General features: G+C 66.3%; 52 protein-coding genes and 2 pseudogenes. 35 read left to right on the forward strand and 19 right to left on the reverse strand.

Annotated elements, in window-relative coordinates:
- Positions 1-52: 52 nt before the first annotated feature.
- From ACTPOE_RS13620 to ACTPOE_RS13635, 4 genes are read left to right on the forward strand one after another with little or no spacing between them, the layout of a single operon-like run.
- A complete protein-coding gene (locus tag ACTPOE_RS13620; protein WP_458872661.1) occupies positions 53-1,018 on the forward strand; it encodes a DNA-methyltransferase in 966 nt (321 codons plus the stop codon).
- Positions 987-2,144 carry a PDDEXK family nuclease gene (locus ACTPOE_RS13625; RefSeq protein WP_458872662.1) on the forward strand — a complete coding sequence of 386 codons (1,158 nt, stop codon included), beginning with the start codon at positions 987-989 and terminating at the stop codon, positions 2,142-2,144. The genes ACTPOE_RS13620 and ACTPOE_RS13625 overlap by 32 nt, the downstream gene beginning before the upstream one ends.
- Positions 2,145-2,198: 54 nt before the next feature.
- The gene (locus tag ACTPOE_RS13630; protein ID WP_458872790.1) at positions 2,199-3,281 is read left to right on the forward strand and encodes an IS630 family transposase; all 1,083 of its coding nucleotides are present in this window, start codon (positions 2,199-2,201) and stop codon (positions 3,279-3,281) included.
- Between the two features lie 11 nt (positions 3,282-3,292).
- Positions 3,293-3,592, forward strand: a complete 300-nt coding sequence (locus ACTPOE_RS13635) for a hypothetical protein (RefSeq protein ID WP_458870379.1) — start codon at positions 3,293-3,295, stop codon at positions 3,590-3,592.
- A gap of 21 nt (positions 3,593-3,613) precedes the next feature.
- Here the strand turns inward: ACTPOE_RS13635 and ACTPOE_RS13640 are convergent, their stop codons facing one another.
- From ACTPOE_RS13640 to xdhA, 6 genes are all read right to left on the reverse strand, one after another.
- Positions 3,614-4,162: a YaeQ family protein gene (locus ACTPOE_RS13640; RefSeq protein ID WP_458872663.1), complete on the reverse strand. Its 549-nt coding sequence runs from the start codon at positions 4,160-4,162 to the stop codon at positions 3,614-3,616.
- A gap of 9 nt (positions 4,163-4,171) precedes the next feature.
- On the reverse strand, positions 4,172-5,668 hold the full coding sequence (locus tag ACTPOE_RS13645; protein WP_458872664.1) for an AMP nucleosidase: 1,497 nt from the start codon (positions 5,666-5,668) through the stop codon (positions 4,172-4,174).
- Positions 5,669-5,710: 42 nt separating this feature from the next.
- A complete protein-coding gene (gene guaD / locus ACTPOE_RS13650; protein ID WP_458872665.1) occupies positions 5,711-7,051 on the reverse strand; it encodes a guanine deaminase in 1,341 nt (446 codons plus the stop codon).
- Positions 7,052-7,152: 101 nt separating this feature from the next.
- The gene (gene xdhC, locus ACTPOE_RS13655) at positions 7,153-8,205 is read right to left on the reverse strand and encodes a xanthine dehydrogenase accessory protein XdhC (protein ID WP_458872666.1); all 1,053 of its coding nucleotides are present in this window, start codon (positions 8,203-8,205) and stop codon (positions 7,153-7,155) included.
- On the reverse strand, positions 8,205-10,568 hold the full coding sequence (gene xdhB, locus ACTPOE_RS13660) for a xanthine dehydrogenase molybdopterin binding subunit (RefSeq protein WP_458872839.1): 2,364 nt from the start codon (positions 10,566-10,568) through the stop codon (positions 8,205-8,207). Before xdhB ends, xdhC begins: the two co-directional genes overlap by 1 nt.
- A gap of 22 nt (positions 10,569-10,590) precedes the next feature.
- Positions 10,591-12,075 (reverse strand): xanthine dehydrogenase small subunit, encoded by a 1,485-nt coding sequence (xdhA, locus tag ACTPOE_RS13665; RefSeq protein WP_458872667.1) that lies wholly within the window; start codon positions 12,073-12,075, stop codon positions 10,591-10,593.
- Positions 12,076-12,213: 138 nt separating this feature from the next.
- Here xdhA and ACTPOE_RS13670 point away from each other — a divergent pair, with 138 nt between their 5' ends.
- Both ACTPOE_RS13670 and ACTPOE_RS13675 read left to right on the forward strand, forming a co-directional pair.
- Positions 12,214-13,188 (forward strand): LysR family transcriptional regulator, encoded by a 975-nt coding sequence (locus ACTPOE_RS13670; protein ID WP_458872668.1) that lies wholly within the window; start codon positions 12,214-12,216, stop codon positions 13,186-13,188.
- Positions 13,189-13,450: 262 nt separating this feature from the next.
- Positions 13,451-14,713 (forward strand): annotated as a pseudogene (locus ACTPOE_RS13675) (NCS2 family permease); the annotation flags it as partial.
- Between the two features lie 133 nt (positions 14,714-14,846).
- Here the strand turns inward: ACTPOE_RS13675 and ACTPOE_RS13680 are convergent.
- Positions 14,847-15,779 (reverse strand): LysR family transcriptional regulator, encoded by a 933-nt coding sequence (locus ACTPOE_RS13680; RefSeq protein WP_458872669.1) that lies wholly within the window; start codon positions 15,777-15,779, stop codon positions 14,847-14,849.
- Positions 15,780-15,907: 128 nt separating this feature from the next.
- Between ACTPOE_RS13680 and uraD the strand changes: the two genes are divergently transcribed.
- On the forward strand, positions 15,908-16,438 hold the full coding sequence (gene uraD / locus ACTPOE_RS13685) for a 2-oxo-4-hydroxy-4-carboxy-5-ureidoimidazoline decarboxylase (protein ID WP_458872670.1): 531 nt from the start codon (positions 15,908-15,910) through the stop codon (positions 16,436-16,438).
- 85 nt (positions 16,439-16,523) lie between these two features.
- On the forward strand, positions 16,524-17,036 hold the full coding sequence (locus ACTPOE_RS13690; protein WP_458872671.1) for an ureidoglycolate lyase: 513 nt from the start codon (positions 16,524-16,526) through the stop codon (positions 17,034-17,036).
- Positions 17,037-17,536: 500 nt separating this feature from the next.
- Here ACTPOE_RS13690 and ACTPOE_RS13695 read toward each other — a convergent pair whose 3' ends face one another.
- From ACTPOE_RS13695 to kynU, 3 genes are all read right to left on the reverse strand, one after another.
- Positions 17,537-18,304, reverse strand: a complete 768-nt coding sequence (locus ACTPOE_RS13695) for an alpha/beta hydrolase (protein ID WP_458872672.1) — start codon at positions 18,302-18,304, stop codon at positions 17,537-17,539.
- A 41-nt stretch (positions 18,305-18,345) separates the two neighbouring features.
- Positions 18,346-19,758 (reverse strand): amino acid permease, encoded by a 1,413-nt coding sequence (locus ACTPOE_RS13700; protein WP_458872673.1) that lies wholly within the window; start codon positions 19,756-19,758, stop codon positions 18,346-18,348.
- A 67-nt stretch (positions 19,759-19,825) separates the two neighbouring features.
- Positions 19,826-21,076, reverse strand: coding sequence for a kynureninase (gene kynU, locus ACTPOE_RS13705; RefSeq protein WP_458872674.1), 1,251 nt, complete (start codon positions 21,074-21,076; stop codon positions 19,826-19,828).
- Between the two features lie 134 nt (positions 21,077-21,210).
- Here kynU and ACTPOE_RS13710 point away from each other — a divergent pair, with 134 nt between their 5' ends.
- Positions 21,211-21,672: an Lrp/AsnC family transcriptional regulator gene (locus tag ACTPOE_RS13710; protein ID WP_458872675.1), complete on the forward strand. Its 462-nt coding sequence runs from the start codon at positions 21,211-21,213 to the stop codon at positions 21,670-21,672.
- Positions 21,673-21,687: 15 nt separating this feature from the next.
- Here ACTPOE_RS13710 and ACTPOE_RS13715 read toward each other — a convergent pair.
- The 4 genes and pseudogenes from ACTPOE_RS13715 to ACTPOE_RS13730 form a co-directional block, all read right to left on the reverse strand.
- Positions 21,688-22,068 (reverse strand): annotated as a pseudogene (locus ACTPOE_RS13715) (LysR substrate-binding domain-containing protein); the annotation flags it as partial.
- A gap of 51 nt (positions 22,069-22,119) precedes the next feature.
- Positions 22,120-22,251, reverse strand: coding sequence for a hypothetical protein (locus ACTPOE_RS13720; protein ID WP_458872676.1), 132 nt, complete (start codon positions 22,249-22,251; stop codon positions 22,120-22,122).
- 5 nt (positions 22,252-22,256) lie between these two features.
- Positions 22,257-23,228, reverse strand: coding sequence for a DMT family transporter (locus tag ACTPOE_RS13725; RefSeq protein WP_458872677.1), 972 nt, complete (start codon positions 23,226-23,228; stop codon positions 22,257-22,259).
- A complete protein-coding gene (locus ACTPOE_RS13730) occupies positions 23,225-24,142 on the reverse strand; it encodes a LysR family transcriptional regulator (protein WP_458872678.1) in 918 nt (305 codons plus the stop codon). Before ACTPOE_RS13730 ends, ACTPOE_RS13725 begins: the two co-directional genes overlap by 4 nt.
- Before the next feature lie 222 nt (positions 24,143-24,364).
- On the opposite strand from ACTPOE_RS13730, the gene gcl reads away from it, so the two are divergent.
- The 18 genes from gcl to ACTPOE_RS13820 all read left to right on the forward strand — a co-directional run bounded on the left by gcl (position 24,365) and on the right by ACTPOE_RS13820 (position 44,518).
- Positions 24,365-26,146: a glyoxylate carboligase gene (gene gcl, locus ACTPOE_RS13735; RefSeq protein WP_458872679.1), complete on the forward strand. Its 1,782-nt coding sequence runs from the start codon at positions 24,365-24,367 to the stop codon at positions 26,144-26,146.
- A 63-nt stretch (positions 26,147-26,209) separates the two neighbouring features.
- Positions 26,210-26,986, forward strand: coding sequence for a hydroxypyruvate isomerase (gene hyi / locus ACTPOE_RS13740; RefSeq protein ID WP_458872680.1), 777 nt, complete (start codon positions 26,210-26,212; stop codon positions 26,984-26,986).
- Between the two features lie 45 nt (positions 26,987-27,031).
- Positions 27,032-27,916 (forward strand): 2-hydroxy-3-oxopropionate reductase, encoded by an 885-nt coding sequence (gene glxR / locus ACTPOE_RS13745; protein ID WP_458872681.1) that lies wholly within the window; start codon positions 27,032-27,034, stop codon positions 27,914-27,916.
- A 128-nt stretch (positions 27,917-28,044) separates the two neighbouring features.
- Positions 28,045-29,307: a glycerate kinase type-2 family protein gene (locus ACTPOE_RS13750; RefSeq protein ID WP_458872682.1), complete on the forward strand. Its 1,263-nt coding sequence runs from the start codon at positions 28,045-28,047 to the stop codon at positions 29,305-29,307.
- A gap of 29 nt (positions 29,308-29,336) precedes the next feature.
- Positions 29,337-29,768, forward strand: a complete 432-nt coding sequence (locus tag ACTPOE_RS13755) for a GlcG/HbpS family heme-binding protein (RefSeq protein WP_458872683.1) — start codon at positions 29,337-29,339, stop codon at positions 29,766-29,768.
- The gene (pyk, locus tag ACTPOE_RS13760; protein ID WP_458872684.1) at positions 29,765-31,180 is read left to right on the forward strand and encodes a pyruvate kinase; all 1,416 of its coding nucleotides are present in this window, start codon (positions 29,765-29,767) and stop codon (positions 31,178-31,180) included. The genes ACTPOE_RS13755 and pyk overlap by 4 nt, the downstream gene beginning before the upstream one ends.
- A gap of 175 nt (positions 31,181-31,355) precedes the next feature.
- Positions 31,356-33,530: a malate synthase G gene (locus tag ACTPOE_RS13765; protein WP_458872685.1), complete on the forward strand. Its 2,175-nt coding sequence runs from the start codon at positions 31,356-31,358 to the stop codon at positions 33,528-33,530.
- Positions 33,531-33,695: 165 nt separating this feature from the next.
- Complete coding sequence (locus ACTPOE_RS13770; RefSeq protein ID WP_458872686.1) at positions 33,696-34,085, forward strand: COG4315 family predicted lipoprotein; 390 nt, start codon at positions 33,696-33,698, stop codon at positions 34,083-34,085.
- Between the two features lie 12 nt (positions 34,086-34,097).
- Positions 34,098-34,625, forward strand: a complete 528-nt coding sequence (locus ACTPOE_RS13775; protein WP_458872687.1) for an RNA polymerase sigma factor — start codon at positions 34,098-34,100, stop codon at positions 34,623-34,625.
- Positions 34,626-34,638: 13 nt separating this feature from the next.
- Complete coding sequence (locus ACTPOE_RS13780; RefSeq protein ID WP_458872688.1) at positions 34,639-35,433, forward strand: anti-sigma factor family protein; 795 nt, start codon at positions 34,639-34,641, stop codon at positions 35,431-35,433.
- Between the two features lie 113 nt (positions 35,434-35,546).
- Positions 35,547-36,509 (forward strand): DMT family transporter, encoded by a 963-nt coding sequence (locus tag ACTPOE_RS13785; protein WP_458872689.1) that lies wholly within the window; start codon positions 35,547-35,549, stop codon positions 36,507-36,509.
- Between the two features lie 31 nt (positions 36,510-36,540).
- Entirely contained in the window at positions 36,541-37,779 is a 1,239-nt protein-coding gene (locus tag ACTPOE_RS13790; RefSeq protein ID WP_458872690.1) for a TIGR03862 family flavoprotein, read from the forward strand.
- A complete protein-coding gene (locus tag ACTPOE_RS13795) occupies positions 37,767-38,348 on the forward strand; it encodes a PIN domain-containing protein (protein ID WP_458872691.1) in 582 nt (193 codons plus the stop codon). Before ACTPOE_RS13790 ends, ACTPOE_RS13795 begins: the two co-directional genes overlap by 13 nt.
- A 467-nt stretch (positions 38,349-38,815) precedes the next feature.
- Positions 38,816-39,136, forward strand: a complete 321-nt coding sequence (locus ACTPOE_RS13800; protein ID WP_458872692.1) for a hypothetical protein — start codon at positions 38,816-38,818, stop codon at positions 39,134-39,136.
- A 15-nt stretch (positions 39,137-39,151) separates the two neighbouring features.
- Positions 39,152-41,956, forward strand: a complete 2,805-nt coding sequence (gene mgtA, locus ACTPOE_RS13805) for a magnesium-translocating P-type ATPase (RefSeq protein ID WP_458872693.1) — start codon at positions 39,152-39,154, stop codon at positions 41,954-41,956.
- 43 nt (positions 41,957-41,999) lie between these two features.
- Positions 42,000-42,728: an MgtC/SapB family protein gene (locus ACTPOE_RS13810; RefSeq protein ID WP_458872694.1), complete on the forward strand. Its 729-nt coding sequence runs from the start codon at positions 42,000-42,002 to the stop codon at positions 42,726-42,728.
- Positions 42,729-42,815: 87 nt separating this feature from the next.
- Positions 42,816-43,889, forward strand: coding sequence for a sensor histidine kinase (locus tag ACTPOE_RS13815; RefSeq protein WP_458872695.1), 1,074 nt, complete (start codon positions 42,816-42,818; stop codon positions 43,887-43,889).
- Positions 43,886-44,518 (forward strand): response regulator transcription factor, encoded by a 633-nt coding sequence (locus tag ACTPOE_RS13820; RefSeq protein WP_458872696.1) that lies wholly within the window; start codon positions 43,886-43,888, stop codon positions 44,516-44,518. The genes ACTPOE_RS13815 and ACTPOE_RS13820 overlap by 4 nt, the downstream gene beginning before the upstream one ends.
- A gap of 26 nt (positions 44,519-44,544) precedes the next feature.
- Here ACTPOE_RS13820 and ACTPOE_RS13825 read toward each other — a convergent pair whose 3' ends face one another.
- Positions 44,545-45,735, reverse strand: coding sequence for an acetylornithine transaminase (locus ACTPOE_RS13825; RefSeq protein WP_458872697.1), 1,191 nt, complete (start codon positions 45,733-45,735; stop codon positions 44,545-44,547).
- A 58-nt stretch (positions 45,736-45,793) separates the two neighbouring features.
- Positions 45,794-46,690: an EamA family transporter gene (locus tag ACTPOE_RS13830; RefSeq protein ID WP_458872698.1), complete on the reverse strand. Its 897-nt coding sequence runs from the start codon at positions 46,688-46,690 to the stop codon at positions 45,794-45,796.
- A 196-nt stretch (positions 46,691-46,886) separates the two neighbouring features.
- Here ACTPOE_RS13830 and ACTPOE_RS13835 point away from each other — a divergent pair, with 196 nt between their 5' ends.
- On the forward strand, positions 46,887-47,759 hold the full coding sequence (locus ACTPOE_RS13835; RefSeq protein ID WP_458872699.1) for an MOSC domain-containing protein: 873 nt from the start codon (positions 46,887-46,889) through the stop codon (positions 47,757-47,759).
- 54 nt (positions 47,760-47,813) lie between these two features.
- Here the strand turns inward: ACTPOE_RS13835 and dinB are convergent, their stop codons facing one another.
- Positions 47,814-48,947: a DNA polymerase IV gene (gene dinB / locus ACTPOE_RS13840; protein WP_458872700.1), complete on the reverse strand. Its 1,134-nt coding sequence runs from the start codon at positions 48,945-48,947 to the stop codon at positions 47,814-47,816.
- A gap of 119 nt (positions 48,948-49,066) precedes the next feature.
- On the opposite strand from dinB, the gene ACTPOE_RS13845 reads away from it, so the two are divergent.
- Complete coding sequence (locus ACTPOE_RS13845; protein WP_458872701.1) at positions 49,067-49,351, forward strand: heavy-metal-associated domain-containing protein; 285 nt, start codon at positions 49,067-49,069, stop codon at positions 49,349-49,351.
- A 163-nt stretch (positions 49,352-49,514) separates the two neighbouring features.
- On the opposite strand, the gene ACTPOE_RS13850 is transcribed toward ACTPOE_RS13845, so the two are convergent.
- Positions 49,515-49,940 (reverse strand): organic hydroperoxide resistance protein, encoded by a 426-nt coding sequence (locus tag ACTPOE_RS13850; RefSeq protein WP_458872702.1) that lies wholly within the window; start codon positions 49,938-49,940, stop codon positions 49,515-49,517.
- A gap of 74 nt (positions 49,941-50,014) precedes the next feature.
- A complete protein-coding gene (locus ACTPOE_RS13855) occupies positions 50,015-50,512 on the reverse strand; it encodes a MarR family winged helix-turn-helix transcriptional regulator (RefSeq protein ID WP_458872703.1) in 498 nt (165 codons plus the stop codon).
- 171 nt (positions 50,513-50,683) lie between these two features.
- Between ACTPOE_RS13855 and ACTPOE_RS13860 the strand changes: the two genes are divergently transcribed.
- The 6 genes from ACTPOE_RS13860 to ACTPOE_RS13885 all read left to right on the forward strand — a co-directional run bounded on the left by ACTPOE_RS13860 (position 50,684) and on the right by ACTPOE_RS13885 (position 56,671).
- Positions 50,684-51,793: an NAD(P)/FAD-dependent oxidoreductase gene (locus ACTPOE_RS13860; RefSeq protein WP_458872704.1), complete on the forward strand. Its 1,110-nt coding sequence runs from the start codon at positions 50,684-50,686 to the stop codon at positions 51,791-51,793.
- Between the two features lie 56 nt (positions 51,794-51,849).
- Positions 51,850-52,146 (forward strand): antibiotic biosynthesis monooxygenase family protein, encoded by a 297-nt coding sequence (locus ACTPOE_RS13865; protein WP_458872705.1) that lies wholly within the window; start codon positions 51,850-51,852, stop codon positions 52,144-52,146.
- A 332-nt stretch (positions 52,147-52,478) separates the two neighbouring features.
- Positions 52,479-52,739 carry a ribbon-helix-helix domain-containing protein gene (locus tag ACTPOE_RS13870; RefSeq protein WP_458872706.1) on the forward strand — a complete coding sequence of 87 codons (261 nt, stop codon included), beginning with the start codon at positions 52,479-52,481 and terminating at the stop codon, positions 52,737-52,739.
- Between the two features lie 8 nt (positions 52,740-52,747).
- Positions 52,748-52,975, forward strand: coding sequence for a type II toxin-antitoxin system RelE/ParE family toxin (locus ACTPOE_RS13875; protein ID WP_458872707.1), 228 nt, complete (start codon positions 52,748-52,750; stop codon positions 52,973-52,975).
- Positions 52,976-53,148: 173 nt separating this feature from the next.
- A complete protein-coding gene (locus tag ACTPOE_RS13880; protein WP_458872708.1) occupies positions 53,149-54,294 on the forward strand; it encodes a hypothetical protein in 1,146 nt (381 codons plus the stop codon).
- A gap of 10 nt (positions 54,295-54,304) precedes the next feature.
- Complete coding sequence (locus tag ACTPOE_RS13885; RefSeq protein WP_458872709.1) at positions 54,305-56,671, forward strand: TOTE conflict system archaeo-eukaryotic primase domain-containing protein; 2,367 nt, start codon at positions 54,305-54,307, stop codon at positions 56,669-56,671.
- Positions 56,672-56,863 lie beyond the last annotated feature (192 nt).

Below are 56,863 nucleotides of genomic sequence, written 5' to 3' on the forward strand. Positions count from 1 at the left end.
GCATTTTTCAGTCAATCTTGAGAAAGCCCCTCAGAAAATTTAGAATGCCCGAATGGAAGAACTCATCTCCGCTCCTGTAACCGCTGTCAGAAAGGAAAGCCACGAGAAGCCTACGTTGGCGGTGCATCATGGCGATGCCTTCGACCTGTTTGACGGGCTACCCAAGTCGTCCATAGACCTAGTGATTACCTCGCCCCCATACTGGGGGCACAGGGATTACGGGTTGAGCCACAATTGGGACTACTTCAACGACATCCCAACAGTCAAAAAGGTTGGGCCAGTGAGCCCGGGCTACGACTGGTACCGACAGATGGGCGGCCTACTTGGGCTGGAGCCGTACCCTGAATGGTTTGTACAGCACCTTGCAGAAATCCTTGATAAAGCAAATTGGGGCCTCAAAGCAAGCGGCTCGATGTGGATCAACATCGGCGACACATACTTCGCTCGCTGGGCCAGCATCCGTGATCAAGGACGGCAAGGCCTGGGCACGGAAGAACGCCATCGGCGTAAAACGCCGCTGGGTGGTATGCGAGCAGAGAAAAATCTCATGCTCATCCCCGCACGTTTCGCGATTGCAATGCAAGAACGCGGCTGGATCCTCAGAAACGATGTGATCTGGTATAAGCCAAATGCGGTTCCAAGGCCGGAAGGAGACAGGTTGCGCTCAATGCACGAGCACCTGTTTCATTTTGTCAAAAAACCGTCCGTCGGCCGAGCAACCTACTACTACGATATTAAGCTGGCAGAGCCTCGGGCTGGCGATGTAATCACAGTGAGCGTAACGCCAGGTGAAGGGGGGCACAGTGCGACATTCCCGCACAATCTGATTGAGCCACGGATTCTGACTTCAAGCCCCCCAGGCGGGGTCGTACTTGATCCGTTCTCAGGGACGGGACGGGCGCTCGAGGTAGCGTTGGAGCACGGAAGGAGTGCTATCGGTTTTGATGCCCAAGAGGCGTTCGTACAACTGCAAAAGCAAAAATTCAATGACCAAAGTACGCGGAAACTACGTCAGTGAATGGTTTGGGCAGCGGATTTATCCCGATGTTAAGTTAGATGTGAGCGCCATCACAGGTGCGAACACTTCTCGATGCCCATTCTTGAGCAATATCCTGCACACGACAACGGTGTGCGTCAAAGCTGAAAACAGCCGCGGCGTTTGCACCATCAACAGTTCCAGCAATGGCTCAAGGCAAGACTGGCTGGTTTGCCCTTACCGAGTAATCAACTCTCCCATAGTCACGCAGGCCTGCCAACGCATTTTTGGCCTCACAGAGGCTATCGAGCCCGTACCTGTCTCGATACTTCAATATACAGATAAATTAGCGGAATTAACTGAATGTATTAACTCGACCGGCGTTGGTTACATTTTCTTCCAAGACAAGCTTGGTGGTGAAATTTCAGTCATCGGGACTAGTCGATCTCCAGAGATGGCTTTCGATGTTACGCTCGTTGAGATACGCCCTGATAATCAGGGCGGTTTCATGGTCTCGCGCTACGGCATCCTCGAGTTGCAGACGATGGATTATCACGGCACATACAAGCACGCAGTATCCAATTTACGCGACGGCTTACGTCTACATCAGGAGGCATTCGCGGAGGCTCTTCGCGGCAATCTTGCGCGCTGGGCGGGAGAAGGCGTTGAAGGTCCCAACATTGCGAACGTTTTCAAACGAACCTTCTACCAGATGCTGCTCAAATTCCGCCTTGCTGGCGAAGGGTCTACAGCAGCCGGCACCGTGTTAGCGATTCCACAATCCGTCTGGGATAGCTGGCAACCATTCCTTGGCGCCCCCGAGCTAGAAGATGAGTCACCCGGTATAAAACGTCTTCAAGTTGCTGCCGGTGCTCCACCCGCACCGCAGCTTAACGCATATGTGGCAGTATTCGACCTTGATGCTACCAGTGAAAAATCCGTGTCCCCGGTGGAGATAAAGTACTTTATCCGCATTTCGCCAGAGCACCTTGCCCACCACGCATTCACCGAAGTGCCGGCTCACATCTTGCACTCAATCCAAACTGAAGAATCCGTGCTTGCAACTATCAAATCCAGGCTAGGAGGGTGGTGGCCAGCATTCCAATCGCACGGAACACGGCGGCCCCGACGGCAGCCCGCCCCACCAACCTCAGACCCGGCAATCTAGTACAACATCCCTTAAATACTTTGAATAATTAATCGCCTCGGCTATCATGTCGTGATGAACCGAGGCCGCCCTGCAACGCCAGTGAAGCTGGCAAAGAAGGACAGACAGGAACTGCTGTCGCTGATCGCGCGCAAGACCGCTACGCAGCGCGATGTCATGCGTGCACGAATCGCCTTGGAGGCGCATGAGGGCCATAGCAGCACGGTCATTGCGCGCAAACTGGGAGTATCGGTGCAAACAGTCTGCCTGTGGCGCAAGCGCATTGCTCAGCAAGGCGCCCAGGGTATTCGTGAAGGCGAACGCAGCGGTCGCCCGGCGCGCATCACGCACGAAGAGCGGCTGCAACTGATCGCACTGGCGTGCGAAGCGCAGGAGCCTGAGGGGCGGGTCACTCCCACGCTCGACGAGATCGTGGCGCGCGCGTTGGAACGCGGTGTCGTTGAGCAGATCAGCCGCAGCCACGTGCAGCGCATCTTGCAGGCCGGCGATGTGCGTCCGCACCGGGTCCAGCAATGGCTGCATAGTCCGGATCCGGCCTTTCGCGAGAGGGTCAACGAGATTTGCAAGTTGTACCGCAGAGCGCCTCGAGATGCGGTGGTGCTTAGCATCGACGAGAAGACCGGCATCCAGGCGATTGAGCGCAAGCACCGGGGCCGCGATCCCGCGCCGGGGCGGCTGCGTCGGCGCGAGTTTGAGTATGTCCGCCATGGCACCCAGTCGTTGATCGCCGCGCTGGATGTGCATACCGGGCAGGTGACGGCGGACTGTGGCGATCGGCGCACCCAGGCCGATTTGCTGGCCTTCATGGAACGCCTGGCCGCTGCGTACCCTGACCAGCAGGTGCATGTCGTCTGGGATAATTTGAACACGCATCGCGCCCAGGCCGTCTGGCAGGCGTTCAATGCGCGGCATGCCGGACGGTTTCACTTTCACTTCACGCCATTGCACGCGAGCTGGGTCAATCAGATCGAACTCTGGTTTGCCCGGTATACACGCCGAGTGCTGCGCCATGCCAGTCACACCAGCACTGCGCACCTGCGCGAGCGCACGGCACAATTTGTCCGCACGCATAATCAGGCGGCACGCCCGTTCAAATGGAGTTTCCGGGGCTATCCGCTACAAACCGGCGAATCATAACGAGGAGCGACATGCCAGCCTTATCCGCCAAAGAACACGCCACCCACTTGCAACGACAACTGCGCCATCTGCTCGGCCATGAGCAGATCGCTACGCAAACCTACGGGCATCATCTGCTGATCAAACGTGTGGACGATGAACAGTTGACCGTGGTGGCGCGGCTGACCGAGTTGGACCGTAATCATTATGGCGCGGCTTTTCGAAGCCATAGTGGGCGTTGGGAACCGTTGCCAGGCACAGGCTCGCTCGACGAGATGGCACAGGTGGTCGCCACACTCTTGCAGCCGTATTTGCAGCCCGATAATTATTAAACCTATTTACAGGATGCTGTACTAGCCCGCCTCGCGCAGGCAGCGCAGGTCCAGGCTCACGTCCCCGCGTTCGCACGACACCCAGGCCGTGCGGTCGGTGACGTTCACGCTCAGGTTCATGCCGCGCTCGGCCAGCGCCGCCAGGGCGCGCGTGGCCTCGGCGTCCAGGACCCAGACCTGCAGGTTGGCGGCCCGGCCCAGCTTGTCGCGCACCCCGGACCACCAGACGTCCGCGCCCCGGCCGTAGGCCAGCACGATCACCTGGCCCGCCCGGCCGCAGGCCTTCAGCAGGCGGCGCTCGTCGGGCAGTCCGACCTCGACCCACTGCAGGATCGCGCCGGTCAGGTCCAGGTTCCAGAGATCCGGCTCGTCCGTGTCGCTCAGGCCCCGGGTGAAGACCAGCCGTTCGTCGGCCTCGACCCACAGGGCGTAGGCCAGCAGCCGCACCATCAGGCGCTCGTCGGTCTCGGACGGATGCCGGGCGACGGTGACGGCATGGCTGCCGTAGTAGGCGCGGTCGTTGTCCGCGACGTGGAGTTCCGCCTTGTAGACGGTGGAGCGCAGGGCCATGACGATTTTTTATTTGAAGGCGGTTTCAATGAAGCTGCGCAGTTTACGCGAGTGCAGGCGCTCGCCGGGCATCCCGCGCAGATGCTCCAGCGCCCGGATGCCGATGTGCAGGTGTTGGTTGACCTGGGTGCGGTAGAAGGCGGTGGCCATGCCCGGCAGCTTCAGTTCGCCGTGCAGCGGCTTGTCCGACACGCACAGCAGCGTGCCGTAGGGCACGCGGAAACGGAAGCCGTTGGCCGCGATGGTGGCCGATTCCATGTCCAGGGCGATGGCGCGCGACTGCGACAGGCGCTGTACCGGCTCCTGCTGGTCGCGCAGTTCCCAGTTGCGGTTGTCGATGGTGGCCACGGTGCCGGTGCGCATGATCTTCTTCAGTTCCCAGCCCGACAGGCCGGACACGTCGGCCACGGCCTGCTCCAGGGCGACCTGGACCTCGGCCAGCGGCGGCACCGGCACCCACAGGGGCAGGTCGTCGTCCAGCACGTGGTCCTGGCGCACGTAGCCGTGGGCCAGCACGTAGTCCCCCAGCCGCTGGGTGGTGCGCAGGCCGGCGCAATGACCCAGCATCAGCCAGGCCGACGGCCGCAGCACGGCGACGTGGTCGGTGATGGTCTTGGCGTTGGACGGCCCTACGCCGATGTTGATCAGTGTGATGCCGGTGTGCCCCGGCCGCTTCAGATGGTAGGACGGCATCTGCGGCAGCGGCGCCGGCCCCGCGCGGACCTCATCCAGGCTGTCCCGCGTGACGACGCGGTTGCCGGGCTCGATCAGTTCCGTGTAGCCGCCCTCGCCGGCGGCCAGGGTCTCGCGCGCCCACTGGACGAAGCCGTCCACATAGAACTGGTAGTTGGTGAACAGCACGAAGTCCTGGAAATGCACCGGGGCCGTGGCCGTGTAATGCTGCAGCCGGTGCAGGGAATAGTCGATGCGCGGCGCGGTGAAGGGCGCCAGGGGGCGGGCCTGGTTGGAACGGCCGCGCCAGGTACCGTTGACGATGGCGTCGTCGGTCACCGCCAGATCGGGCACGTCGAAGTGGTCGCGCAGCGTATGGCCGGGGACTTCGGAATATTCACCCTCGACGTACTCGCCTTCCGGGAAGGCGAAGTGCAGGGGGATGGGCAGGTCGGACTCGCCGATCTCCACCGGCACGCCGTGGTTGCGCAGCAGCAGGCGCACCTGTTCGCGCAGGTAGTCGTGGAACAAGGCGGGCTGGGTGACCGTGGTCATGTAGACCCCCGGCTCGACCAGGTGGCCGTAGGACAGGCGGCTGTCGATTTCCTGGTAGGAATGCACCCGGATGCGAATCGCCGGATAGCAGGCGCGCACCCGCTGGCCGGTCTCCAGACCGTTGGCGCAGTATCCGCGGAAGGCTTCGCGGATGAAGGCGGTGTTGCGCCGGTAGATTTCCAGCAGCCGGTCCACCGCCGCGTCGGCATCCTCGTAGCTGGAGAACGGAATCAGCGGCGGCAGCCGGGTCGGACGCGCGGTATCGATGAATTTTTCCATGCGCCCGATTATGGCAGGTCTTCGTGACGGCCGGAATGTCTATCAATGGCGGCGCCGGTGCACCTCCCGCCCCGCCGCGTAGGTGGCGGCGATGGCGCGGTCGTCGCCCAGCATCGCCAGGGCGAACAGCAACTCCTCCAGCGAGTCGGCCAGGGCGCTGCGGCGTTCCAGCAGCGGCGTGGCCTTGGGGTCCAGGATGATGAAGTCGGCCTCGGCGCCCGGCTCCAACGTGCCGATCCGGCCGGTCAGGCCCAGGTGCTTGGCCGCGCCCTGCGTGGCCTGCCAGAACATGCGACGCGCCGTCAGGTAGTAACCGGACAGGCGCGCGACCTTGTGCGCCTCGTTCATGGTCAGCAGCATGGAAAAGGACGAGCCGCCGCCCACGTCGGTGGCCAGGGCCACCGGCATGCCGAAGTTCCTGGCCGCCGCGAAGTCGAACAGGCCGCTGCCCAGGAACTGGTTGGACGTGGGGCAGTGGGCGGCGACGGCGCCCGCGTCGCGCATGCGGCGGCGGTCGTCGTCGTCCAGCCAGACGCAGTGCCCGTAGACCGACCGGGGCCGCAACAGGCCGTACTGGTCGTAGATGTCCAGGTAACTGCGGTAGCCGGGGAACAGGTCCATCACCCACTTCACCTCGTCGCGGTTCTCGGACACGTGCGACTGGATGAACACATCCGGATAGCGCTTGGCCAGCTCGCCGCACAGGCCGAGCTGCTCGGGCGTGGAGGTCGGCGCGAAGCGCGGTGTCAGGGCATAGAGCTGGCGCCCCGTGCCGTGCCAGCGCCGGATCAGGTCCTCGCTGTCGCGGGCGCCGGATTCGGCCGTATCGCGCAGGTATTCGGGACAGTTGCGGTCCATCATGACCTTGCCCGCCACCATGCGCAGGTCGCGCGCGTGGCTTTCCTCGAAGAAGGCCTGGGCCGAACCCGGATGCACGGTGCAGTACACCAGCGCGGTGGTGGTGCCGCAGCGCAGCAGCTCGTCCAGGAAGAAGCGCGCCACGTCCCGGGCGTATTCCGGATTCTCGAAGCGCCGCTCGGTCGGGAAAGTGTAGGTCTCCAGCCACGGCAGCAGACCCGGCGCCGGCGAGGCGATCATGTCCGTCTGCGGGTAGTGGATGTGGGTATCGATGAAGCCCGGCGTGATCAGACGGCCGCGCCAGTCTTTGACCGGCGTGCCGGGAGGCAGGTTCCCGATCAGCCGGTCGTAGTCGCCGCACTGCTCGATACGGCCGTCGCGCACGACCAGCAATCCGTCTCGGATCCATTCGCAGGCTTCGTCCTCGGCCTTGGGTGTGTCGCGGAAATACAGCAGCTGGGCGCGGTAGGCCTGCGGGCCGGACGCGTTCGATCGGGCGGGTGCGGACGGGGTCGTGGACGCCATGGAGTCTCCTCGGTCGTTGTCTGCGGGCCGCGGTCCGCCTTCGCGGCGGGGCCGGCGGCCCGGCGTTCTTCAATGGGGTGAGGTCGGTGGGTCCGACGGAATCAATGGACGGGGGCTTCGGCCCGTGCCGGCGCGGCGGCCCGCCGTTCACGCTCGGACCGCAGGCGCAGCAGCTGGGCGGCGACCGCGACGGCGATCACGGCGGGCTGCTTGCCTTCGATGCCGGGTTCGCCGATGGGGCAGACGATGCGCGCGACCCGCTCCGGCGCGATGCCGCGCGCGCGGAAACGATGCTCGAACTTGCGCCGCTTGGTCTGCGAGCCGATCAGGCCGAAATACGCCACGTCGTCGCGCCGCAGCAGCTGTTCGCACAGGCGCTGGTCGAGCGCGTGGTCATGGGTCATGATCAGGAAGCAGCTGTCGGGCGGGGCGTCGTCGATCACGGCCTCGGGCGTGTCGGTCGCCTCGGTCGACACATTGGCGGGCACCGCGTCCGGGAACAGGTCGTCGCGCGCGTCCACCCAGGTCACCCGGCAGGGCAGGGTGCCCAGGATGTGCACCAGGGCCTGGCCGACGTGGCCGGCGCCGAAGATCACCACATGCAGCGGATCGGGGCGCACGGCCTCGCGCAGCGTCAGGCAGCCCAGGACGGGGTCGGGACGCAGCAGCCGGTCGGCGTCGGGGCCGGCCGCGTCCGCGAGGCCGCCGTCGGCCGCCGCATCCGCCTCGTCCGGCGCTGACACACGCACCCAGGACGCCGCGCCCGCTCCGCCCAGGCCGACTTCGCGGATGCGGCCGGCCGGCGACTGCAAGCCGGTGCGCAGGGCTTCCAGCCAGCCGCGGTCGGATTCCCGCAGGCGCTCGAACAGCAGATGCACCATGCCGCCGCAGCACTGGCCCAGCGCCGGTCCGAGGGGCAGGGCCTCGATCCAGCGGTCGGGGCCGTCGTCCGCGCGCAGGCGGGCCCGGGCGAACTCGGCGGCCTTCCATTCCAGGTGCCCGCCGCCGATGGTGAGCCACTGGTGGCCGGCGGACACGAGCATCTTCGCCCCGGCCTCGCGCGGGGCGGATCCCTGGACCCAGGCGACCGTGACCAGCACCGCCGCCTGTCGCCGATCCAGGCACCACAGGGCCTGATCGATCCACGCGTGCATCAGGCTGCGCTGCGTTTCCGCAGGCCCTCGGCCGCCTTCAGGAGGGCTTCCGGCGTGGCCGGGGCCGTCAGGTCGGGCGAGGTCCGCCCGTCGCCGACCGCCGCCACCGCGTCGCACAGCGCGTTGAAGGTGCTGATGCCGTGCAGCAGCGGGGGCTCGCCCACCGCCTTGGAACGATGCACGGTGTCCTTCAGGTTCTGCGCCCTGAACAGGCGCACGCGGAAATCGCGCGGGCAGTCGCTGATGGCGGGGATCTTGTAGGTGGACGGCGCGTGCGTCATCAGCCGGCCATCTTCGCGCCACCAGAGTTCCTCGGTGGTCAGCCAGCCCGTGCCCTGGATGTAGCCGCCCTCGACCTGGCCCAGGTCGATCGCCGGATTGATGGACGCCCCGACGTCGTGCAGGATGTCGGCACGCAGCAGCTTCCATTCACCGGTCAGCGTGTCCACCACCACTTCCGACACCGCCGCCCCGAAGGCGAAGTAGAAGAACGGCCGGCCGTGCATGGTGGCCTTGTCCCAGACGATGCCCGGGGTGGCGTAGAAGCCGTCGGACCACAGCTGGACGCGGTCCCAGTAGGCCTCGTCGGCCAGCTGGCCGAACGGGATGTTGCGGCCGTTGGCGTTGACCTGGCGCCAGGCGAAGACCACGTCCTCGGGCTTGCCGCCGTACTTGCGGGCGGCAAAGTCGGCCAGGCGCGCGCGCAGCTGCAGCGCGGCGTCCTCGGCCGCCTTGCCGTTCAGGTCGGTGCCCGTGGAGGCCGCCGTGGCGGAGGTGTTGGCGACCTTGTAGGTGTCGGTGGCCGTGACGCGCACGCAGTCCAGGTCCAGCCCCAGGGTGTTGGCCACGACCTGGGCGACCTTGGTGTTCAGGCCCTGGCCCATTTCCGTGCCGCCGTGGTTCACCAGCACGGAGCCGTCACGATAGATGTGCACCAGCGCGCCCGCCTGGTTGAAGGCCGGCACGTTGAAGGAAATGCCGAACTTCACCGGCGTCAGCGCCAGGCCTTTCTTCAGGATGGGGCTGGACGCGTTGAAATCGTTCACCGCCTGGCGGCGCGCCCGGTAGTCGGAACTGGCGACCAGCTCGGCCACCAGCGGCTCGATCAGGTTGCCCTCGACCACCTGACCATAGGGAGTGGTGTTGCGCGTTTCGATGCCGTAGAAATTGGCCTGGCGCACGTCCAGCGGGTCGTGGCCCAGGTCGCGGGCGATGCGGTCGATCACGACTTCGGTCAGCAGCGCGCCCTGCGGGCCGCCGAAGCCGCGGAAGGCCGTGTTCGACTGCGTGTTCGTCTTGCCGCACATGGCGCGCACGTCCGCCGCCGGGATGTAGTAGGCGTTGTCGAAGTGGCACACGGCGCGGCTGGCGACGGCTTCGGACAGGTCGGCGGAAAAGCCGGAATGCAGCGTCATGTCCAGGCGCATGCCCAGGATCCGGCCCTCGTCGTCGTAGCCGACTTCATATTCGTAATGAAAACCGTGGCGCTTGCCGGTGATCATCATGTCGTCGTCGCGGTCCGCGCGCAGCTTCACCGGCCGCCGCAGCCGGTGCGCGGCGACCGAGGCCAGGCACGCGAAGACCGCCGACTGGGATTCCTTGCCGCCGAAGCCGCCGCCCATGCGCCGGCATTCGACCTGGACCTGGTGGGCGTGCCAGCCCAGCGTGTGGCCGATCACGGCCTGCATTTCCGTCGGGTGCTGGGTGGAGCACCAGACCAGCATGCCGTCCTTCTCGCGCGGGATCGCGTAGGCGATCTGGCCTTCCAGGTAGAACTGCTCCTGGCCACCGCAGTCGAACGTGCCCTTCAGGCGGCGCGGCGCGGCGGCCAGCGCGGCCTTGACGTCGCCCTGGACCAGGCGCATGTCGGGCAGCGTGCGGGAATCGGCTTCCTTCGCCTGCACCGGCGTCAGCAGATGAGGCAGTTCCTCGTAGTCGATCTTGCCCAGGCGCGCGGCGCGGCGCGCGGCATCCACCGAGCGGGCCACCACCAGGAACAGCGGCTGGCCGACGTACTGGACCAGTTCATCGGCCAGCAGGGGATCGTCGTGGATCACCGGACCGCAGTTGTTCTCGCCCGGAATGTCGCGGGCCGTGAACACGGCGACGACGCCCGGCGCGCGGCGCACCGCGTCCAGGTCCATGCCGCGCACGCGGGCGTGCGCCTTGGCCGACTGGCCCAGGGCGGCGTAGACGGTGCCGCGCAGCTCCGGGATGTCGTCGGTGTAGACGGCCTCGCCGGTGACGTGCAGCGCGGCGGATTCGTGCGGACTGGACGCGCCCGCGGCGGGTTCGCCCTCGACGGGGCGGGGAATGCGGTCGTTGGCGACGGCCAGCCGGTCCGGTTCGACCGGCACATTGATGCGCATGTTCATGACGGATCCCTCAAGCGATGTCGGCCAACGCGGCCGTGCTGACCCGATGCGTCGCCAGCGGCGCCCCAGGGGCGGTTTCCAGGTAGAAGCGGTACAGCAGGTTGCGCGAAGCCAGCAGGCGGTATTCGCCGCTGGCGCGCATGTCGGTGAGAGGCTTGAAATCCTGCCCCACGGCGTCCATCGCGGCGCGGATATGGGCCTCGTCCCAGGGCTGGCCCCGCAGGACGGCTTCCACGGCGCGCGCGCGGCTGGGCGTGGCCGCGACCCCGCCGAAACCGGTGCGCACGGACTTCGCCACGCCGGACCCGTCCAGGATCACGGCGAAGGCCGCGCACACCGCCGAGATGTCCTGGTCGAAGCGCTTGGACAGCTTGTAGTGGCGGAACTGGCGGCCGGCCACCCGCACGGGCACGCGCAGGCCCTGCACGAATTCGCCGGGCTCGGACGCGTTCTTCTGGTAGCCCAGGTAGTAGTCTTCGAGCGGCATTTCGCGTACCCGGTCTCCCCGGCGCAGGATGATGCTGGAACCCAGGGCGATCAGACCCGGCATGGAATCGCCGATCGGCGAACCGTTGGCCACGTTGCCGCCCAACGTGCCCGCGTTGCGGATCGGGAAGGACGCGAAGCGCTGGCGCATTTCGGCCAGTTCGGGGAGATGCTCGACCAGAGCATCGAAGGCGTCGTTCAGCAGCGCGCCCGCGCCGATGAGCAGGTCGTCGCCTTCCAGGCGGATGTCGCGCAGTTCGGCCACCTGGCCGATGTAGATCAGGTGCGGCAGGTCGCGGAACTGCTTGGTCACCCACAGGCCCACGTCGGTGCTGCCGGCCAGGATGCGGGCGTCGGGATGGTCCAGGCGCAGCCGCGCCAGCTGGGCCAGGGTGCGCGGCGCATGGAAGGTATGGCCTTCGTGCGTGTAGGTGAAGACGTCGTCGCGCCGCAGCGCGGCCAGGATGTCGGCCAGGGCCGCCCGGTCGAAGGACACGGCGGGGTAGTTGAACATTTCGCCGGCCGCGCGCACGATGGGCTGGTAGCCCGTGCAGCGGCACAGGTTGCCCGACAGCGCGTCGTCGATCTCGGTACGCGTGGGCGCGGGATCATGCGGGCCGTGCGCCAGGTACATGCCCCACAGGGACATGACGAAACCCGGGGTGCAGAAGCCGCACTGGGACCCGTGGCAATCGACCATGGCCTGCTGCACCGGGTGCAGCGCGCCGTCTTCGCCGCGCAGATCTTCGACCGTGTACAGCGCCTTGCCGTCGAGCGTGGGCAGGAACTGGATGCAGGCATTCACCGCCCGCATGGCCACGTCGCCCCGTCCGTCGGACTCGGCCACCATGACGGTACAGGCGCCGCAGTCGCCCTCGGCGCAGCCTTCCTTGGTGCCCATGCAGCCCAGGTCCTCGCGCAGGTACTGCAGCACGGTGCGGGTCGTGGGCTGACCGGAAACTTCGTGGATCTGGCCACGATAGTGAAAGCGAATGACATCGGTCTCCATCGCATCCCTCTTTTCATTGAACAGGCGTTGCGTCCACGATATCACCGCGTCACCGCCCCGGCCATTCACTCGGGATGATGGGGAACATCATGCCGGGATTCGGTGGACGGGCGGCGCACGCCCGTGAATAATAGGCCGATGCAACGAACCCGCGAACCCATGGACACGCATCTGCTGCGCATCCTGCAGATCCTGCTGACCGAGCAGAGCGTCTCGCGCGCCGCCATCAAGCTGGGGCTGTCGCAGCCGGCCCTGAGCAATTCGCTGCGCCGCCTGCGCGACATCACCGGCGACCCGATCCTGGTGCGCGGCAAGATCGGCATGGTGCCCACCGGCCGCGGCCTGGAGCTGCTGGCGCACGCCAACGAGGCCCTGAGCGCCATCGAGCGCATCACCCAGCCGCCGGGGGCCTTCGACCCGGCCCGGTCGACGCGGGAATTCCACCTGGGGGCGCCGGACTACCTGGACGCGATGTTCCTGCCGAACATCGCCGAAATCCTGCGCCGGGAGGCGCCGCACGCCAAGTTCATCGTACACCCGATCAACGCCGATTACGACTACGCGGGCGGTCTGGAGGACGGCGGCCTGGACGTGGTGATCGGAAACTGGCTCGAACCGCCGCCGCAGATGCACATGGCGCGGCTGTTCGACGACGAGGTCGTCTGTATGATCGGCAGCCAGAACCCGGCCGCCCACCGTGAACTCACCCTGAAGCACTACCTGGAACTGCCGCACCTGGCGCCCTTTCCCCACGTAACCGAACGCCAGAGCTTCATCGACGGCCACCTGGCGTCCCAGGGCCTGAAACGCAACATCCAGATGACCATCCCGTATTTCGGCCAGGTGGCCGGCATGCTGCTGCGCACCGACCTGATCTTCACCACCGGCCGGCAGTTCGCCCAGCACTACGCGCGCTACCTGCCCATCTCCATCCTGCCCTCGCCCCTGCCCTTCCCGCCCATGCGCTTCTACCTGCTGTGGCACCGCCGCTGCCACGGCGCCCCGGAAGTCGTCTGGCTGCGCCAGTGCATCGCCAAGGTCGCCGCCATGCTGCAGGCCAGCCTCGACAGCGACCGCCAGGGTGCCGGCGCGCGGCATCCCGACAAACCCTGACGCCTCCCGGAAGACATCACCCGGGCTTGATATTCGTCATCAGGCCGGCCCGCACACAGCCCGCAATCGCGTCCCTAGAATGGTCCAACCCCTCAAGCGCCCGCCCCATCAGAAGGCGCTAACCATTCAGGAGACACCGCTCATGAGCGAGCAGGAACACGCCTTGCCGGCGGGGCTTGGCGCCCCCGCAACTTCCACAACCGCAGCGCCCTGGCTCGAACGGCGCTTCCAGCTTTCGGCCCACGGCACTGGCGTGCGCCAGGAAACCCTGGCCGGTCTGACGACCTTCCTGGCGATGGTCTATTCCGTGTTCGTCGTCCCGGCGATACTGGGCAAGGCGGGCTTCGACACTTCCTCGGTCTTCATCGCCGTCTGTCTGACCAGCGCCTTCGGCTCGCTGCTGATGGGGCTGTGGGCCAACCTGCCGATCGCCGTGGGCTGCGCGATCTCGCTGACGGCCTTCACGGCCTTCGACCTGGTCCTGGGCCAGGGCCTGTCGCCCGCCGTCGCCCTCGGGGCGGTGTTCCTGATGGGCGTCATCTTCACCGCGATCTCGGCCACCGGGGTGCGCAGCTGGATCCTGCGCAACCTGCCGGCCGGCATCGCGCACGGCACCGGCATCGGCATCGGCCTGTTTCTGCTGCTGATCGCCGCCAATGAAGTCGGTCTGGTGGTGAAGAACCCAGGCCCCGGCCTGCCGGTGTCCCTGGGCGCGATCAGCGCCATGCCGGCCCTGCTGTCGGTCGTGGGCCTGGCGGCGATCTTCGGCCTGGAACGCCGGCGCGTGCCGGGCGGCATCCTGCTGGTCATCGTGACGCTGTCGGCCTTCGGCCTGGTCTGGGATCCGGCCGTGACCTTCAAGGGACTTTTCGCCCTGCCATCCTTCGGCGGCGAGCACTCGCTGATCGGCGCCATGGACGTCGGCGGCGCGCTCAACGCGCTGGTCATCCCCAGCGTCCTCGCCCTGGTCATGACGGCCGTGTTCGACGCCACGGGCACCATCCGCGCCGTGGCCGGCCAGGCCGGCCAGCTGGACGAGAACGGCCAGATCATCAACGGTGGCCGCGCCCTGACGGCGGACTCGGTGAGCTCCATCGTATCGGCCGGCCTGGGCGGCGCCCCGGCGGCGGCCTACATCGAATCGGCGGCCGGCACCGCGGCCGGCGGCAAGACCGGCCTGACCGCCACCATCGTCGGCCTGGGCTTCCTGGCCCTGATCTTCCTGTCACCGCTGGCGGCGCTGGTGCCCGCCTACGCTACCGCGCCGGCCCTGATGTACGTCGGTCTGCTGATGCTGGGCGGCGTGCGCAAGCTGCACCTGGACGACACCGTGGACACCATGGCCGGCATGGTCTGCGCCGTGTTCATCGTGCTGACCTGCAACATCGTCACCGGCATCATGCTGGGTTTCTGCACCCTGGTCATCGGCCGCCTGTTCGCCGGCGAATGGCGCAAGCTGAACGTCGGCACCCTGGCCATCGCCATTGCCCTGGCCGTGTTCTACCTGGGTGGCTGGGCCATCTGAACCGCCGTGGCGCTGGCGGCCCGCCCCGGCCAGCATTCAGGGCCGGAGCGGACCATCTTCAGCTGTAACCGCTCTCCACCTCGCCGCTTGCAAGCGGCTCCGATTCGGCAGGCACAGGACAGGCCGCAGATACCTATGTCCGGCCTAATCCCCGGCCGCAGTCCCCCAACAGGTGACGCAGCCATTGATGGGAGGACGCATGATGATTGCGCGCATGCCACAGCTGATAGAACCGCATCGGCGGGAATTCGACCGGCGATTTCAGGACCGCCAGCGGCAGCAGCTCCGTGTAATAGCGGGCAAAATGCCGCGTAGTGGTGAACACCAGGTCCGTGCCGGGCAGCAAGTAGGGCGCCAGCATGAAGGATTGCGCCTCGACGCATTCCTCGCGCTGGATGCGCAGGGACGTCAGAACCGTGTCGATCATGCCGCGCTGGGTGATGGAATACGGGGTCGGCACCACGTGCGGCACGCGCCGGTAGTCCTCCAGCGTCATGCCGCGGCGCACCAACGGATGATCGGCCGCCATCAGGCACACGATCTCGTCTTCCAGCAGCACCGACAAATGCATGCGGTCGGGCGGTTCCGGCCAGTTGCCGATCACCACGTCCAGTTCGCCTTCGGCCAGGGAATGCTCGAAATCGAAATCCGGCCCCAGGGAATGCAGTACCAGCCGCGCATGCGGCGCTTCGCGGCGGAAGCGCGCCACCACCGACGCGGCGAAGGCCGGCGCCAGGTAGTCCGGCGAGCCGATACGGAACATCTGGCGGCTGCTGCCGGGCTCGAAGGTTTCCCCGGCTTCCAGCATCGAGTCGATGGAACTCAGCGCCGTGCGGGCATGTTCCAGGATGGCCAGCGCGCGGTCGGTCGGCACCATGCCACCCTTCTCGCGCACCAGCAGCGGGTCCCGCAGGATCTGGCGCAGGTTCTTCAACGCCACGCTGATGGCGGGCTGGGACTGGTTGAGCTTCAGCGCCGTGCGCGACACGCTGCGCTCGGCCATGAGGATGCTGAACACCTTCAGCAGGTACGTATCCAGCGTTTCGCTACCGCGTCGCGTCGACATCGTGGGGCTCTCCATTCGGGCGGGGGCCGTCCGGCATCCGCCAGCCCCCGGGAATGCGGCACAGCATATACCACTTATACCGCGCCGCGCCCTTCTTTTGGCGCGCGATACACCGTAGACTTTCCATCATGATGCACTCATCCCTTCCTGTCATGACCTTGCACGAACTGTCCTCCCTGTCCCGGGCCGAATTCTCCCGGGAGCTCGGGGCGATCTTCGAACATTCCCCCTGGATTCCGGAACGCGCCTGGGCCGCCCGGCCCTTCGCCGACGTGGAAGCGCTGCACCGGGCCATGATGCGCGTGGTGCGCGAAGCCGGCCCGGCCGAACAGCTCGCCCTCATCACGGCCCACCCGGAGCTCGCCGGAAAGGAAGCCGCCGCCGGCACCCTGACCAGCGACTCGACCAGCGAGCAGCGCGGCGCCGGCCTGGACCAGTGCAGCCCCGAAGAGCTGCGGCGCCTGCGCGGCCTGAACGCCGCCTACCGCGAACGGTTCGGTTTTCCCTTCGTGATCGCCGTCAAGGGCCGCAGCCGCTACCAGATCATGGACGCCATCGAACAACGGCTGCACAATGAGCGGGACGCCGAATTCGACACCTGCCTGGAGCAGATCGGGCAGATCGCGCGCTTCCGCCTCGACGCCCGCTTCGCCGTCTGACGCCCGGGGCCGCCGGGCCCCGCGTCATCCGGCATGATCCATCGCCCGATCCCGGCGCCGCACCGGGATTTTCACGGAGTCCCCCATGACCGCCACCACGCTGACGTCCCTGACCATCGAACCCCTGACGCGTGAAGCCTTCGCGCCTTTCGGCGATGTGATCCAGGCGGACGACTCGGTCAGGCATTTCACCATCAACGAAGGCAACACCGAACGCTATCATGACCTGGCACGCATCGATCCAGGCGAGGACGGCCGCGCCATCGTCTCGATCTTCCGCGGCCTGCCGCGCACGCTGCCGTTCACCGTCACCATGATGGAGCGCCACCCGAAGGCCAGCCAGGCCTTCATCCCGCTGTCCGGACGTCCCTACCTCGTCGTGGTCGCGGCCCCCGCGTCCGCGCCCACGGTCGCCGACCTGCGCGTATTCCTGTGCCGGGGCGACCAGGGCGTGAACTATGCGCGCGGCGTCTGGCACCATCCGCTGCTGGCGCTGGAGGATGTGTCGGACTTTCTGATCATCGATCGCGCCGGTCCGGACGATAACTGCGACATCGTCCGGATGGAAGCGCCCAGCGTGATTCCCGAACTGGGCTGACCCGATTCCGCGAACGGGTTCACGCGGTGGGCGGCCCCGATGCCGGCCGGGGCGGCCGCCGTCAGGCGCCCAGGTATTTTCCCCGGACGGATGGATCGGACCTGAACGCATCCGAATCGCCCTCCCAGACGACCCGGCCCTTCTCGACAATGTAATGGCGGTCCACCAATTGCAGCAGCGGCGTGTTGCAGCAGCGACGCCAGGTTCTTGTCGATCGCCAGAATCGCCATGCCCTCGCGACGCAGCAGGGCCAGCGCAGCCCAGATCTCCTGGCGCACCAGAGGCGACAGGCCCTCGGTGGCTTCGTCCAGGATCAGCAGTTCATAGTTTGGTCAACAGTTCATAGATGCGCGCCAGCGTCCAGGGTGCGCGCCTGGCGCACGGTGTGGCCGGAGTCCCGGACTTCGGCCTCGACAAACTCGTAAACGGCCTTTGTGGTTCCATGATGAAATCCACAGGCTGTGGATGCCCGTCAAGCAGAGGGTATCCAGGTCCCGAGCCTAATGCCCTGCAAGACGCGGCAGCGAGGCGTAATAGGCATCGAGGATGTCATAATGATTGCGACCCGGCAGCACCCGGCTCGACACCGGAGCATGAACGCGCGCCTGCCGCAGATGCCGCGCAAACCGGGCGCTTTGCGACCGCAGTTCAGGCAGCTCCAGGGCGCCCACGACGACTTCGCAGGGGACCGGGACGCCATCCCGCATGCGCGCCGGGCTGTAGCGCTCGATGTCGTCATCGCTCAGTTGCAGCGCCGCATCCAGATGCGTGTCGCGGATCGGCGCCAGTTCGTACACACCGCTCAGCAGATGGACGGCGTCCACGGCGGGATGAGCCATATGGCAGGCGGCCAGATGCGCCCCGGCGGAATGTCCCGTCAGGATCAATGGCCGGCCGGCCCAGGATTGCCGCTGCAGAAAATCCAGCGCGCGGCCGACCTGTCGCACGATGTCCGCCAGCCGGCTGCGCGGCGCCAGGTCGTATTCCAGCAGGACGCAGCGATAGCGCTGCCGCCGCATCGGCGGGACGATGAAAGCGAAATCCGCCTTGTCGCACCATTGCCAGTAGCCGCCATGGATGAACACTACCGTTCCCACGGCATCCGGACACTCGAAGACGTCCAGCGTGCTGCGAAAACCATCGGCGTAGGGGACGTCCCGCCGATGCGGCAAGTCCCGATACGCCTGCCGGCTGCGCCGGACGAAATCCGCCAGCACCGCCGCCTCGTCGGCGACGGTCCGGCTGTTGTCGTAGAGTCTCGGATCCATCGTGCCTCCTCACGGAGCGGCGAGCCTGCGCCAGGCGTGGATCAATCCCGCCCGGCCGCCAGCCGGGAGGCCCGATCGCCGCCCATCCTCCGCCGCAGGTGCCGCGCCCCGTACACCGCCAGCAGCGCCAGCATGAAGGGCACGCCGAACACCAGGGTAGCGTGGAAGATGTCGATGAACCAGGTGGTGAGCAGGATCGCCTGGATCAGGCCCAGGCCCAGCAGGGTACCCACCGGATAGCCGATGATGCGGAATGCCAGCGTCGTCCTGTCCCGGGCCATGCGGCGGCGGAAGAACAGGTGGGTGAAGAAGATCATGCCCCAGGTGAACAGCACGCCGAACATGGACAGGGCGATCATGATGGGAAACGCCGCATCCGGATTGACGACATACACGGATGCCGCCACCGCGATGCCGCTGGCGGACACCGCCAGCGCGTTGAGCGGCACCCCGTTGTAGCGGATCCAGCCCAGCGCCACCGGCGCGTCTCCGGCCCGCGACAGGCTGAACAGCATCCGGGTCGAGATGTACAGCATGCTGTTCATGGCCGACAAGGCCGCGACGATCACGATGAAGTTCAGGATGCTGTCGGCGTAGGGGATGCCCACGGACTGCATCACCGTGATAAAAGGGCTGGTCGTGCCGTCGGCCACCAGGGTCTTCCTGGGCACCAGCATCACGATCAGGGACAACGACAGCAGGTAGAAGATCACCAGCCGCGCCACGGTTGCTTTGAAGGCCTGGCGCACGGCCTGCTCGGGATGCTCGGCCTCGCCCGCCGCCACGGCGATCATTTCGATGCTGAAATAGCTGAAGATCGAGATGATCACGCCGATCCAGACCCCGCTCCAGCCATTGGGCACGAGGCCGCCCTGGCCCGTCAGGTTTTCCACCACCGGCACCGCGCCCCGCCCGCCGGCGAGCACGCCAATCGCCAGGATGATGAAGGCCACGATGGCGAAGACCTTGATGGCCGAGAACCAGTATTCCACCGACCCGAAAGCCTTGACGCTGTAGGCGTTGACGCCGATCAGCACCGCCGAGAAACCGACGATCCAGATCCAGGCGGCGACGTCCGGGAACCAGAATTTCATATATTCGGCCACCGCGGTGACTTCCGTGCCGACGGCCAGCACGATGCTGGACCAGTAGCAGTAGCGCACCAGGAAGCCCGCCAGGGGGCTGATGTAATGCTCGGCGTAGGCGCCGAACGAGCCGGACGTGGGATGCGCCACCGTCATTTCGGCCAGGCAGCCCATCAGCAGCAGCGCGATGAGGCCGCCGATGACGTAGCTCGCGACCACGCCCGGGCCAGCGAATCCGATGGCGAACTTGCTGCCCAGGAACAGGCCCGTGCCGATTGCGCCGCCGATGGCGATCATGCTCATCTGCCGCGCGGTCAATTTCTTGTGCAGCCCCGCCTCGCGGGACTGGATCTTGTCGAATCCGTCCATGTCTGTCTCCTGATTTCCATCTTGTTTTTGTATGGTTGGCGGCCCGGCCCAAGGGCCGGGTCCGGGGTCACGTCACCAGCCCGCGCTCGCGGAACTCGTCCCGGTCCCATTCGCGCCGCTCCAGCACTGCCTTCAGGTGCTGGACGGCGTCCCAGACATCGACGAAGCGCAGGTACAGGGGAGTGATTCCGAAGCGCATGACTTCGGGCTCGCGGTAGTCGCCGATCACGCCCCGGGCGATCAGCGCCTGCACCACGGTGTAGCTCCGGGGATGGCGGAAGCTGACGTGGCTGCCGCGGTACTTGTGGTCCAGCGGCGTCACCAGCGTCAGGTCCTGGCCGGCGCATTCCTGTTCCACCAGCTGGATGAACAGGTCGGTCAGGGCGAGGGACTTGCGGCGGATCTTCTCCATGTCGGTCCGCAAGAAGATGTCCACCCCGCACGCCACCAGGCTCATGGACACGATGGGCTGCGTGCCGCACAGAAAGCTGCGGATGCCGGGATCGGGCACGTAGTCGGTCGCCATGTCGAATGGCCGCGCATGCCCCCACCAGCCCGACAGGGGCTGCCGGAAATCGGCCCGGTGCCGGGGATGAGCCCACAGCATGGCCGGCGCGCCGGGGCCGCCGTTCAGGTACTTGTAGGTGCAGCCGATGGCGAAATCCGCGTCCGCATCCTTCAAGCCGATGGGCACGGCGCCGATCGAATGGCACAGGTCCCAGACCGCCAGGGCGCCCCGCGCATGCACCAGCTCATCGACCGCCCGCATGTCGTACAGGTAGCCGGTCCGGTAATTGACGTGCGACAGCACCACCACGGCGGTCTGACCGGTCACGGCCGCGTCCAGGTCTTCGGGACGGTCCATCAGCCGCAGGGTGTATCCCTGTTCCAGGAGCCCGGCCAGGCCCTGGATCACGTACAAGTCCGTGGGAAACGAGTCCCGCTCAGCCAGGATGACCTTCCGCTCCGGATGCGCGCGCCGCTGGATGTCCACGGCGTTGGCCACGACCTTGAACAGGTTCAGTGAAGTCGTGTCGGTGACGATGGTCTCGCCGGCGCCAGCGCCGATCAGCGGCGCCAGATGGTCGCCCAGGCGCGTGGGCATCGTCCACCAGTCATTCTTGTTCCAGCTGTTGATCAGGTCGACGCCCCACTCGCGGCGGATGACGTCCTGGGCGCGCGCCAGCGCATTCTTCGGCATGGCGCCCAGCGAATTACCGTCCAGGTAAAGGACGCCCTCGGGCAAGTCGAACTGCTGCCTGAGACCGGCCAATCCATCGGCCTGGTCGCGGGCCCGGCACTGTTCCAGTGTGATCATGATGCCTCCTTGTGTTTTCCTGAAAAAAGTCTATCAAGGAAGCGCGGGGAAATTATTCGAATATTCTAACCATAAGTGTAAATATCGGAATGATATTCGAGTATCTACAATATAAGTCAAAGGATATTCTGATCATGAAAATGGATCCCGTAGACGTCAAGATCCTGGGCATCCTGCAGAGGAACGGCCGCCTGAGCAATCTCGAACTGGCCGACATGGTCGCCTTGTCACCGTCGGCCTGCCACCGGCGCGTCAAGTTGCTCGAGGAAAGCGGCTACATCGACGGCTACCACGCCGTCCTGAACGCCAAGAAGCTGGGCTTCGACATCCAGGCGCTGATCGACCTGAACATCGGCCAGCTCAGCGAAGCCGAGCACGAATATTTCACGCGCGAGATCGGTCTGATGCCCGAAGTGGTCAGCGCCTACATCGTGACCGGCGAGACCAATTACGTGCTGCTCGTGCGCACCCGTGATTTCGAGGAGTTCTCCCGGTTCGTGGTCAACCGGCTGAACAAGCTCAAGGGCGTCACCAAGATCTGTTCGCAGATCGTGCTCGGCGAGCTGAAGCCGCTGAGCGGTCGCGTGCCGCTCTGATTCCCGCGCCGGGGTTCAGCCCGCCGGCGGGATTCCGTCGGTGTCCTGCACCCGTACCCCGACTTCCTTGAGGACGCCGATGAACAGGGCCGCCGGCACCGGCTCGCGGTCGGCCCGCAGGCTGTAGCCGATGGTGCCGAACGGCACGCGCACGCGGATGGGGACCTCGAGCAGGCCCCCCGCGTGGATCAGCGGCCGATCCGCCACGCTGGGCAACATGGCCAGCGTGGCGGACCGCGCCAGGATGCCCAGATTGGTCAGCATCGACAGCGAGACGATCTGGTTGTGGGTAATCGGGAGACCATGGCCGCGAAAGAACCGGTCCGCCTGCCCGCGCACCGGCGGCGCGTCGGACGGCACGATCCACGGATAGTCCGGCAGGTCCTCGGGGGCGCAGTCCGGCCGCCGCGACGGGGGTGGCTGGCGCGCGCCACGATCATCAGCTCGTCATCGTAGATCGCGTGCGCCTCCACCCCACTCGCTCAAGGCGCGCGCATCACCCAGCATGGGGCGGATGCGTTCCAGCAGCTGCTTGAACTTCAGGTCGCGCACGCGCGACAGGCTCTGGTCCGACAGCATCGCAGCTACTTCCGCCCGCCCACCGATCGCAGGCTGATCACCACCAGCGCCACTCCGATCAGGATCATCCCCGACAGTTCCAGAGCGCCCGGCTGCTCGCCCAGCTGCAGCCAGCCGGCCAGCACACCCACCACCGGCACGCCCAGGGCCGACATGCCGGCGACGCCGGCCGACAGGTGCTGCAGGGCGAACAGCCACAGGAACCAGGCCAGTGCCGTGGCGATGACGGCGTTGTAGACCAGCGCGCCGTAAAAATACGGTGCCGGATCGATGGGCCTCTCGGGCACGGCCCAGGCGACCGCGCACAGGGCCAGGGCGCCGAACAGCATCTGCCAGGCGGTCAGCGGCAGAGCGTCCATGGGATGATCGCGCTTGATCCACTTGGCCACGATGGTCGCCAGCGCCCAGCACAGGCCGGCGGCCACCGCCAGCAATTCGCTCGCGAAATCGGCGTGCAGCGTCCAGGGCTCCAGAATCAGGATCAGACCGGCGGCTGCCAGCGCCAGGGCCAGCCACTGCAGGCCGCGAATGCGCTCGCCAAAGGCCACCCAGGCCATGGGAATCACCCAGAAAGGCATGGTGTAGACCAGGATGGACGTCTTGCCGGCGCCGCCATGCAGCAGCGCAACCTGGATCAGGGCGGAAAACGCCCCGGTCTGCAGCACCCCCAGCACCACGACGCGCTTCCAGGCCCGGATTCGCACCGGCCGGCGCAAGATCGCCAGCACGGCCAGCAACAGCAGGGCGCCGAACAAAGTGCGCAGGGCGGAGAAGTCGAAGGGCCCCACGTAGGTCAGCACCGATTTCATCACCACCCAGTTGTAGCCCCAACCCAGGGCCATGCCGGCCAGGGCCAGCAGCGCCAGCCGTTCGTTGCGGCGGGCCGCCGCCTGCCGCGCCGCATCGGCGGGCGGCATGCCCGGGCCGGCCGCGGTCCGCCGGTTTCCGGCGGCGGGCGTTTGGTCATTCGTGTTCAAGGCGTTCTCTGTCCTTCCCAGTAACCGGGCTCATGATAATGGCTTCTCAGATCATCGATGAAATAGCGCACCTTGGCGGGCAGGTAGCGCTGCTGCGGATAGACGGCCTGGATGTCGTAGGCGGGCAGGGCGAACTCGTCGAGCACCGTCACCAGTTCGCCGCGCTTCAGTTCGCGCTGGATCTCCCAGGTGGACCGCCAGCCGATGCCCAACCCTTGGCGCACCCAGCGGTACAACAGCTCGCCGTCGTTGCAGGCCAGATCCCCACGCACGCGGACCGCAAACGGCTTGCCGTCGCGCACGAAGGTCCAGCCGCGATGCTGCCCGCCCTGCAGGTTGAAGGCCAGGCAGTTGTGCCGCGCCAGGTCCTCGGGCACGCGCGGCACGCCGTGCGACTCGAAATAGGCGGGCGTGCCGCAGACCACGCGGCGGTTCGGATACAGACGCACCGCCACATAGTTCGGGTCGGTGACCTCGCCGATGCGGATCGCCATATCGTACCCTTCGCGCACCAGGTCCACCACGCTGTCGGTGAAATTGAAAGACAGCGCCAGATCCGGATAGCGCTCGCGAAACGCCAGCGCGTGCGGCGCCACGTGCAGGCGGCCGAACGAGGCCGGCGCCGACACCACCAGGTGGCCGGCGAGAGACCGGCCCCGGGACATGATGCTGGCGTCGGCGGCGTCGAAATCCTGGATCAGCTGCTGGCAGTGCTCCAGGTAGCGTTCACCCAGGTCCGTCAGCACCAGGCCGCGCGTGGACCGGTGCATCAGCTGGACCCCCAGGCGCTTTTCCAGCGCCGTCAGGCGGCGTCCCATGATGACCGGGGTCACGCCCTCGACCAGGGCCGCGGCGGCGAAGCTGCCCTGCTCGGCAATCAATACAAAACTGCGCACCTCGGTATAGCGGCTCAAGACGGTCCCCCGCAGACTGGAAAGACCCGAAAAGCACTGCTGTACAAGAAAAACCCTGATCCTGCAGGCATATCCCGGGCAGAGGAAATTCTACCCCGGACCTGACGCAATACATACAAATAGTATCTACAGAACAGAGAGAGAATGGGATTCCTGCGCCAGGGCGATTTCCTTATTCTGGTCCCGTCAACGAATGACCATCCGATCGATCCAGGAGAAATCATGGCCAGAATGAGAGCAGTCGACGCCGCCGCCGCGGTCCTGCAGAAAGAAGGCATCACCACGCTGTTCGGCGTGCCCGGCGCCGCCATCAACCCGCTGTATTCCGCCCTGCGCAAGAACGGCGGCTTCAGGCACGTGCTGGCCCGCCACGTGGAAGGCGCCTCGCACATGGCCGAAGGCTACACCCGCGCCAACCCCGGCAACATCGGCGTCTGCCTGGGCACCTCCGGCCCCGCCGGCACGGACATGATCACCGGCCTGTATTCGGCCTCCGGCGACTCCATCCCCATCCTGTGCATCACTGGTCAGGCGCCGCGCTCGCAACTGCACAAGGAAAGCTTCCAGGCCGTGGACATCGAGACCATCGCCAAGCCGGTCACCAAGTGGGCCGTGATGGCGCGCGAACCGGAACTGGTGCCGCGCATCCTGCAGCAGGCCTTCCACGTCATGCGCTCCGGCCGCCCCGGGCCGGTGCTGGTGGACCTGCCCTTCGACGTGCAGATGGCCGAGATCGAGTTCGACATCGATACCTACGGGCCTCTGCCGGTCTACAAGCCCGCCGCCACCCCGGCCCAGGCCGCCAAGGCCGTGGCCATGCTCAACGCGGCCGAGCGCCCGCTGCTGGTCGCCGGCGGCGGCATCTTCAGCGCCCAGGCCGAAGACCTGCTGCGGGAATTCGCCGAACTGACCGGCGTGCCCGTCATCCCCACCCTGATGGGCTGGGGCGTGATCCCCGACGACCACCCGCTGATGGCCGGCATGGTCGGCCTGCAGACCTCGCACCGCTACGGCAACGCCAGCCTGCTGGCCTCGGACTTCGTCATGGGCATCGGCAACCGCTGGGCCAACCGCCACACGGGCTCGACTCCGGTCTACACCAAGGGCCGCGCCTTCGTGCACATCGACGTCGATCCGACCCAGATCGGCAAGGTCTTCGGCCCCGACTACGGTATCGCCTCGGACGCCGGCGCGGCCCTGCGCCTGATGATCGAGGAGGCCAGGCGCCTGAAGGCCGCCGGCCAGCTGCGCGACCGCGGTGCCTGGGCCGGCGAATGCCGTGCGCGCAGGGGCGAGAAGTCCATGCAGCGCAAGACCCACTTCGACCAGTCGCCGCTCAAGCCGCAGCGCGTGTACGAGGAAATGAACAAGGCCTTCGGCCGCGACGTGCGCTACGTCACCACCATCGGCCTGTCGCAGATCGCCGCCGCCCAGATGCTGCACGTCTACGGCCCGCGCCACTGGATCAACGCCGGCCAGGCCGGCCCCCTGGGCTGGACCGTGCCCGCCACGCTGGGCGTGGTGGCCGCCGACACCGGCGACGAAATCGTGGCCCTGTCCGGCGACTACGACTTCCAGTTCATGATCGAGGAGCTGGCCGTGGGCGCGCAGTTCAAGCTGCCCTACATCCACATTGTGGTCAATAATGCCTACCTGGGACTGATCCGCCAGTCGCAGCGCGGCTTCGACATGGACTATTGCGTGCAACTGGCCTTCGACAACATCAACGCGCCGGAAACCGACGGCTACGGCGTGGACCACGTCAAGGTCGCGGAAGGCCTGGGCTGCAAGGCCATCCGCGTGAAGAAGGTCGAGGACATCCAGCCCTCGATCGCCCAGGCCCGCGCCTGGATCAAGGAATTCCGCGTGCCCGTCGTGGTCGAGTTCATCCTGGAGCGCGTCACCAATATCTCCATGGGCAACGACATCGACGCGATCAACGAATTCGAGGAACTGGCCGAACGCGGCGAGGACGCCCCGACCGCCATCACCCTGCTGGACTGAGCAGGATCCCGGCCGCCGCACGCCCCTGCGACGGCCCAGCCGAATCAACAGGAGTCACACGACATGCCTAAATTCGCCGCCAATCTGTCAATGCTGTTCACCGAGATCGACTTCCTGGACCGCTTCCAGGCCGCCGCAAAAGCCGGCTTCAAGGGCGTGGAATATCTGTTCCCCTACACCTACGACAAGCAGGAACTGGCCAAGCGCCTGAAGGACAACGGACTGGTCCAGGTGCTGCACAACCTGCCGGCCGGCGACTGGGACGCCGGCGAGCGCGGCATCGCCTGCCACCCCGACCGCGTCGAGGAATTCAGACGGGGCGTCGCCCGCGCCATCGAATACGCCCGGGCACTGGACTGCCCGCAGGTCAACTGCCTGGCCGGCAAGGTTCCCGCGGGCGTGGATCAGGCCACGGCGCACAAGACCTTTGTCGAGAACCTGCGCTACGCGGCCTCCGAACTGAAGAAGGCCGGCATCCGCCTGGTGATCGAACCCATCAACACCTTCGACATCCCGGGCTTCTTCCTGTCGCGTACCGACCAGGCGCTGGCCATCATCGCCGAAGTCGGCTCCGACAACCTGCGCGTGCAGTACGACATCTACCACGCGCAGCGCATGGAAGGCGAACTGGGCAACACGATCAGCAAGCACCTGGACTCCATCGGCCACATCCAGCTCGCCGACAATCCCGGACGCAACGAGCCCGGCACCGGCGAGATCAACTACCGCTGGCTGTTCCGCCACATCGACGCCACCGGCTACGGCGGCTGGATCGGCTGCGAATACAAGCCGGCCGCCCGCACCGAGGACGGCCTGGGCTGGATCCAGGCGCTGGCCTGATCCCTCATCCCGGCACTCAAACCCGAATCCACAAGGAGAACTCGCATGGCCAACATCGGTTTCATCGGACTGGGCATCATGGGCACCCCCATGGCCGCCAACCTCATCCAGGGCGGCCACACCCTGGCCACCTTCACCCACGGCAAGACGCCGCAGAGCCTGCTGGACGCGGGCGCCAAGGCGCTCGCCAGCGCCACCGAAGTCGCCAAGGCCTCCGACATCGTCATCGTCATGGTGCCCGACACCCCCGACGTCGAGGCCGTGCTGTTCGGCGAAAACGGCGTGGCCGCCGGCCTGTCCAAGGGCAAGATCGTCATCGACATGAGCTCGATCTCGCCCGTCGCCACCAAGGAATTCGCCAGGAAGATCAACGCGCTGGGCTGCGAATACCTGGACGCCCCGGTGTCCGGCGGCGAAGTCGGCGCCAAGGCCGCCAGCCTGACCATCATGATCGGCGGCAGCCAGGCCGCCTTCGACCAGTGCAAGCCGATCTTCGAACTGATGGGCAAGAACATCACCCTGGTCGGCGGCAACGGCGACGGCCAGACCACCAAGGTCGCCAACCAGATCATCGTCGCCCTGACCATCGAGGCCGTGGGCGAGGCCCTGGTGCTGGCCTCCAAGGCCGGCGCCGACCCGGCCAAGGTCCGCCAGGCGCTGATGGGCGGCTTCGCCAGCTCGCGCATCCTGGAAGTGCACGGCGAGCGCATGGTCAAGCGCACCTTCGACCCGGGCTTCCGCATCAACCTGCACCAGAAGGACCTGAACCTGGCCCTGACCACCGCCCGCCAGCTGGGGCTGTCCCTGCCCAGCACGGCCGTGGCCCAGGAACTGTTCAACGCCTGCGTGGCCCACGGCGGCGCCGGCTGGGACCACTCCGGCATGGTGCGCGCGCTGGAAATCATGGCCAATCACGAAATCGGCCAGTAAGCTTAAGCCGCTCCCCGCATCCTGTCCGGCGCCCCCGCCGGACAGGGCGCAAACCACGGCGGCCTCCCGGCCGTCGCGGCTTGCGACTTCGCTGACCCACCGCCCCTCACCTCCGGGATGGACGCACCATGAACCTCTCGCCCCGCGAGCTCCTCACCCGCATGTTCCAGGCGGCCGTGCGCGCCGCCCAGCCTGAACACTGCATCCCCGCCTTCCTGCCGCAACGGTCCAAGGGGCGCACGATCGTCATCGGCGCCGGCAAGGCCTCGGCCGCCATGGCGCAGGCCTTCGAACGGCACTGGGCCGGTCCCATCGAGGGGCTGGTGGTCACCCGCTACGGCTACGCCGTGCCCTGCGAGCGCATCGAGATCGTCGAGGCCGCCCACCCCGTGCCCGACGAGGCCGGCGAAACCGCCGCCCGGCGGCTGTTCGAGCAGGTGTCCGGCCTGACGGCCGACGATCTGGTGATCTGCCTGATTTCGGGCGGCGGCTCGTCCCTGCTGCCCGTGCCCGGCCCCGGGGTGACGCTGGCCGACAAGCAGGCCATCAACCGCGCCCTGCTGAAGTCCGGCGCGACGATTTCCGAAATGAACTGCGTGCGCCGCCACCTGTCGGGCATCAAGGGCGGCCGGCTCGCGGCGGCCTGCGCGCCCGCGCGCGTGGTCAACCTGCTGATCTCCGACGTCCCCGGCGACCAGCCCCGCGATATCGCTTCCGGCCCCACCGCGGCCGACCCGAGTACCTGCGCCGACGCGCTGGACATCGTGCGCCGCTACGGCATCGACCTGCCGGCGGGCGCTCGCCGGCTGCTGGAATCCGGCGAAGGCGAGACCCTCAAGCCCGGCGACCCCCGGCTGGCCCGCGTCGAGACCCACCTGATCGCCACCCCGCAGATGGCCCTGGAGGCCGCCGCCTCGGTGGCCCGCGAGGCCGGCGTCGCGCCGCTGCTGCTGGGCGACCGCATCGAGGGCGAGGCCCGCGACGTCGGCAAGGTCCTGGGCGGCATCGCCCTGCAGGTGCGCGCGCACGGCCAGCCGGCCCCCGCGCCCTGCGTGCTGCTGTCCGGCGGCGAGACCACCGTCACCGTGCGCGGCCGGGGCCGCGGCGGACGCAACGTGGAATGCCTGCTGTCCCTGGCCATCGCCCTGGACGGCGCCGAAGGCGTCCACGCCCTGGCCGGCGACACCGACGGCGTCGACGGCCAGGAAGAGATCGCCGGCGCCCTGATCGGCCCCGACACCCTGGCGCGCGCCTGGGCGGCCGGCATGCCGCCGCGCGCGCATCTGGACGACAACGACGGCCACGGCTTTTTCGAACGCCTGGGCGATTCCCTGATCACCGGCCCCACCCTGACCAACGTCAACGATTTCCGCGCCATCCTGGTTCTCTGATCCGGGCGGCGCACCCCAGGAGACACATCATGAAGACCCTCCGAGTCCTGACACAGGAAGACGCGCGCCGTATGGCGGCCTCCGCCGAAGCCGAGGCCCGCCGCAGCGGCTGGAACGTCAGCATCGCCATCTGCGACGCCGGCGGCCACGCCCTGTGGCTGCAGCGCATGGACGGCGCCCCCCTCATGAGCGCCCAGATCGCGCCGGAAAAAGCCCGCGCCTGCGTCCTCAGCGGCAAGCCCAGCAAAGTCTACGAAGACATGGTCAACCAGGGCCGCATCGCCGCCCTGTCCATGCCGGTCGTGCCCCTGGAAGGCGGTGAGCCCATCTATTTCGACGGCAGCGTCATCGGCGCGGTCGGCGTATCCGGCGTGCGGGCCGGGCAGGACGCCCAGGTGGCCCGGGCCGGCGTCGCCGCCCTGGACGGCGCCGACCACCTCTACGCGGGAGCCCGCTCATGAAAACCGACCGTCGCGCCCGCATCCTGGCCACCCTGGGGCCGGCCAGTTCCAGCCTCGAACAGATCCGCGCCCTGGCCCAGGCCGGCGCCAACGTGTTCCGCCTGAACTTCAGCCACGGCACGCACGAGGACCACGCCGAACGCCACCGCCTCATCCGGCAGGTCGAACAGGAACTGGGCCGTCCCATCGGCATCCTGATGGACCTGCAGGGGCCGAAACTGCGCGTGGGCCGGATCGCCGGGGGCAAGACCGTCCTGACGGCGGGCCAGGCCTTCCGCCTGGACCTGGACCCCGCCGAAGGCGATGCCGCGCGCGCCAACCTGCCGCACCCGGAAATCTTCGCCGCCCTGGAGGACGGCACCGACCTGCTGCTGGACGATGGCAAGCTGCGCTTGCGCGTGGACCGTCATGGCCCGGACTTCGCCGCGACCACTGTACTGGTGGGCGGCCCGCTGTCCGACCGCAAAGGCGTCAACGTGCCCGGCGTCATCCTGCCGATCTCCCCGCTGACGTCCAAGGACCGCGCCGACCTGGAATTCGGCCTGTCGCTGGGCGTGGACTGGGTCGCCCTGTCCTTCGTGCAACGCCCGGAGGACATCGTCGAGGCGCGCGACCTGATCGGCAACCGCGCCTGGATCATGGCCAAGCTCGAAAAGCCCGCCGCCATCGAGCATCTGGACGCCATCGTCGCACAGGCCGACGGCATCATGGTGGCTCGCGGCGATCTGGGCGTGGAACTGCCCCCGCAGCGCGTACCGGTGCTGCAGCAGCGCATCGTGCGCCGGGCGCGCGCCGCCGGCAAGCCGGTGGTCGTCGCCACGCAGATGCTGGAATCCATGATCACCGCGCCCGTGCCCACTCGCGCGGAGGCTTCCGACGTGGCCACCGCCGTCTACAGCGGCGCCGACGCCGTCATGCTGTCGGCCGAATCGGCCTCGGGCCAGTACCCGGTCGAGGCGGTCGCCATCATGGAGCACATCATCCACGAAGTGGAGGCCGACCCTTCCTGGCGCGCCAACCTGGACGCCACCCACAGCCCGGCCGCGGCCAACATCCCCGACGCCATCTGCTGCGCCCTGCGCCGCGTCGCGGGCCTGCTGGAGCCAGCCGCGACCGTGGCCTACACGGCCTCGGGCTTCAGTGCCCTGCGCGCCAGCCGCGAACGCCCCTCCACGCCGATCCTGGCCCTGACCCCGCAGCCGGAAACGGCCCGACGCCTGGCCCTGGCGTGGGGCGTGCGCCCGGTCCTCTTTCCCGAGCAACTGCGGGAATCGACCGAAATGATCGACCGGGCCGCCGCCGCCGCCCGCCAGGCCGGGCTGGCCGAGGCGGGCGACACACTGATCGTGATCGCCGGCCTGCCATTCGGACGCAGCGGCAGCACCAACCTGCTGCACATCGCGCAGGTATAAGCACTATCCGACCCGGCATATAGCCCGCCCGCTTCCGAGGAAGCGGGCGTTTTCTTTTGTGCGACAGACACTTGCGCGGATACGCGGCCGCGCGGCGGATGCGCGGGCACCCTTTAACTCTTATAGAAGACTGCCTATAATCCAGGATCGACTTCCAGCTCACCCAAGGACCATCATGACCGATCGCATTTCCAGCCATGGACTCCAGATCGCCGCCTCGCTGCACCGCTTCCTCGAACAGGAAGCCCTGCCGGGCACGGGCGTACAGCCGGCCGCCTTCTGGGAAGGACTGTCGGCGATCATTCATGATCTCGCTCCCCGGAACCGCGCCCTGCTGGCCGAACGCGACCGCCTCCAGGCCGCCCTGGATGACTGGTGCACCAAGCATCCGGGCCCCATCGCCGACCCGGCCGCCTACCGCGCCTTCCTGAAGGACATCGGCTACCTGAAGGCCGCCCCCGCGCAAGTCGCCGTCGCCACGGCGAACGTCGACACCGAGATCACCGCCCAGGCCGGCCCGCAACTGGTCGTGCCGGTGATGAACGCCCGCTACGCCCTGAACGCCGCCAACGCCCGCTGGGGCAGCCTGTACGACGCCCTGTACGGCACCGACGCGATCCCCGAGACCGACGGCGCCACGCGCGCCGGTGGCTACAACCCGGTGCGCGGCGCGCGCGTCATCGCCTTCGCCCGCCGCTTCCTGGACGAGAGCTTCCCCCTGGCCAGCGGCTCGCACAGCGACGCCACGGCCTACGCCGTCGTCCAGGGCGGCCTGCGCGTCACGCTGCTGGACGGGACGGCCACCGGCCTGGCCGACGCCGGCGCCTTCCTGGGCCACCGCGGCGACGCCGCCGCCCCCCAGGCCCTGGTCCTGCGCCACCACGGCCTGCACATCGAGATCCAGTTCGACGCCGACCATCCCATCGGCAAGACCGACGCCGCCCACATCAAGGACGTGGTCGTCGAAGCGGCGCTGACCACCATCATGGACTGCGAGGACTCCGTCGCCGCCGTGGACGCGGACGACAAGGTCATCGCCTACCGCAACTGGCTGGGCCTGATGAAGGGCGACCTGGCCGAGGACCTGGTCAAGGGCGGCAAGACCATCACCCGCCGCCTGAACCCGGACCGCGAATACACCGCCCGCGACGGCTCCGCCGCCCGCCTGCACGGCCGTTCGCTGATGTTCGTGCGCAACGTCGGCCATCTGATGACCAATCCGGCCATCCTGGACCGCGACGGCAACGAAGTGCCCGAGGGCATCCTGGACGCCGCCTGCACCTCGCTGATCGCCATCCACGACCTGAAGGCGCGCAAGAACTCCCGCACCGGCTCGATCTACATCGTCAAGCCCAAGATGCACGGCCCCGACGAAGTCGCCTTCGCCAGCGAAATCTTCGGCCGCGTCGAGCAACTGCTGGGTCTGGCGCCCAACACGATCAAGATGGGCATCATGGACGAAGAACGCCGCACCAGCGTCAACCTCAAGGCCTGCATCGCCGCCGCCAGGGAACGCGTGGCGTTCATCAACACCGGCTTCCTGGACCGCACGGGCGACGAACTGCACACCTCCATGCGCGCCGGCGTCATGGTGCGCAAGCACGACATGAAGTCCCAGACCTGGATCCAGGCCTACGAGCCGAACAACGTGCAGAGCGGCCTGGAATGCGGCCTGCGCGGCCACGCTCAGATCGGCAAGGGCATGTGGGCCATGCCCGACCTGATGGCCGCGATGCTGGAGCAGAAGGTCGGCCAGCTCAAGGCCGGCGGCAACACCGCCTGGGTGCCGTCCCCCACCGCCGCCACCCTGCACGCCCTGCACTACCATCAGGTCGACGTGGTCGAAGTCCAGAAATCCCTGGAAAACCACCACGAGGACTACACCGACCGCATCCTGACCGTGCCGGTCACCGCCGCGCCCACCTGGACGCCCAAGCAGATCCAGCAGGAGCTGGACAACAACTGCCAAGGCATCCTGGGCTACGTGGTGCGCTGGATCGACCAGGGCGTGGGCTGCTCGAAAGTCCCCGACATCCATGACGTAGGCCTGATGGAAGACCGCGCCACGCTGCGGATTTCCAGCCAGCACATCGCCAACTGGCTGCTGCACGGCATTGCCACCCGCGAGCAGGTCGAGGAAACCCTGCGCCGCATGGCCGCCGTAGTGGACAAGCAGAATGCCGGCGACCCCGCCTACGAGCCGATGGACGGCCATTTCGACACATCCTGCGCCTTCAAGGCCGCCAGCGACCTGATCTTCAAGGGCCTGGAGCAGCCCAACGGCTACACCGAGCCGCTGCTGCACCACTGGCGCCAGGTGAAGAAGGCGGAACTGGCCGCCAGGGCCTGATCGCCCCGACGTCCCCGTTGCTGAAAAAACCGCCGGACCGGCCACGGTCCCGGCGGTTTTTTCAGCAACGGGCCGTCCCAAGATGATTTCAATACGGTGCCCAATGGAATAAAACGCCTGGCAGGACTGTTTACCGCAGGTCAACCCCACGCAAGGAGAACTGCCATGACTCGTCCCGCTTCCTTTTGCATCCTCGGTCCGGTGCTGCTGGCCGCCAGCGCCATGGCGCCCACGGCCCAGGCGCAATCCCCGGCCACCGCCATGCATGGCACGCTGGTCGGCCCCAGCCAGATGACGCTCTATGTCTTCGACAAAGACACCGCGGGTTCCGGCAAGAGCGTGTGCAACGGCGGCTGCGCCGCCAACTGGCCGCCGTTGCTGGCGGCCAGCGGGGCCACCGCCACCGGTGACTGGAGCGTGGTCACCCGCGACGACGGCGGCAAGCAATGGGCCTACAAGGGCCGTCCGCTCTACTACTGGAGCAAGGACGCCAAGCCCGGCGACAAGACGGGCGACGGCTTCCTCAACAATGCCTGGCACGCAGCCAGGCCCTGAGCACGGCCCCGCGTGGACATCGACGCCGCCATCGTCCACATCCCGCGTCTGCGCCGCTACGCGCGGGCCCTGGTGGGCGATACCGCCCGCGCGGACGACCTGGTGCAGGATACGCTGGAGCGGGCCTGCCAGAAATGGGCGCTGTGGCGACCGCCCGCCGCCGTGCCGGCGGACCAGGTCCAGGCGGCGCTGCGCGGCTGGCTGTTCACCCTGATGCACAATCTCTTCGCCAACCAGTGTCAGCAGGCGGCGCGGCAGCGCACGGTCGGCTGGGACGAGACCCTGGAGCCCGGGCACGATCCCACCTCGGACCTGGGGCTGCGGCTCGACCTGGAACGCGCGCTGGCGCTGCTGGCGCCGCAAGCGCGCGAGGTGCTGCTGCTGGTGGCGATGGAACAATACAGCTACGCCGAGACGGCACGGATGCTCGGCATTCCCATCGGCACGGTGATGTCCCGCCTGGCGCGGGCGCGCGAGCAGTTGCGGCGCCTGATGGAAGGGGAAGCGCCTTCCCCGGTGACATTGAAGGCCGTCAAATGAAGGAACGCGATCGATGTCCATGAACCGCCCCGACGAAACCACACTCCATGCCTGGATGGATGGAGAGCTTGCGCCCGAACGCGCCGCGGAGGTGGCGCAATGGCTGTCGGAACATCCCGACGAGGCGGCCCGTGTGGCCGCCTTGCAGGCGCAATGCGCCAGCCTGCGTGCCCTGCAGGCCCAGGTGCTGGACGAGCCGGTGCCGCCGCGGCTGCGCCACGCACTGCGCCGGCCGCCGCTGCAATGGCGCTGGCCGCATGCGCTGGCGGCCGGGGTGATGCTCAGCCTGGGGTTGGGCCTGGGCTACGGCCTGGGCGGCCGGGAACCGGGCGCCTTGCCGCCGCAGTCAGGCGCCCCGGCGCAACTGCCGGTCTTCGTGCGCGAGGCTGCCGCCGCCCACGCGGTCTACGTGCCGGAACAGCGCCACCCCGTGGAAGTGGCGGCGCGGCAGCAGGCGCACCTGGTGCAATGGCTGTCCAAGCGGCTGGGGGTGCGGCTCAAGGTGCCGGTGCTCGATGCCCAGGGTTTCCACCTGGTCGGCGGCCGCCTGCTGCCGGGCGAAGCCGGTCAGGCGCGTGCGCAGTTCATGTACCAGGATTCGGCTGGTGCGCGCGTGACGCTGTACGTCTCGGTGCTGTCGCGGGAAGACATGGCCGCCGCGGCACCCGTGGCCTTCCAGTGGACCGGCGATGAGTCGGCCCAAGGCTTCTACTGGATCGACGGGCACCGGGGCTATGCGGTCAGCGCCGCCCTGCCGCGCGAGCGGCTGCACGTGCTGGCCGAGGCCATCTACCACCAGCTGGATTGAACGCGGAGCCGCCGCACGGCGGCACGGCCAACGTCCCGGCCCGTGGAATCCTGATATGCTGCATGCCTGGGGCTGGCCAGCCCCCCGAACCCGCCGGGCCTTCACCGTACAGCATGCGTCCACCCCGCTTCGTCCGCCGCGTGTCGGGCACGTCGCCCTTCGCCGGCATCGTCCTGGTGATCCTGGCCTCCTGGTCCCTGTCGACACTGGACACCAGCGGCAAATGGATCATGGCGGCCGGCCTGCCCCTGGCTTTTCTATGCTGGGTGCGGTTCACCGTCCATCTGATCCTGGTCACGGCCCTGATCCCGTCCTCGGCGCTGCGTGCGGCGCTGCGCCCCAAGCGCCCCTATGCCCAACTCCTGCGCGGCTCGGTGATGCTCATCGCCACCTTCTCTTTCTTCACCGCGCTGCAATACATGCCGCAGGCCGAGGCGACCTCCATCAACTTTCTGGCGCCCCTGATCGTGCTGGCCTGCGCGCCGTGGATCCTGCGCGAGCCCGCCCGGTTGTCGCGCTGGGTGGCCGCCCTGGCCGGCTTCGCCGGCATCCTGATCATCATCCGACCGGGCGGCGGCCTGGATCCGGTCGGCGTGTCCTTCGGCCTGCTGACCGCCCTGCTGTTCTCGATCCAGTACGTATGCACCCGTCTGGTCGCCATCGACAGCCCCATGACCACCCTGATCTGGAGCGGCGGCGTCGGCACGATCTGCCTGACCGCGGCGCTGCCCTTCATCGTGCCGGCGGCCTGGCCCGCCCTGCGCGAGTTCGGCCTCCTGGAATGGCTGGTGATGGCCAGCACCGGCCTCTGGGGCGCCCTGGGTCACGTCCTGCAGATCCAGGCTTACCGCCTGACACCCGCCTCCCTGCTCGCCCCCTTCCTCTATCTGCAGATCGTCGCGGCCTCGATCCTGGGATGGCTGGTCTGGGGCGATTTCCCCGACGCTCTCACCTGGCTCGGCATCGCGGTGATCTGCGGCAGCGGCATCGTGATCGGCGCCATCGAGTGGCGGCGATCCCCGACGCCGGCGACGAACGGTGCAGCATCTCCTACAATCCCGCCCACCCCCCGCTGACACGTGACGCGGGTTTTCAAGGACAACTCCTTTGCAATCGAATTCGATTGCCGTGATCGGCGGCGGCCCGGCCGGGCTGATGGCTGCTGAAACACTGGCAGCGGCGGGCGCATGCGTCGATCTCTACGACGCCATGCCCTCGGTGGGCCGCAAGTTCCTGCTGGCCGGGCGCGGCGGGCTCAATCTGACCCATGGCGAACCCCTGCCCGCATTTTTGTCGCGCTACCGCGAACATGCGCCCTGGGTGGCTCCCTGGCTGGCCGATTTCGGCCCGCAAGCCCTGCGCGACTGGGCGCATGGCCTGGAGGTGGACACGTTCGTCGGCACTTCGGGGCGGGTCTTTCCCGCCGAGATGAAAGCCGCGCCGCTGCTGCGCGCCTGGCTGCATCGCCTGCGCGGACAAGGCGTGCGCATCCACGCCCGCCATCGCTGGACGGGGTGGGATGAATCCGGCCGATTGCGCTTCTCCACGCCAGCGGGCGAAACGCACGCCCAGGTGGGTGCCGTCATCCTGGCCTTGGGTGGCGGCAGTTGGTCCCGCTTGGGATCGGATGGCGCATGGGTGCCCATGCTGGCGGAAAAAGGCGTGGGCGTCGCGCCGCTGCGGCCCGCCAACTGCGGATTTCAAGCGGATTGGAGCGCGCATTTCCAGGAACGCTACGCGGGCGAACCCCTGAAATCGGTCGCGGCCTGTGTACTCGAAACGCCCCCGCCAGACATCGACACAAACACCCCCTGGCGGCGCGGCGAAATCATGTTGACCCGGGACGGCCTGGAAGGCGGGCTGGTCTACGCCTTGTCCTCGGGCTTGCGTCAGGCGCTGGACCGGACCGGCGAGGCCGTGCTGACCATCGACCTGCTGCCCGACCGCGATGCCGCCTGGGTGGCCGGGCAAGTCATGTATCCGCGCGGCGCCAAGTCCTTGTCCAGCCACCTGCGCTCGCGCCTGAACCTGCACGGGGCCAAGGCTGGCTTGCTGCGGGAATGCCTGGGCAAGGATGACTACGCCGATCCCGCCCGGCTGGCGGCGGCGATCAAGCAGCTGCCCGTGCGGCTGACCGGCATGCGTCCCATGGACGAAGCCATCAGCACGGCAGGCGGCGTCCGCCCGCAAGCGATGGACGAACGGCTGATGCTGCGCGCCCTGCCCGGCGTCTTCTGCGCGGGCGAAATGCTGGACTGGGACGCGCCCACCGGCGGCTATCTGCTGACCGCCTGCCTTGCCGGAGGCCGCGCCGCGGCCAAGGGCGCGCTGGCTTGGCTGAATTGACGCCGCCCGCCATCCTGGTGCTCGACGCCTGCGTCATGATGTCCGGCCTGCAACGCCGCCTGATGCTGGCACTGGGTGCGTGCAATGTCTTTCAGCCCGCCTGGAGCGAACGCATCGGCGACGAATGGATGCGCAATGCCCGGCGCCTGTGGGACATCCCCGCGGAAAGTCTGCAAGCGGACTGGGACGCCATGCGGTCCGCCTTTCCCGACGCCATGGCGCATGAGGTCGATCAATACAAACAGGGGCTGCGCTACAGCGATCCCAAGGACTGGCACGTCATTGCCGTCGCCCGGGAAATGCACGAACGGCATCCTGGCAGTCCGGTGGAAATCCTGACGCTGAACCTGAAAGACTTCAACCGCTCCGAACTCCGCCGCCTGGGCCTGTCCGCGCTGACGCCGGATCGCAAGCTGGCGGCCTGGTGGCCGGCGCACGAAACGCAGATCCGCCGGGTGATCGCCGAACTCGATGCCGCCGATCCGCCCCCACACCGCCCCCGCCTGCCCATGCGTGAACGGCTGGGCCGCGAACGCCTGCTTCTGCTGAACCGTCTGCTGTCGGCCTGACCCCAAGGGAACCTCTGAACAAGTCGAGCGGAAAGCGGGCGCCGCGGATCGGGACGGGATGCAGGGCGCGAACCGCAGCGATAGCCGGTGCTATCGCGAGGATGAGTCCGGACACATTGCAGTCCCCGCGGATCGCCCGAATCCGCGGATGCGCGCGGCGCGAGGACTTGTTCGGAGGTTCCCAAGACCAAGATATACCTTGGTATAACACGGCGATCCCAATGCCTGCTGGCAACGGCAAACGGCCGATGGGAAAATGCGTCCTGTCGTCAATCCGATGCGTTCGACGACGTCACGCGCAGTATCAGCAGGAGGAAACGTATGGACCCCGACCCGAGCATGCGCTTATGCGCGCCCCACAACCGACCCAATCAATCCTTGAACGCAATGACGCGGGCATCGGCTCCGAGGTCCTCACTCGCCTGAGCGCGTGAGACGCCTCCGTGGCCGCGCGCCAGGAGGATCTCATGCTGTTTCGCCACACCCGTCCCAACGACGCCTTACTGCGCGCATTGCGCGCCGCCGTCGCCACGCATCACCCCGCCGCTCTGCGCGCCCTGCTGGCCTCTCATGGCGAACAAGCCTTCGCCCACGCACTTGCCGACCTTTCCGGCCGCGTCATCGCCGATGCGCTGTCGATGCTGCTCGCATCGGATCGCGCCCCCGTCCTGAACCGTCTGTCCCGCGCCGCGCGCCTGCGCCTGCAGGAAACAGGGAGCCGGCACGCACTCGACCCGGCTTGCGCACGTCCCGCGGCGACATTGTCGTCTCTATTCCTGCCCCGGTAACAGGAGAACCATCCAATGAGCACCCTTGATCGCAGGCTGAAGAACCTCTTCAGTGGATTTCTGGCCCGGCGGCATACCAGCCGCCAATTCAAACGCCAGGCCATTCTGGAAACCCTGCGCAATTCGAGCGAGGGGGAAGGCCGGTCCGTTTCCGGCGGCGTTTCCGGCAACGTTTCCCGCGACATGCGCCGCATCGCGGCCGACGACAGCGCGGCCGCGATCGCGCGCATGTCCTCGCACGAGGACGGCCTGACCCAGGCCGAAGCGGAAGATCGTCGCAACCGCGTGGGTCCGAACGAAGTGGAGCATGAGAAGCCGCTGCCGGGGTGGCTGCACCTGTGGTACTGCTACAAGAACCCCTTCAATCTGCTGCTCACGACTCTGGCCATCATCTCCCTTCTGAGCGACGATACGGAAGCCGCTGCCATCATTACCACAATGGTGATCCTGAGCACCCTGCTGCGCTTCGTGCAGGAAGGGCGCTCCAACCGCGCCGCCGAACGGCTCAAGGACATGGTGAGCAACACCGCGACTGTGCTCCGGCGCCAGTCCATCGGCGCGGAAACCGCCGGGATCGGCGAAAAGCCTTGCGGCGTGAACATGCATCGGCAGCGGGCCGAGACACGCGCTGAAGTGCCGATCCGCGACCTGGTCCCCGGCGACCACATCCATCTGTCCGCCGGCGACATGATTCCGGCCGACTGCCGGCTGCTGGCGACCAAGGATTTATTCGTCTCACAGGCCGCATTGACGGGCGAATCGCTGCCGGTGGAAAAATTCTCCGGCATCGCGCGGCCGTTCGAGACGGTATTCGAAGCGCCCAACCTGGTCTTCATGGGCACCAACGTGATTTCGGGCTCGGCCACGGCGCTGGTCATCGCCACCGGCAGCCGCACCTATTTCGGTGCGCTGTCGTCGCGCATCACCGCCTCGGACCGTGCGCCAACGGCGTTCCAGGCCGGCGTCAACAGCGTGAGCTGGCTGCTGATCCGCTTCGCGCTGGCCATGGTGCCCATCGTGCTGCTGATCAACGGCTTCACCAAAGGCGACTGGATGGAGGCCTTTCTGTTCGCGCTGTCGGTAGCCGTGGGGCTGACGCCTGAAATGCTGCCGATGATCGTCACGTCCACCCTGGCCAAGGGCGCGGTCATCATGTCGCGCAAGAAAGTCATCGTCAAGCGCCTGGACGCGATCCAGAACTTCGGCGCCATGGACGTGCTGTGCACAGACAAGACCGGCACTCTGACGCAGGACAAAATCGCACTGGAGCGGCATACCGACGTTTTCGGCAACCCGTCCGACGAAGTGCTGGAATACGCCTACCTCAACAGCCACTACCAGACCGGCCTGAAAAACCTGCTCGATCACGCGGTGCTCGATCATGTGGAACTGCGCCAGGAATTGCGAGTGGTACAGGACTACCGCAAGGTCGATGAAATCCCCTTCGACTTCGAGCGTCGGCGCATGTCGGTCGTCGTGTCCGAGCGCGAAGACCACCACGAGCTGATCTGCAAGGGCGCGGTCGAGGAAATCCTCTCGACCTGCAACCGTATCCGTGTCCAGACCGCCGAGGGCGTGCGCGACGAGGTACTCGACGCATCCCTGCTGGAGCGCGTGCGCTCCGTCACGCGCGAACTCAACGAGCAAGGACTGCGCGTGGTCGCCGTGGCGGTGAAACACCTGCCGGCCACGCAAACGGCCTACTCGGTGGTCGACGAATCCGGACTGACCCTGATCGGCTACATCGCCTTCCTCGACCCCCCGAAAGAATCCACCGCGCCGGCGCTGCGCGCGCTGGCCGAACACGGCGTGCAGGTCAAGGTGCTGACCGGCGACAGCGAACTCATCGCCCTGCATGTGTGTGGGCGCGTCGGGCTGGAACATGATCACGTGCTGCTCGGCCCGCAGGTCGAGCGCATGGACGAAGCCGCCCTGTCCCAGGCCGTGGAACAGCATCGGATATTCGCGCGCCTGACGCCGCAGGACAAGGAGCGCATCGTGCGCGCCCTGCGCGCTAACGGCCACGTGGTCGGCTTCATGGGCGACGGCATCAATGACGCCCCGGCGCTACGCGCGGCGGACATCGGGATTTCGGTGGATTCGGGCGTGGACATCGCCAAGGAAGCCGCCGACATCATCCTGCTCGAAAAGAGCCTGATGGTACTGGAAGAAGGCGTGGTGGAAGGCCGCCGGACCTTCAGCAACATGCTCAAGTACATTCGCATGACCGCCAGCTCGAACTTCGGCAATGTGTTCTCGGTCCTGGTCGGCAGTGCTTTCCTGCCGTTCCTGCCGATGCTGCCGCTGCAACTGTTGACGCAGAACCTGCTGTACGACATCTCGCAGATCGCCATCCCGTTCGACAACGTCGATAAGGAACTGGTGAAGAAGCCGCTGCGATGGCAGCCCGACGACATCGGCCGCTTCATGATCTTCTTCGGCCCGATCAGCTCGATCTTCGACATCTCCACCTATGTGCTCATGTGGTTCGTCTTCGGCGCCAACACCGTGGAAGATCAGTCGCTGTTCCAGTCGGGCTGGTTCGTTGTCGGCCTGCTGACGCAGACTTTGATCGTGCACATGATCCGCACGCCCAAAATACCCTTCATCGAAAGCCGCGCCGCCTGGCCGCTGATGGTCATGACGATCATCATCATGACCATCGGCATCATGCTGCCGATGAGTCCCATGGCGGGCTACTTCAACCTCCAGGCCTTGCCGTTGAGCTACTTCCCGTGGCTGGCCGGCATCCTGCTGAGCTATGCGGCTCTCACAACCGTCATGAAGAGGTTCTACATCCGCAGGTTCGGCTGGCAGTGATGCCGGGCTGGCCGAGCAATCGATGAACGAGAACGGACTCTTGATGAACGCCATTCACTTCAGCAGCCTCGGCGCGCTGGCGACGATGTTTGTGAACCTGGCGGCCGCCTTCCTGCTGGGCTCACTGATCGGGATCGAACGGCAACTGCGCCAGCGCACCGCCGGGCTGCGGACCAACACCCTCGTCGCCGTCGGCGCAGCCATTTTCGTCTCGCTGGCTGCGCGGTTGTTCGAGATCAATGGCGGGCCGCAGAGCACTATCCACGTGGTGGCCTATGTCGTCTCGGGTATCGGCTTTCTGGGGGCCGGCGCCATCATGAAGGAAGGTGCCAGCATTTCCGGGCTGAACACCGCCGCGACCTTGTGGGGCTCGGGTGCGGTCGGCGCCTGCGCCGGCGCCGGACTGTTGGGCGAAGCCGGGCTTGCCGCCTTGTTCGTGCTGGCGAGCAACACGCTATTGCGACCCGTCGTGAACCGGATCAATCGCCGCCCCTTCCACGAAGCGTCGAGCGAAGCGACATACATGGTCTTCGTGGTGTGTGCGCGCGAACATCAATCCGACGTGCGGGAAACCGTGCTGGACATGCTGGAACAGGCCACCTATCCCGCACGCCAGGTGGACGACCCCCCCTTCGGAGAGAACGAGGTGGAAATCGAAATCACGCTGTACGCCACCGCCATCCAGCCCGAAGAACTCGAAGCCGCCGTGACGTCGGTGGAAAACCTGCCCGGAGTCCGCCAAGCCTTCTGGAACGCCAAAGAGGAAGGCTGACAGGGCAGCGCGCTACCCATGCGGGACGATGCGCTACCCTGTATCCTGTTCATCGTTCCCATCAGGAATCCCTGCGCAGGTCATGCCATGCCACCGTCTCTGATCCGCACCTTGCCGCAATTTCGTATCGCCCTGAAGCTCACGCTCATCGGCACCGTCATGGCGGCGATTCTGGTGGCGGATACCAGAACGAACTACGAAGTTGCCGCAGCCGTTTTTTACACGGTCGTGATTCTGGCGGTATCCCGTTTATTGCGCCGGCGATGGCTGATTGCTTTCAGCGCGGTCTGCATCGGATTGACGGCACTGAGCTTCGCACTGACGCCGCATGGCCACTTCCGCATGGGCCTGGTCAATACCGGCATCAGCATCGCCTCGATCATCATCACCACCTACCTGATTCTGAAAATGGAAGCGGCAAGAACGGCGGCGCACGACGCCCAGGCGCAGTTGATGCGCATCGCGCGCGTCAAGAGCCTGGAAGGGCTGACTACTTCCATCGCGCACGAAATCAACCAGCCGCTCGCCGCGATCGTCGCAAGCGGCAACGCCTGCCAACGCTGGCTGGCGCAGGAACCGCCGCATCTCGACAAGGCTCGCCAGGCGCTCGAACGCATCCTCGGCGACGCCGGTCGCGCGAGCAGCATCATCGCCCGTGTCCGCAGCCTCACGCAGGGCGAGCCGCCGGATAAAAGCGCCTTCGATTTCAACCAGGCGGTCATGGAGGTCATCGCGCAATCCCAGGCGGAGATCGATCGCAACGGCATCATCCTTGAAACGGATCTGCGCGCCGATCTGCCCCCCGCGTTCGCCGATCGCGTTCAGATCCAGCAAGTGGTCGGCAACCTGGTGCTGAATGCGATCGAGGCCATGCTCCCGGTCTCGACCCGTACGCACGTCATGCGGATCACCTCGAGTATCGAGGGCGGGACGATTTCGCTGGCCATCGCTGATTCCGGCGTAGGCTTTTCCGCGGGGGTTCACGGACACCTGTTCGAGGCCTTCTGGACCACGAAGCCCGAAGGCATCGGCGTCGGCCTGAGCATCAGCCGGGCCATCATCGAAGCCAATGGCGGCCAGATCGGGGCCGAGTCGATGGCCGCGGGCGGGGCGGTATTTCGATTCACCGTACCCGCAGCGGCACAGGGGACGCGTGCATGACCCAAACACGTGCGACCGCGAAGGACGATCCTGTCGTCTACGTCGTAGACGACGACGACTCCGTCCGTGCCGCGCTCGAGGACTTGCTCGCCTCGGTCGGGCTGAGGGTTTCGACGTTCGGATCACCCCGGGAATTTCTGGCGCGCCGCCTCGAAGACGCGCCGGGATGCCTGGTGTTGGATGTGCGCATGCCCGGCCAGAGCGGCATGGATTTTCATCGGCAGATGGCCGAGTTGGGAATTGGGCTCCCGGTCGTGTTCATCACAGGCCACGGCGACATCGCCATGGGCGTCGAGGCGATGAAGAACGGCGCGATCGAATTTCTGACCAAGCCCTTCAGGGACCAGAGCCTGCTCGACGCGATCCATCACGGCATCGAGAAGGATCGCGAGCGGCGCAGGCACGCGGCGCGCGCGGCGGAACTGCGAACGAGGTGGGCATCGCTCACGGCTGGAGAGCAGGACGTCACGCGCCTGGTCGTGCAGGGCTTGTTGAACAAGCAGATCGCAGCGCAGTTGAACATCAGCGAGATCACCGTCAAGGTCCGCCGCGGACACGCCATGCGCAAGATGCAGGCAAGCTCGCTGGCGGAATGGGTGAGAATCGTTGAGAAGCTGGGGATACTCTGAACTTGTTCAGAGTATCCTTGACTTGATCAGGCACGCGCCTTTGTGATCAGCTCGTCCAGCCAGGCCAGCATGGTGTCGATTTCGTCGGCCGTGACGTTCAGGGCCGGCATGAAGCGCAGCAGGTTGCCGCGCGGCGCGTTCAGCAGCAGGCCTTCCGGCGTGCGATCGCGCGCGGCCTGGACCAGCGCCGGACCATCGTCGCGATCCATCACCAGGGCGCGCAGCAGGCCCTGGCCGCGCTCGCCCCGCATGCCCCACTTGTCCGACAGCGCCGTCAGGCCGGCCGACAGCTGCCGCCCCCGGGCGTTGACCTCGTCCAGGAAGCCCGGTGCCGCCAGCGTATCGAAGATCGCCACGCCCACCGCCGTCATCAAGGGATTGCCGTTGTAGGTACCGCCCTGGTCGCCGTGCTCGAAACAGCAGACGGCCTCGCGCGCGCACAGCGCCGACAGCGGCACGCCGCCGCCGATGCCCTTGCCCAGCGTCATGATGTCGGGCTCGATGCCGGCATGCTGGTAGGCGTACAGCCGCCCCGTGCGGCCCATGCCGCTCTGGACTTCGTCCACGATCAGCAGCAGGCCGCATTCGCGGGTCAGCTCGCGCAGGCCCCGCAGGAATTCGCGCGTCGCGGGGATCACGCCCGCCTCGCCCTGGACCGGCTCCAGCATCACGGCGACCGTCTGGTCGTCGATCAGGGAGCGCACCGAATCCAGGTCATTCAGGTCGGCCTTGGGAAAGCCCTCGACCTGCGGCGCGAACTTCCGGTCCCAGCCGGCCTTGCCCGAGGCCGACATGGTGGCCAGGGTACGGCCATGGAAGCTGTGATCGAAGGTGATGATCTTGTAGGCGCCCTTGCGATGCAGCTGGCCCCACTTGCGGGCGAGCTTGATCGCACCCTCGTTGGCCTCGGCGCCGCTGTTGGCGAAGAACACGCGGTCGAAGCACGAGGACTCGACGATGCGGCGGGCCAGGTCGATGGACGGCTGGTTGTAGAAGGCCGGAGAGGGGTTGATCAACAGCCGCGACTGGCGCGTCAAGGCCTCGATCATGGCCGGATGGTTGTGGCCCAGGCAGTTCACGGCCCAGCCCTGGATGAAATCCAGGTAGCGCTTGCCGTTGTGGTCTTCCAGCCAGGATCCCTGGCCCCGGACGAACACCAGCTCCGGGCGCGAAGTGATTTCCATCAGGGCGTTCAGCCCGGCGCGATCGATCGACATGAGTGCAGATTCCTGAAAAACAAAGTCCCGGCGGCACGGCGCCGCGCAAACCGATATTCTAAGACGGACGCAACGCTCCCCGAACCTTCGCGGCCCAGCGCCCCCCAAACAGATTGACCGCCAGTCCGATCAACACCACACCTCCCCCCAGCCACTGCCACAGGCCCAGACGTTCTCCCAGGAACCAGTCGGCGCACAGCAGCCCCACCACAGGAATCAGCAGGCTGAGCGGCGCGATCCGGGCGACCGGATGGCGGGCCAGCAGGCGCCCCCACAGCACGTAGCCGATCAGCGTCGCCACCCCCGACAGGTAGGCTACCGCCCCCGCCGCACGCCAGCTGATATGGGCCAGGCTGTCCACGATCCGGTCCGGCCCCTCGAAGATGACCGACAGCAGCAGGAACGGGATGGGAGGCAGCAAGGCGCCCCACACCACCATCGACAGCATGCGCACCGGGCCCGCGCATTTCAGCACTACGTTGCCCGACGCCCAGCTGAAGGCCGCCGCCAGGGTCAGCAGGAAGCCGGCCAGCGGCACCGCCGTCTCGCCCCCCGCGCCCAGGTCCAGCAGGGCCAGTCCTGCGGCGGCCAGGCCGATGCCCAGGACGTGGTGCGGGCGGATGGCCTCGCGCAGCACCAGCGCGGCGATCGCCACCGTGAAGAAAGCCTGCGCCTGCAGCACCAGGGACGCCAGGCCGGCCGGCATGCCCAGGTAGATCGCCAGGAACAGGAAAATGAACTGGCCCAGGCAGATGGTCGCCCCGTAGCCGGCGACATAGCGCCAGTGCACGGCCGGCCGGGGCACGAAGAACACCGCGGGGAAGGCCACGAGCAGGAAGCGCAGGGCGCCCAGCAGCATCGGCGGGATCTCGTCCACGCCGACCTTGATGACGACGAAATTGGCGCCCCACACCACGATGACGACCAGGGCGGCCAGGATGTCTTTCAAGGGCATGAAATCTCCCGCTTCAAAGCTTGGTGTGGAACGCGAGGATGCGCGAATCCTGCATGCTACGGCATTTCAGGCCTGTACGAACGGGCGGCCGGGCCGTGCGCGGCGACGGAACCGTGCCGCGGCTGGCGCCGCGGGCGCCGGCGGACCGGCGTTCCCGTTCTAGAATGTCCTCCTTTCCCCCTCACGGCAGACTTCCATGCGCCTGGCCATCCACAGCCTGTACAGCTACCCGGTCAAATCCTGCGCCGGCATCGCCCACGAACGCATCCGCGTCACCGGATCCGGCCTGGCCTTCGACCGGCACTGGGTCATCGTGGACGCCCAGGGCCTCTTCATGACCCAGCGCCAGCACCCCCGCATGGTGCTGATCCATCCGGAACCCGCCACGGACGGCCTGTGGCTGCGGGCGCCCGACCAGACCGACTGCTTCGTGCCTTCCCCACCCGCGCAAGCCGAACCCGTGCCGGTCGCCATCTGGGGCGCATCCACCCTGGGCGCCGACCAGGGCGACGAGGCCGCCGCATGGCTGAGCGCGTTCATCGGCGCACCCTGCCGGTTGCTGCATCTGCATCCCCGGGCGCACCGCCTGGCCAGCCTGCCGCACGTCACCCGCTGGATCCAGACCCACCCCGACTGGCCGCAATCGTTCCTGCCGGTGGACCGGCACGCCTTCGCATTCGCCGACGGCTTCCCCTTTCTGGTGGCCAACCGGCACTCGCTGGAAGCGCTGAACGGCCAGTTGGACGGCCAGGGCGTCGCGCCGGTCGACATGATCCGCTTCCGCCCCAACATCGTGCTCCAGGGCCTGGAACCCTACGATGAAGACCACCTGGCGGGATTCCGCACTGGCAACGCCGGTTTCGCCTTCGTCAAGGCCTGCGCCCGCTGCCCCATCCCCAACGTGGACCCGCTGACGGGCGGCACGGCGGCGGAACCGGGCCGCACCCTGGCGCGGCACCGGCAGTTCGAGCAAGGCGTGCTGTTCGGCATGAACGCCGTCGCCGCCCTGCCGGACGGCGAGACCTGGCTCCAGGTGGGCGACGCCATCGAGCCCGAATACGATTTCTGATCCCGGCCCGGCCGGGCGCCGTCACGCAACACCCGGTCCCGGAACATCCGCCGGTCAGTACAGGTCCAGTTGCACCGGGTGCGGCCGGTCGCCGGCGCCCGCGGGCTCCAGCTTGCTGACCCGCACGCCCAGCAGCCTCAGCCGCCGCTCCAGCGGCACCCGCTTCAGGCATTGCCCGGCGGCCCGATGGATGGCCCGGGCGTCCCCGACCGCCTCATCCAGCGTCAGGTCGCGGGTCACCACTCGGAAATCATCGAAACGCAACTTGATGCCCACTGTCGCTCCGCGCACGCCCTTGCGGGCCAGGTCCTCCGCCAGGCGCTCGCACAGGTCGAGGAATATCCGCGACAGCAGCGGCCGGTCGCGGCGCACGTGCAGGTCCCGCTCGAATGTCGTTTCCCGGCTGAGGGACTTGGGCTCGGACTGCGTCACCACCGGACGATCGTCGATGCCGTGCGACACATCCAGCAGCCACTGCGCCGTACCGAGCCCGAAATGGCGCTGTAACAGCGCCGGCGCGGCCTGCGCCAGTTGGCCGACGGTCTCGATCTCCAGATCCCGCAGCTTGCGCGTGGCCTTGGGGCCGATGCCGTTGACCTTCGACACCGGCAGCGGCCAGATGCGCCGCTCCAGGTCGCCCGGCCCGATCAGCGCGATGCCATCGGGCTTGTCCAGGTCCGAGGCGATCTTCGACAGCAATTTGTTCGGCGAGATGCCGATCGAACAGCTCAGCCCCGTGGCCTCGCGCACCGCTCGCTTCAGGGCGCGGGCCAGCTCGGCGGATTCCTGCGGCAGATCGGTCAGGTCGATGTAGATCTCGTCGATGCCGCGATCCTCGATGCGAGGGGCGATCGCCGCCACGGCGGCCTTGAACAGCCGGGAATAATGGCGATAAGCAGGAAAATCCACCGGCAGCAGCACGGCGTCGGGCGCCAGGCGCGCGGCCTTCATCATCCCCATGGCCGAATGCACGCCCAGGGCTCGGGCCTCGTAGGTGGCCGTCGTGATCACACCGCGCCCGACATAGTCCCGCAACCGGACGTATTCTCCGTTCGCGGGCCGCTGGCCCCCCCCGCCGATCACCACCGCTTGCCCGCGCAGCCCGGGATGGCGCAGCAATTCCACGGACGCGTAGAACGCGTCCATGTCCAGATGCGCGATACGGCGGGCGGGAGATGCGGCGGGCATGTGTCTGGCGCGGCACGAAAAGGCGGCGGCCCTGCTATACTAGCCGGCCTAGAAGATGTATTTCAAATGAATCTATAACCCTGCCCTCATTGAGGGCTTTCCCCGTACGCGAGGACCCCATGGAAGCAGCAACCCTGAAGCGTTCTTCCCAGAAAACCGCCACCCTGCGCCTGGTCGGCCTGCGCGGCCCGTCCTGCGCCGACACGGTGGACCGCGCCCTGGCCGCCGTGCCCGGCGTCTCCCAGGTCACGATCTCCCTGGCCGACGAAAAGGCCACCATCACCTTCGACACCGCCCAGGTTTCCGTCCAGCGCCTGCAGGTCGCCGTCCAGGACGCCGGCTACGAGGCCCTCAAGCCCGTCCACGGAGAAGACGGCAACTGCTGCGGCGGGTGCGGGGGATGAGACAGGGCATGGAATAGCCCGCGGGCTATTCCATGCCTGTCGAATCCGGGCGCCTTGCGAGGCGCGAGGTGGAGGGATACCCTGATTTGAGAAGTCCCTTGCGGACACCTCGTGCCGGCATTCGAAGACGGCCGGTTGCTCGCCGGCCGCCACGGCGCCGGATTTACCGCACCGTCAGCTTCACGTCCACATTGTTGCGCGTGGCGGCGGAATAGGGGCACACCACGTGCGCCTTCTGCACCAGGCCTTCCAGCGTGGCGCGATCCACACCCGGGGCGGAGATATTCAGTTCCACGGCGATGCCGAAACCGGTGGGGATGGGGCCGATGCCCACGGAACCGGACACCTCGGTCGCGTCGGGCAGCTTCACGCCGTCCTTGCCGGCGACCAGCTTCAGCGCGCCGAGGAAGCAGGCCGAATAGCCCGCCGCGAACAGCTGTTCGGGATTGGTGCCATCGCCGCCGGCCCCGCCCAGCTCCTTCGGCGTGGACAGCTTGATGGCCAGGCGGCCGTCGGACGACTTGGCGCTGCCTTCGCGGCCGCCGGTGGCCGTGGCGTGGGCCGTGTAGAGAACGTTTTCGACTGTCATGCTTGGACTCCTTGTGGTGCGATTCCAGAAACGCCGCCGGCACCACGATCGGCGGCGTCCCGTGAACGGGCCGGTCAGTCCGGCGCCGTGCGGTTTTCGAGGGTGGCGGACGCGGCCAGCAGGTGCGCGCGCAATTCTTCCAGTTCGGCCTTCAGCACCCGGGCATGATCGGGAGAGCAGCCCGTGGCGCACAGCACGCCCTTGGGGACGCCGCCGGCGCGGTGCCGGAGATCGCGTCCGGCCGGGGTCAGCGTCACGCGCACCTGGCGCTGGTCGTCGGCCGCTCGGTCGCGGCGCAGCAGGCCCATGGCCTGCAGACGCTTGAGCAGCGGCGTCAGCGTGGCCGAATCCAGGTACAGACGTTCGCCCAATGCCGTGACCGTCGTCCCGTCAGCCTCCCACAGCACCAGCATCACCAGGTATTGCGGATAGGTCAGGCCCAGCTCCACCAGATGCTTCCGGTAGACCTTGCCCATCGCCAGCTGCGCCGAATACAGCGCGAAACACAGCTGGGCGTCCAGCATCAGGCTGGCGGGCGGCGTGGTGGAAGAAGAGGGGGCGGACCGGTTCATGGGTTCATTTTATATAGCGTGCGATTTAATCGCAAGCGATATTTTTATCGGAAAATTCGGAAAATCCGAACCCATTGAAGCTGCGGAAACCGGTCACCCGCAGCCGGCCAAGCCCCCGGCGCTGGAAAAGCGGCGATACACTGCCATCCACACACTCGAAAGGAAACCACCATGACGGATCGCGTCGACTGCGTCGTCATCGGCGCCGGCGTCGTCGGGCTGGCCGTCGCACGTGCCTGCGCCCTGGCCGGACTGGAGACCCTGGCGCTCGAAGCCGAAACCGCCATCGGCACCGCCACCAGCGCGCGCAACAGCGAAGTCATCCATGCGGGCCTCTACTACCCGCACGGCTCGCTCAAGGCCCGGCTGTGCGTCCAGGGCCGCCAGGCCCTGTACGACTACTGCGCATCCCACGGCGTCGCCCACGAGCGCCGCGGCAAGCTCATCGTCGCCACTCGCGACGAACAGCGCGGCGCCCTGGAACGCATCGGCGCGGCGGCGGCCTCCAGCGGCGTGCATGACCTGCGCCTGCTGGACGCAGCACAGGCGCGGGCGCGCGAACCCGCGCTGCGCTGCGTGGCCGCGCTGGAATCGCCGTCCACCGGCATCATCGACAGCCACGGCCTGATGCTCGCCCTGCAGGGCGACCTGGAATCCGCCGGCGGCCTGCTGGCTCTGCGGGCTCCCGTCCTGTCAGGCCAGGTCCTGGCGGACGGCATCCTGCTGCGCATCGGCGGCGACGAGCCCATGGAGCTCGTCGCCCGCCGCGTCGTCAACTGCGCCGGCCTGCACGCCCAGACCATGGCTGCCGCCATCGACGGCCTGCCGCCCGACAGCATCCCCGCCGGCCGCTACGCCAAGGGCAACTACTACGCCCTGTCGGGCAAGGCGCCGTTTTCCCGCCTGATCTACCCCGTCCCCGAACCCGGCGGCCTGGGCGTGCACCTGACCCTGGACCTGGGCGGGCAGGCCCGCTTCGGCCCCGATGTCGAATGGGTCGACGCCATCGACTACAGCGTGGATCCCGCCCGCGCCGACGGTTTCTACGCCGCCATCCGCCGCTACTGGCCCGACCTGCGCGACGGCGCCCTGCGCCCCGACTACGCCGGCATCCGTCCCAAGCTGGCCGTGCCCGCCGGGCAGGACGCCGACTTCGTCATCCAGGACGTGCGCACGCACGGCGTGCCCGGCCTGGTCAACCTGTACGGCATCGAATCCCCGGGCCTGACCGCCTGCCTGGCGATCGCCGACGAGGTCATCCAACGCCCGGGCATGCACTGACCGGCGCGGTGCATAATCATGGCATCGTCTTCAACCCGTACCTACAGGAACCCGACATGATCCGCGAAATGGCCCACATCACCGTGAAACCCGGCACCCTGGCCGACTTCGAGGCCGGCGTCCGCCAGGCGCTGCCGCTCTTTCATCGCGCCCGCGGCTGCAAGCGTGTCGAACTGCACCACATCATCGAAAAGCCCGAGCAATACGTGCTGATGGTGTACTGGGAAACCCTGGACGACCACATGGTCCACTTCCGTCAATCGGACGATTTCCAGACCTGGCGCGGGCTGGTGGGCGGGTATTTCGAGAAAGCGCCGGAGGTGGTGCATTCGGAGGTGGTGGTGGAAGAATAAGCGCCGCCGGCCGCAGCGAGACAGGCATCCGGCACCGCGAATCCTTCTTCCCGATGCAGAAGGATTTTTTAAGACATATCTTATTGATTATAAATAGTATTTTTGGATTTTCTTGGCGTGCTTGGACCTGTACTTGGACCCAAAGCTGATGTGTGTCTCTTGATGGTGCTCTAAGACGCATCATGGATCATTGCTTGCTGTCTGGCTTGCTGAAATGGGTGTAAATGGGCGTGCTATAGGTTGCATGATCCGCGTGGTCCTGCAACCCACAAGCTTGGCTATGTATTCATTATTGAGTACATTGAAGACATTAGGACTGTAAGGAACTGATCATGCCCCGCGCCAACACCACCACCATGACAGTGCGCCTCAGTGGCCCTTTGAGCGAATTCGTTGCCGCAAATGTTGGCGAGCAAGGCGACTACGAGAACGTCAGCGAGTATGTCCGCGACCTGATTCGTCGCGACAAGGAAACTAGGGAAGCAGCTGCGTTCGAGCGGCTCAAGGCCGAACTCACCCACGCTTGGGCGGCACCGGAATCGTCATACAAGCCCTTGACGGCAGCAGACGTCATCGCGCGTAACCGGGCCTGATTTCTGTCATGGTCAAGGCGCAGATACGTGTTCAGGAAGCCGCGTCCTGGCGGCTGGACGGTATTTATCGCTATACGCACGAGCGTTGGGGCGCGCAACAAGCCGAGCGCTACATCACGGGTTTATTCGAGGCGTTCGAGGGTATTGCCACACACCAGACGGCATCTCGCGCCATTCCAGCGGAGTTCGGTATAGGTGGCTATTTCTTCCGTTATGAGCGGCATTTCGTCTATTAGCGTCGGCTCTCGAACGGCGACATCGGCATCGTGACCATCCTGCATGAAAAGATGCATCAGATTGGGTGCTTGCGGGAGGACTTTGGTCTTTGAGTCCGAGACTTGCGCTGAGGCTGGACTGAAGCACGCCGATCACGCAAGACAGAGAACAGAATCAACAAGACATCCTTACCATGAGTGAATACCAGTACTACGAGTTCGCGGCGATCGACAAACCCTTGACCGGTACCGAAATGGCCGAGCTGCGTGCGGTTTCTACCCGGGCAGTCATTACCCCCAGCGGTTTCGCCAATCACTACGAATGGGGCGACCTCAAGTCCGATCCTGCTGATTGGATGCAGCGTTATTTCGATGCCTTTGTCTATTCAGCCAATTGGTGCAGTTGCCATGTGTCGCTTCGACTGCCGAAGGCCGTTTTCCGCAAGGCCGAGCTGGATGCCTTTATTCGCTCGGCTGTACTGTCAATTGACTCCACCGATGCACACTGGATTTTCAGTTGGACGCTGGAGGAAAGCGAAGATTATGACCGCTTTGCGGAAGACGACGGCAGTGGCTGGATGCGCAGGTTGATTCCCCTGCGCGATGAGTTGATGCGTGGCGATTTGCGGCCGCTGTACCTGGGGTGGCTGGCGGCTGGTGATGAATTGAATGATGACACGCTGGAGCCGGAAGTGCCGAGTGGTTTGGCAGACCTTTCGCCAGCGCAGCAGGCTTTGATCGAATTCCTGGAGATCGACCCGGATCTGCTGGAAGCCGCCAGTATGGGTAGTGCTACAGCGGCACCAGCGCACGACGAAATACTGCAAATAACCACCTGGATGGAAACCTGGCAAACCGTGGATATGCAGGATGTGCTCAAGGCAATCGCAACGGGTCGGGGTCAGGAAGCAGAACGCCAGGTGAAGTCGCACTATGCGGCATGGCTCAAATCACAACGCCCGGCATCGTCGGAGGCTCCCCAGCGCAAGGTGGTGGAACTACGCGAACTGGCGCAATCGACTGGTGAGCGTAGGCGGGCTCGCGAAGCCGAGGCGCATGCAAAGCGCGAGACGGAACGTCGCCAAAAGCGCGAGGCCGAATTACGCCGCATCATGAGTACGCCGGATACATACTGGCGCGAGGCGGACACACAGGCATCCCGCGGAAGTGCATCCGGCTACGAAAAAACGGTCGATATGTTGAAGGTGCTGGCCGAGGGCTATGCGCTGGTGGCTGGCCCGGAGGCTTTCGAACGCCAATTGCGGCGCTTTCTTGTCCCTCACGCCAAGCGATCAGCCCTGCTGCGTCGCCTGGCCGATGCGGGCTTGTGGTCAGGATAAAGCGCAAGCGATGATGGGTCGCGACGACGAACTCGCTCGCCTTCGTGCCGAGAACGCCCGCCTCGTCGCTCTGCTCGAAGCGCACGGCATCGCTTGGCAAGCGCCTGCGCCGATCCCCAAGCCTTCAGCAACCTTATCGCTGACCACCGACGGAAAAGTCATGCTCTTTGGTCGGTTGTTCCGGGGCCGCACCGACGTCTATCCAGTCCGCTGGGACAGCAAGGCAGGCAAGAGCGGATACTCGCCGGCATGTGCGAACGAGTGGCGTCCCGGTGTCTGCGAGAAGCCTCGCATCAAATGCGGTGACTGCCAGCAGCGGCAACTGTTGCCGTTGACCGATCAAGTCCTTTTCGATCACCTGGCGGGACGCCATACCATCGGCCTTTATCCACTGCTGTCAGGCGATGATTGCCATCTGCTTGCCGTGGATTTCGACGAATCGGACTGGCGTGATGATGCCCGAGCCTTCGTTCAATCCTGCCGTGAGTTAGGTGTTCCGGTAGCGCTGGAAATTTCGCGCTCTGGCAACGGCGCCCATGCCTGGATCTTCTTTTCCGGCCGTGTCCCTGCCCGTGATGCCCGCCGGTTGGGAACGGCTTTGATAAGTCACACCTGCGCCCGTACGAGGCAATTGACACTGGGCTCCTACGATCGTCTGTTCCCGAACCAGGACACCCTGCCCAAGGGTGGGTTCGGCAACCTGATTGCCCTGCCTCTGCAGAAGATCCCTCGAGAGCGAGGGGCAAGCGTCTTCGTGGACGATGCCCTGCAACCGCATCCCGATCAATGGGCCTTCCTTGCCTCGCTGCGGACAATGGAGCCGCACGACATCGAGCCTGTCATCCTTCACGCCACCGGCGGCTCTCATCCACTGGACGTCACCTTCGCTATCGACAAAGACCTGCACGAGCCATGGAGGCATTCGGCAGGGAGCCGGCAACGGTTGGTTGGTGCGATGCCGGTCTCGCTCACGTTGACCCTGGCCAATCTCATCTACATCGAGAAGGACGCACTCCCACAGGTATTGGCCAACCGGCTCATCCGTCTGGCTGCTTTCGCCAATCCTGAGTTCCATCAGGCTCAGGCGCTGCGTCTGCCGGTCTGGAACAAACCTCGCCTGATTGGTTGCGCCGAGAATTTCCCCCACCATATCGCCCTGCCACGTGGCTGCTTCAATGCTGTCCGCGAGCTACTGCGTGAGAACGCTATCGGCTGTGAACTGCGGGACGAGCGCTGCGGCGGCCAAGCCCTTGCTGTTGAGTTCGCAGGCCAACTCCGGGAGGACCAGGAGCAAGCCGTCAGATCGATGCTCCGCTTCGATACCGGCATCCTGTGTGCACCAACCGCCTTCGGAAAAACCGTCACCGCCGCAGCGCTGATCGCCCGGCGTGGCATCAACACGCTGGTACTGGTGCATCGCACGGAACTGCTCAGGCAGTGGCAGGAACGTCTGCAGACTTTCCTGAGTTGTGGCAAGGAGATGGTCGGAGTGATTGGCGGCGGCAAGTCCAAGCCGACAGGCCGCATCGACATCGCAGTCATGCAGTCCATACATCGGCAGGGAGAAATCAACCCCATTGTGGAAAATTACGGACACATCGTCGTCGACGAATGCCACCACCTCTCGGCAGTGTCGTTTGAGGCCATTCTCAAACGTGTCCGCGCCCGTTACGTACTGGGGTTGACGGCCACACCGATCCGGCGCGATGGCCGTCAACCCATTCTGTTCATGCAGTGTGGCCCGATCCGCCATACCGCTGCCAAGCCGGCTGGTGCGCCACAGATGCTGGAGTGTGTGTCACGCTACCTGCCGGCGCGAACCGCATTTCCCGAAGAAGCGGCCATCCAGGACATATTCCGCCAGCTTTCCTGCGATGTCACCCGTACCACCAAGATCGCCGACGAGATCGCGGGGGCTTTTGCACAGGGCGGCAAGGTGCTGGCCTTGTCCGAACGGACCGATCATCTTGACGCCTTGTATGCCGCGCTGGTGGGGCGTGTCCAGCCCTTGTTCCTGCTGCATGGCCGCCAGTCGAAGAAACAACGCGCCAACGTGATCGCTGCCTTGAATGTATTGGATGTCGATGTACCTCGTGTGTTGCTGGCCAGTGGCAGATTGGTGGGAGAAGGCTTCGACCACCCGCCGCTCGACACGCTGGTACTGGCAATGCCGATTTCATGGAAAGGTACGCTGCAACAGTATGCCGGCCGTCTGCATCGAGAGCAGGCGGGCAAGCAGCACGTGCGCATCATCGACTTTGTCGACGCCGGACATCCTTCGCTGCTGCGCATGTGGGAAAGGCGGCAGCGTGGCTACCAGGCGATGGGTTATCGGATGGCTACTACGGGGGAGTTGAACTTGGGGTTACCAACGTAGCGCATGCTTTTGTTTCTGGCAATAAATACGGGGGATGCGCTGTTCGGATTGTTTGCGGCGAAAAGAGCCCATCAAATTCCAACCCCAACACGCTGACCGAGGCAATCAGATCAGCCGGGAACTTGGGCAAGAATGGACATCGATCATCACAATTTACCTGGGGCAATGACGGCCGCCCGAGTTCGACAGTTA

The organism is Castellaniella sp. WN, assembly GCF_054457555.1.

What these genes read in the sequence shown, in the direction of transcription:
- ACTPOE_RS13625 (WP_458872662.1), top strand. Translation starts at nt 987, where the DNA reads ATGACCAAAGTACGCGGAAACTACGTCAGTGAATGGTTTGGGCAGCGG.
- ACTPOE_RS13670 (WP_458872668.1), top strand. Translation starts at nt 12,214, where the DNA reads ATGCAACGAACCCGCGAACCCATGGACACGCATCTGCTGCGCATCCTG.
- ACTPOE_RS13860 (WP_458872704.1), top strand. Translation starts at nt 50,684, where the DNA reads ATGACGGATCGCGTCGACTGCGTCGTCATCGGCGCCGGCGTCGTCGGG.
- xdhC (WP_458872666.1), bottom strand. Translation starts at nt 8,205, where the DNA reads ATGCACGCGTGGATCGATCAGGCCCTGTGGTGCCTGGATCGGCGACAG.
- guaD (WP_458872665.1), bottom strand. Translation starts at nt 7,051, where the DNA reads ATGGCGTCCACGACCCCGTCCGCACCCGCCCGATCGAACGCGTCCGGC.
- ACTPOE_RS13630 (WP_458872790.1), top strand. Translation starts at nt 2,199, where the DNA reads ATGAACCGAGGCCGCCCTGCAACGCCAGTGAAGCTGGCAAAGAAGGAC.
- ACTPOE_RS13780 (WP_458872688.1), top strand. Translation starts at nt 34,639, where the DNA reads ATGTCCATGAACCGCCCCGACGAAACCACACTCCATGCCTGGATGGAT.
- ACTPOE_RS13845 (WP_458872701.1), top strand. Translation starts at nt 49,067, where the DNA reads ATGGAAGCAGCAACCCTGAAGCGTTCTTCCCAGAAAACCGCCACCCTG.
- ACTPOE_RS13750 (WP_458872682.1), top strand. Translation starts at nt 28,045, where the DNA reads ATGAACCTCTCGCCCCGCGAGCTCCTCACCCGCATGTTCCAGGCGGCC.
- ACTPOE_RS13880 (WP_458872708.1), top strand. Translation starts at nt 53,149, where the DNA reads ATGAGTGAATACCAGTACTACGAGTTCGCGGCGATCGACAAACCCTTG.
- ACTPOE_RS13770 (WP_458872686.1), top strand. Translation starts at nt 33,696, where the DNA reads ATGACTCGTCCCGCTTCCTTTTGCATCCTCGGTCCGGTGCTGCTGGCC.
- glxR (WP_458872681.1), top strand. Translation starts at nt 27,032, where the DNA reads ATGGCCAACATCGGTTTCATCGGACTGGGCATCATGGGCACCCCCATG.
- mgtA (WP_458872693.1), top strand. Translation starts at nt 39,152, where the DNA reads ATGAGCACCCTTGATCGCAGGCTGAAGAACCTCTTCAGTGGATTTCTG.
- ACTPOE_RS13620 (WP_458872661.1), top strand. Translation starts at nt 53, where the DNA reads ATGGAAGAACTCATCTCCGCTCCTGTAACCGCTGTCAGAAAGGAAAGC.
- ACTPOE_RS13720 (WP_458872676.1), bottom strand. Translation starts at nt 22,251, where the DNA reads ATGCTGTCGGACCAGAGCCTGTCGCGCGTGCGCGACCTGAAGTTCAAG.
- ACTPOE_RS13710 (WP_458872675.1), top strand. Translation starts at nt 21,211, where the DNA reads ATGAAAATGGATCCCGTAGACGTCAAGATCCTGGGCATCCTGCAGAGG.
- ACTPOE_RS13820 (WP_458872696.1), top strand. Translation starts at nt 43,886, where the DNA reads ATGACCCAAACACGTGCGACCGCGAAGGACGATCCTGTCGTCTACGTC.
- ACTPOE_RS13755 (WP_458872683.1), top strand. Translation starts at nt 29,337, where the DNA reads ATGAAGACCCTCCGAGTCCTGACACAGGAAGACGCGCGCCGTATGGCG.
- ACTPOE_RS13870 (WP_458872706.1), top strand. Translation starts at nt 52,479, where the DNA reads ATGCCCCGCGCCAACACCACCACCATGACAGTGCGCCTCAGTGGCCCT.
- ACTPOE_RS13800 (WP_458872692.1), top strand. Translation starts at nt 38,816, where the DNA reads ATGCTGTTTCGCCACACCCGTCCCAACGACGCCTTACTGCGCGCATTG.
- ACTPOE_RS13700 (WP_458872673.1), bottom strand. Translation starts at nt 19,758, where the DNA reads ATGGACGGATTCGACAAGATCCAGTCCCGCGAGGCGGGGCTGCACAAG.
- ACTPOE_RS13825 (WP_458872697.1), bottom strand. Translation starts at nt 45,735, where the DNA reads ATGTCGATCGATCGCGCCGGGCTGAACGCCCTGATGGAAATCACTTCG.
- ACTPOE_RS13875 (WP_458872707.1), top strand. Translation starts at nt 52,748, where the DNA reads ATGGTCAAGGCGCAGATACGTGTTCAGGAAGCCGCGTCCTGGCGGCTG.
- ACTPOE_RS13645 (WP_458872664.1), bottom strand. Translation starts at nt 5,668, where the DNA reads ATGGAAAAATTCATCGATACCGCGCGTCCGACCCGGCTGCCGCCGCTG.
- ACTPOE_RS13785 (WP_458872689.1), top strand. Translation starts at nt 35,547, where the DNA reads ATGCGTCCACCCCGCTTCGTCCGCCGCGTGTCGGGCACGTCGCCCTTC.
- dinB (WP_458872700.1), bottom strand. Translation starts at nt 48,947, where the DNA reads ATGCCCGCCGCATCTCCCGCCCGCCGTATCGCGCATCTGGACATGGAC.
- ACTPOE_RS13815 (WP_458872695.1), top strand. Translation starts at nt 42,816, where the DNA reads ATGCCACCGTCTCTGATCCGCACCTTGCCGCAATTTCGTATCGCCCTG.
- ACTPOE_RS13640 (WP_458872663.1), bottom strand. Translation starts at nt 4,162, where the DNA reads ATGGCCCTGCGCTCCACCGTCTACAAGGCGGAACTCCACGTCGCGGAC.
- pyk (WP_458872684.1), top strand. Translation starts at nt 29,765, where the DNA reads ATGAAAACCGACCGTCGCGCCCGCATCCTGGCCACCCTGGGGCCGGCC.
- xdhA (WP_458872667.1), bottom strand. Translation starts at nt 12,075, where the DNA reads ATGGAGACCGATGTCATTCGCTTTCACTATCGTGGCCAGATCCACGAA.
- kynU (WP_458872674.1), bottom strand. Translation starts at nt 21,076, where the DNA reads ATGATCACACTGGAACAGTGCCGGGCCCGCGACCAGGCCGATGGATTG.
- ACTPOE_RS13810 (WP_458872694.1), top strand. Translation starts at nt 42,000, where the DNA reads ATGAACGCCATTCACTTCAGCAGCCTCGGCGCGCTGGCGACGATGTTT.
- hyi (WP_458872680.1), top strand. Translation starts at nt 26,210, where the DNA reads ATGCCTAAATTCGCCGCCAATCTGTCAATGCTGTTCACCGAGATCGAC.
- gcl (WP_458872679.1), top strand. Translation starts at nt 24,365, where the DNA reads ATGGCCAGAATGAGAGCAGTCGACGCCGCCGCCGCGGTCCTGCAGAAA.
- ACTPOE_RS13865 (WP_458872705.1), top strand. Translation starts at nt 51,850, where the DNA reads ATGATCCGCGAAATGGCCCACATCACCGTGAAACCCGGCACCCTGGCC.
- ACTPOE_RS13835 (WP_458872699.1), top strand. Translation starts at nt 46,887, where the DNA reads ATGCGCCTGGCCATCCACAGCCTGTACAGCTACCCGGTCAAATCCTGC.
- ACTPOE_RS13855 (WP_458872703.1), bottom strand. Translation starts at nt 50,512, where the DNA reads ATGAACCGGTCCGCCCCCTCTTCTTCCACCACGCCGCCCGCCAGCCTG.
- ACTPOE_RS13695 (WP_458872672.1), bottom strand. Translation starts at nt 18,304, where the DNA reads ATGGATCCGAGACTCTACGACAACAGCCGGACCGTCGCCGACGAGGCG.
- ACTPOE_RS13885 (WP_458872709.1), top strand. Translation starts at nt 54,305, where the DNA reads ATGATGGGTCGCGACGACGAACTCGCTCGCCTTCGTGCCGAGAACGCC.
- uraD (WP_458872670.1), top strand. Translation starts at nt 15,908, where the DNA reads ATGATGCACTCATCCCTTCCTGTCATGACCTTGCACGAACTGTCCTCC.
- ACTPOE_RS13690 (WP_458872671.1), top strand. Translation starts at nt 16,524, where the DNA reads ATGACCGCCACCACGCTGACGTCCCTGACCATCGAACCCCTGACGCGT.
- ACTPOE_RS13680 (WP_458872669.1), bottom strand. Translation starts at nt 15,779, where the DNA reads ATGTCGACGCGACGCGGTAGCGAAACGCTGGATACGTACCTGCTGAAG.
- ACTPOE_RS13850 (WP_458872702.1), bottom strand. Translation starts at nt 49,940, where the DNA reads ATGACAGTCGAAAACGTTCTCTACACGGCCCACGCCACGGCCACCGGC.
- ACTPOE_RS13830 (WP_458872698.1), bottom strand. Translation starts at nt 46,690, where the DNA reads ATGCCCTTGAAAGACATCCTGGCCGCCCTGGTCGTCATCGTGGTGTGG.
- ACTPOE_RS13635 (WP_458870379.1), top strand. Translation starts at nt 3,293, where the DNA reads ATGCCAGCCTTATCCGCCAAAGAACACGCCACCCACTTGCAACGACAA.
- ACTPOE_RS13765 (WP_458872685.1), top strand. Translation starts at nt 31,356, where the DNA reads ATGACCGATCGCATTTCCAGCCATGGACTCCAGATCGCCGCCTCGCTG.